The 57,671-nt window shown below is 50.9% G+C and carries 51 protein-coding genes and 1 other RNA gene (2 of these 52 only partly in view); 37 read left to right on the top strand and 15 right to left on the bottom strand.

The genetic code is table 11. The features are described 5' to 3' along the window. Positions 1-1,669, bottom strand: partial view of a thiamine pyrophosphate-binding protein gene (locus AC1RVX_RS11975; protein WP_493216823.1) — the 5' portion only. Its footprint begins 29 nt before the window's first position; the window shows 1,669 of its 1,698 coding nt (coding positions 1-1,669); its start codon is at positions 1,667-1,669; its stop codon lies beyond the left edge, outside the window. 111 nt (positions 1,670-1,780) lie between these two features. Here AC1RVX_RS11975 and rnpB point away from each other — a divergent pair. The 18 genes from rnpB to AC1RVX_RS12065 all read left to right on the top strand — a co-directional run bounded on the left by rnpB (position 1,781) and on the right by AC1RVX_RS12065 (position 24,340). Beyond that, positions 1,781-2,132: RNase P RNA component class A (gene rnpB / locus AC1RVX_RS11980), an RNA gene on the top strand. Positions 2,133-2,484: 352 nt separating this feature from the next. After that, the gene (locus AC1RVX_RS11985) at positions 2,485-5,577 is read left to right on the top strand and encodes a bifunctional diguanylate cyclase/phosphodiesterase (protein ID WP_493216824.1); all 3,093 of its coding nucleotides are present in this window, start codon (positions 2,485-2,487) and stop codon (positions 5,575-5,577) included. A 580-nt stretch (positions 5,578-6,157) separates the two neighbouring features. Further along, on the top strand, positions 6,158-6,586 hold the full coding sequence (gene mraZ, locus AC1RVX_RS11990; RefSeq protein ID WP_493216825.1) for a division/cell wall cluster transcriptional repressor MraZ: 429 nt from the start codon (positions 6,158-6,160) through the stop codon (positions 6,584-6,586). Between the two features lie 9 nt (positions 6,587-6,595). Beyond that, positions 6,596-7,552 (top strand): 16S rRNA (cytosine(1402)-N(4))-methyltransferase RsmH, encoded by a 957-nt coding sequence (gene rsmH / locus AC1RVX_RS11995; protein ID WP_493216826.1) that lies wholly within the window; start codon positions 6,596-6,598, stop codon positions 7,550-7,552. After that, positions 7,549-7,824, top strand: coding sequence for a cell division protein FtsL (ftsL, locus tag AC1RVX_RS12000; protein WP_493216827.1), 276 nt, complete (start codon positions 7,549-7,551; stop codon positions 7,822-7,824). The genes rsmH and ftsL overlap by 4 nt, the downstream gene beginning before the upstream one ends. Next, positions 7,821-9,584 carry a peptidoglycan D,D-transpeptidase FtsI family protein gene (locus AC1RVX_RS12005; protein ID WP_493216828.1) on the top strand — a complete coding sequence of 588 codons (1,764 nt, stop codon included), beginning with the start codon at positions 7,821-7,823 and terminating at the stop codon, positions 9,582-9,584. The genes ftsL and AC1RVX_RS12005 overlap by 4 nt, the downstream gene beginning before the upstream one ends. Next, positions 9,584-11,110 carry a UDP-N-acetylmuramoyl-L-alanyl-D-glutamate--2,6-diaminopimelate ligase gene (locus tag AC1RVX_RS12010; RefSeq protein WP_493216829.1) on the top strand — a complete coding sequence of 509 codons (1,527 nt, stop codon included), beginning with the start codon at positions 9,584-9,586 and terminating at the stop codon, positions 11,108-11,110. The genes AC1RVX_RS12005 and AC1RVX_RS12010 overlap by 1 nt, the downstream gene beginning before the upstream one ends. Next, positions 11,110-12,510 carry a UDP-N-acetylmuramoyl-tripeptide--D-alanyl-D-alanine ligase gene (locus tag AC1RVX_RS12015; protein ID WP_493216830.1) on the top strand — a complete coding sequence of 467 codons (1,401 nt, stop codon included), beginning with the start codon at positions 11,110-11,112 and terminating at the stop codon, positions 12,508-12,510. Before AC1RVX_RS12010 ends, AC1RVX_RS12015 begins: the two co-directional genes overlap by 1 nt. Before the next feature lies 1 nt (position 12,511). After that, entirely contained in the window at positions 12,512-13,681 is a 1,170-nt protein-coding gene (mraY, locus tag AC1RVX_RS12020; protein WP_493216831.1) for a phospho-N-acetylmuramoyl-pentapeptide-transferase, read from the top strand. 88 nt (positions 13,682-13,769) lie between these two features. Beyond that, the gene (gene murD, locus AC1RVX_RS12025; protein WP_493216832.1) at positions 13,770-15,275 is read left to right on the top strand and encodes a UDP-N-acetylmuramoyl-L-alanine--D-glutamate ligase; all 1,506 of its coding nucleotides are present in this window, start codon (positions 13,770-13,772) and stop codon (positions 15,273-15,275) included. An 83-nt stretch (positions 15,276-15,358) separates the two neighbouring features. Next, positions 15,359-16,492 (top strand): putative lipid II flippase FtsW, encoded by a 1,134-nt coding sequence (ftsW, locus tag AC1RVX_RS12030; RefSeq protein ID WP_493217111.1) that lies wholly within the window; start codon positions 15,359-15,361, stop codon positions 16,490-16,492. Then, positions 16,489-17,580, top strand: coding sequence for an undecaprenyldiphospho-muramoylpentapeptide beta-N-acetylglucosaminyltransferase (gene murG / locus AC1RVX_RS12035; protein ID WP_493216833.1), 1,092 nt, complete (start codon positions 16,489-16,491; stop codon positions 17,578-17,580). The genes ftsW and murG overlap by 4 nt, the downstream gene beginning before the upstream one ends. Then, the gene (gene murC / locus AC1RVX_RS12040) at positions 17,577-18,962 is read left to right on the top strand and encodes a UDP-N-acetylmuramate--L-alanine ligase (RefSeq protein WP_493216834.1); all 1,386 of its coding nucleotides are present in this window, start codon (positions 17,577-17,579) and stop codon (positions 18,960-18,962) included. The genes murG and murC overlap by 4 nt, the downstream gene beginning before the upstream one ends. A gap of 22 nt (positions 18,963-18,984) precedes the next feature. Further along, positions 18,985-19,947: a D-alanine--D-alanine ligase gene (locus AC1RVX_RS12045; protein WP_493216835.1), complete on the top strand. Its 963-nt coding sequence runs from the start codon at positions 18,985-18,987 to the stop codon at positions 19,945-19,947. Positions 19,948-19,965: 18 nt separating this feature from the next. Then, positions 19,966-20,775, top strand: coding sequence for a cell division protein FtsQ/DivIB (locus AC1RVX_RS12050; RefSeq protein WP_493216836.1), 810 nt, complete (start codon positions 19,966-19,968; stop codon positions 20,773-20,775). Next, the gene (ftsA, locus tag AC1RVX_RS12055; RefSeq protein ID WP_186946971.1) at positions 20,772-22,004 is read left to right on the top strand and encodes a cell division protein FtsA; all 1,233 of its coding nucleotides are present in this window, start codon (positions 20,772-20,774) and stop codon (positions 22,002-22,004) included. The genes AC1RVX_RS12050 and ftsA overlap by 4 nt, the downstream gene beginning before the upstream one ends. A gap of 123 nt (positions 22,005-22,127) precedes the next feature. Next, positions 22,128-23,321: a cell division protein FtsZ gene (ftsZ, locus tag AC1RVX_RS12060; protein ID WP_493217112.1), complete on the top strand. Its 1,194-nt coding sequence runs from the start codon at positions 22,128-22,130 to the stop codon at positions 23,319-23,321. Positions 23,322-23,833: 512 nt separating this feature from the next. Next, positions 23,834-24,340, top strand: a complete 507-nt coding sequence (locus tag AC1RVX_RS12065) for a peroxiredoxin (RefSeq protein WP_493216837.1) — start codon at positions 23,834-23,836, stop codon at positions 24,338-24,340. 77 nt (positions 24,341-24,417) lie between these two features. Here the strand turns inward: AC1RVX_RS12065 and AC1RVX_RS12070 are convergent, their stop codons facing one another. After that, the gene (locus AC1RVX_RS12070; RefSeq protein WP_493216838.1) at positions 24,418-24,912 is read right to left on the bottom strand and encodes a GNAT family N-acetyltransferase; all 495 of its coding nucleotides are present in this window, start codon (positions 24,910-24,912) and stop codon (positions 24,418-24,420) included. 203 nt (positions 24,913-25,115) lie between these two features. Here AC1RVX_RS12070 and lpxC point away from each other — a divergent pair, with 203 nt between their 5' ends. After that, positions 25,116-26,051: a UDP-3-O-acyl-N-acetylglucosamine deacetylase gene (gene lpxC, locus AC1RVX_RS12075; RefSeq protein WP_493216839.1), complete on the top strand. Its 936-nt coding sequence runs from the start codon at positions 25,116-25,118 to the stop codon at positions 26,049-26,051. A 118-nt stretch (positions 26,052-26,169) separates the two neighbouring features. Here lpxC and AC1RVX_RS12080 read toward each other — a convergent pair whose 3' ends face one another. Further along, positions 26,170-26,673 carry a DciA family protein gene (locus tag AC1RVX_RS12080; protein ID WP_493216840.1) on the bottom strand — a complete coding sequence of 168 codons (504 nt, stop codon included), beginning with the start codon at positions 26,671-26,673 and terminating at the stop codon, positions 26,170-26,172. Between the two features lie 106 nt (positions 26,674-26,779). Here AC1RVX_RS12080 and AC1RVX_RS12085 point away from each other — a divergent pair, with 106 nt between their 5' ends. Both AC1RVX_RS12085 and secA read left to right on the top strand, forming a co-directional pair. After that, positions 26,780-27,727 (top strand): peptidoglycan DD-metalloendopeptidase family protein, encoded by a 948-nt coding sequence (locus AC1RVX_RS12085; protein WP_493216841.1) that lies wholly within the window; start codon positions 26,780-26,782, stop codon positions 27,725-27,727. A gap of 190 nt (positions 27,728-27,917) precedes the next feature. Further along, positions 27,918-30,677: a preprotein translocase subunit SecA gene (secA, locus tag AC1RVX_RS12090; protein ID WP_493216842.1), complete on the top strand. Its 2,760-nt coding sequence runs from the start codon at positions 27,918-27,920 to the stop codon at positions 30,675-30,677. Positions 30,678-30,778: 101 nt separating this feature from the next. On the opposite strand, the gene AC1RVX_RS12095 is transcribed toward secA, so the two are convergent. Next, complete coding sequence (locus AC1RVX_RS12095; protein ID WP_493216843.1) at positions 30,779-31,564, bottom strand: IclR family transcriptional regulator; 786 nt, start codon at positions 31,562-31,564, stop codon at positions 30,779-30,781. A 207-nt stretch (positions 31,565-31,771) separates the two neighbouring features. On the opposite strand from AC1RVX_RS12095, the gene AC1RVX_RS12100 reads away from it, so the two are divergent. The 8 genes from AC1RVX_RS12100 to AC1RVX_RS12135 all read left to right on the top strand — a co-directional run bounded on the left by AC1RVX_RS12100 (position 31,772) and on the right by AC1RVX_RS12135 (position 40,842). Further along, positions 31,772-32,953 carry an acyl-CoA dehydrogenase family protein gene (locus AC1RVX_RS12100; RefSeq protein ID WP_493216844.1) on the top strand — a complete coding sequence of 394 codons (1,182 nt, stop codon included), beginning with the start codon at positions 31,772-31,774 and terminating at the stop codon, positions 32,951-32,953. A 104-nt stretch (positions 32,954-33,057) separates the two neighbouring features. Next, complete coding sequence (gene argJ, locus AC1RVX_RS12105; RefSeq protein WP_493216845.1) at positions 33,058-34,296, top strand: bifunctional glutamate N-acetyltransferase/amino-acid acetyltransferase ArgJ; 1,239 nt, start codon at positions 33,058-33,060, stop codon at positions 34,294-34,296. 22 nt (positions 34,297-34,318) lie between these two features. Continuing rightward, positions 34,319-35,188: an ATP-binding protein gene (locus AC1RVX_RS12110; RefSeq protein ID WP_493216846.1), complete on the top strand. Its 870-nt coding sequence runs from the start codon at positions 34,319-34,321 to the stop codon at positions 35,186-35,188. Between the two features lies 1 nt (position 35,189). After that, positions 35,190-35,600, top strand: coding sequence for an NUDIX domain-containing protein (locus tag AC1RVX_RS12115; protein WP_493216847.1), 411 nt, complete (start codon positions 35,190-35,192; stop codon positions 35,598-35,600). A 596-nt stretch (positions 35,601-36,196) separates the two neighbouring features. Beyond that, positions 36,197-37,309: an alanine racemase gene (alr, locus tag AC1RVX_RS12120; protein ID WP_493216848.1), complete on the top strand. Its 1,113-nt coding sequence runs from the start codon at positions 36,197-36,199 to the stop codon at positions 37,307-37,309. 81 nt (positions 37,310-37,390) lie between these two features. Then, positions 37,391-38,683, top strand: a complete 1,293-nt coding sequence (locus AC1RVX_RS12125; protein WP_493216849.1) for a D-amino acid dehydrogenase — start codon at positions 37,391-37,393, stop codon at positions 38,681-38,683. Further along, positions 38,680-39,249 (top strand): hypothetical protein, encoded by a 570-nt coding sequence (locus AC1RVX_RS12130; protein WP_493216850.1) that lies wholly within the window; start codon positions 38,680-38,682, stop codon positions 39,247-39,249. The genes AC1RVX_RS12125 and AC1RVX_RS12130 overlap by 4 nt, the downstream gene beginning before the upstream one ends. A gap of 33 nt (positions 39,250-39,282) precedes the next feature. Continuing rightward, positions 39,283-40,842 carry a sigma-54-dependent transcriptional regulator gene (locus tag AC1RVX_RS12135; protein ID WP_493216851.1) on the top strand — a complete coding sequence of 520 codons (1,560 nt, stop codon included), beginning with the start codon at positions 39,283-39,285 and terminating at the stop codon, positions 40,840-40,842. Between the two features lie 20 nt (positions 40,843-40,862). Here AC1RVX_RS12135 and AC1RVX_RS12140 read toward each other — a convergent pair whose 3' ends face one another. The 7 genes from AC1RVX_RS12140 to ispB form a co-directional block, all read right to left on the bottom strand. Continuing rightward, a complete protein-coding gene (locus tag AC1RVX_RS12140; protein ID WP_422982926.1) occupies positions 40,863-41,039 on the bottom strand; it encodes a DNA gyrase inhibitor YacG in 177 nt (58 codons plus the stop codon). Positions 41,040-41,041: 2 nt separating this feature from the next. Then, positions 41,042-41,797: a cell division protein ZapD gene (zapD, locus tag AC1RVX_RS12145; RefSeq protein ID WP_493216852.1), complete on the bottom strand. Its 756-nt coding sequence runs from the start codon at positions 41,795-41,797 to the stop codon at positions 41,042-41,044. A 137-nt stretch (positions 41,798-41,934) separates the two neighbouring features. Then, positions 41,935-42,549: a dephospho-CoA kinase gene (coaE, locus tag AC1RVX_RS12150; RefSeq protein ID WP_493216853.1), complete on the bottom strand. Its 615-nt coding sequence runs from the start codon at positions 42,547-42,549 to the stop codon at positions 41,935-41,937. Next, positions 42,550-43,422 carry a prepilin peptidase gene (locus AC1RVX_RS12155; RefSeq protein WP_493216854.1) on the bottom strand — a complete coding sequence of 291 codons (873 nt, stop codon included), beginning with the start codon at positions 43,420-43,422 and terminating at the stop codon, positions 42,550-42,552. Next, positions 43,422-44,654, bottom strand: coding sequence for a type II secretion system F family protein (locus tag AC1RVX_RS12160; RefSeq protein WP_493216855.1), 1,233 nt, complete (start codon positions 44,652-44,654; stop codon positions 43,422-43,424). The genes AC1RVX_RS12155 and AC1RVX_RS12160 overlap by 1 nt, the downstream gene beginning before the upstream one ends. Positions 44,655-44,669: 15 nt before the next feature. Continuing rightward, on the bottom strand, positions 44,670-46,397 hold the full coding sequence (gene pilB, locus AC1RVX_RS12165) for a type IV-A pilus assembly ATPase PilB (RefSeq protein ID WP_493216856.1): 1,728 nt from the start codon (positions 46,395-46,397) through the stop codon (positions 44,670-44,672). A 285-nt stretch (positions 46,398-46,682) separates the two neighbouring features. Continuing rightward, the gene (gene ispB, locus AC1RVX_RS12170; protein WP_493216857.1) at positions 46,683-47,717 is read right to left on the bottom strand and encodes an octaprenyl diphosphate synthase; all 1,035 of its coding nucleotides are present in this window, start codon (positions 47,715-47,717) and stop codon (positions 46,683-46,685) included. 222 nt (positions 47,718-47,939) lie between these two features. On the opposite strand from ispB, the gene rplU reads away from it, so the two are divergent. From rplU to proB, 4 genes are all read left to right on the top strand, one after another. Beyond that, on the top strand, positions 47,940-48,251 hold the full coding sequence (gene rplU / locus AC1RVX_RS12175; protein ID WP_110255243.1) for a 50S ribosomal protein L21: 312 nt from the start codon (positions 47,940-47,942) through the stop codon (positions 48,249-48,251). Positions 48,252-48,296: 45 nt separating this feature from the next. Then, positions 48,297-48,554, top strand: a complete 258-nt coding sequence (gene rpmA / locus AC1RVX_RS12180; protein ID WP_186946996.1) for a 50S ribosomal protein L27 — start codon at positions 48,297-48,299, stop codon at positions 48,552-48,554. A gap of 149 nt (positions 48,555-48,703) precedes the next feature. After that, positions 48,704-49,813 (top strand): GTPase ObgE, encoded by a 1,110-nt coding sequence (gene obgE / locus AC1RVX_RS12185; RefSeq protein ID WP_493216858.1) that lies wholly within the window; start codon positions 48,704-48,706, stop codon positions 49,811-49,813. Positions 49,814-50,049: 236 nt separating this feature from the next. Continuing rightward, on the top strand, positions 50,050-51,168 hold the full coding sequence (proB, locus tag AC1RVX_RS12190; RefSeq protein WP_493216859.1) for a glutamate 5-kinase: 1,119 nt from the start codon (positions 50,050-50,052) through the stop codon (positions 51,166-51,168). Positions 51,169-51,217: 49 nt separating this feature from the next. Here proB and AC1RVX_RS12195 read toward each other — a convergent pair whose 3' ends face one another. Continuing rightward, positions 51,218-51,730: a CNP1-like family protein gene (locus AC1RVX_RS12195; protein ID WP_493216860.1), complete on the bottom strand. Its 513-nt coding sequence runs from the start codon at positions 51,728-51,730 to the stop codon at positions 51,218-51,220. A gap of 3 nt (positions 51,731-51,733) precedes the next feature. Next, positions 51,734-52,306, bottom strand: a complete 573-nt coding sequence (locus tag AC1RVX_RS12200; RefSeq protein ID WP_493216861.1) for an RNA pyrophosphohydrolase — start codon at positions 52,304-52,306, stop codon at positions 51,734-51,736. 215 nt (positions 52,307-52,521) lie between these two features. On the opposite strand from AC1RVX_RS12200, the gene AC1RVX_RS12205 reads away from it, so the two are divergent. The 4 genes from AC1RVX_RS12205 to AC1RVX_RS12220 all read left to right on the top strand — a co-directional run bounded on the left by AC1RVX_RS12205 (position 52,522) and on the right by AC1RVX_RS12220 (position 56,678). Continuing rightward, positions 52,522-54,246: a proline--tRNA ligase gene (locus AC1RVX_RS12205; RefSeq protein WP_493216862.1), complete on the top strand. Its 1,725-nt coding sequence runs from the start codon at positions 52,522-52,524 to the stop codon at positions 54,244-54,246. A 101-nt stretch (positions 54,247-54,347) separates the two neighbouring features. Further along, a complete protein-coding gene (locus tag AC1RVX_RS12210) occupies positions 54,348-54,974 on the top strand; it encodes a lytic transglycosylase domain-containing protein (RefSeq protein ID WP_493216863.1) in 627 nt (208 codons plus the stop codon). A 193-nt stretch (positions 54,975-55,167) separates the two neighbouring features. Further along, positions 55,168-55,833: a hypothetical protein gene (locus AC1RVX_RS12215; protein ID WP_493216864.1), complete on the top strand. Its 666-nt coding sequence runs from the start codon at positions 55,168-55,170 to the stop codon at positions 55,831-55,833. A 200-nt stretch (positions 55,834-56,033) separates the two neighbouring features. Beyond that, positions 56,034-56,678, top strand: coding sequence for a hypothetical protein (locus AC1RVX_RS12220; RefSeq protein WP_493216865.1), 645 nt, complete (start codon positions 56,034-56,036; stop codon positions 56,676-56,678). Positions 56,679-56,803: 125 nt separating this feature from the next. Here the strand turns inward: AC1RVX_RS12220 and AC1RVX_RS12225 are convergent, their stop codons facing one another. Beyond that, a complete protein-coding gene (locus AC1RVX_RS12225) occupies positions 56,804-57,208 on the bottom strand; it encodes an SWIB/MDM2 domain-containing protein (protein ID WP_493216866.1) in 405 nt (134 codons plus the stop codon). A 260-nt stretch (positions 57,209-57,468) separates the two neighbouring features. After that, positions 57,469-57,671, bottom strand: the 3' portion of a protein-coding gene (gene ffh / locus AC1RVX_RS12230) for a signal recognition particle protein (RefSeq protein WP_493216867.1). The gene runs 1,165 nt beyond the window's last position; only the last 203 of its 1,368 coding nucleotides appear in the window; its start codon lies off the right edge, out of view — the gene reads right to left on this strand; its stop codon occupies positions 57,469-57,471.

Raw genomic sequence — 57,671 nt, forward strand, 5'->3', positions numbered from 1 at the left:
GCATGGTTTCCAGTGTGGCACCGGGTGTGATCAGGTTGCCGTCGTAGCGTAATTCAACCAGTGCTGGCAAACTGTGCTGGCGACTATGTGCCAGTGCACGTTCCAGCGCTGGTGCAAATTCCGCTGTCGTGTTCACGACTTCTCCGCTGGCACCAAAGGCACGTGCCAATGCTGCAAAATCAGGATTATGTAGCTCGGTGCCGGAAACGCGCGCGGGGAATTCCTTTTCCTGATGCATGCGTATGGTGCCGTACATGCCGTTGTTAAAGACGATGATGATGACACCGGCCTTGTATTGTACGGCGGTGGCCAGTTCCTGACCGTTCATCAGGTATTCGCCATCCCCTGCAAAGGTGACGACAGTACGCTCCGGATCGATGATTTTGGCAGCAACACCTGCCGGCACGCTATATCCCATGGACCCGGAAGTCGGTGCCAACTGGGTACGGAAACCACCGTAACAAAAGTAACGGTGTGCCCAGGTCGCATAGTTGCCGGCACCATTGGTGATGATGGTGTCTGCAGGTGTCTGTTGTTGAAGGTCTTGCACGACTTGCCATAGGTTCAGCGGTGCGTTTTCGTTGGCAAAAATGGCCGGTTCAGTTTGCCATGCCTGCAGGTCGGCCCTGGCTTCACCAACGTTTGCACGCCACTTGCTGGCGGCATCCAGGCTGGCCATTTCTGCCAGGGCTTCAGCAATTTCTTTCATGCCACTGTTAATCATCAGGTCAGCCTGGTAAACGCGACCCAGTTCCAGTGCATCACTATGGATATGAATCAGCTTTTGCTTTGGCGACGGCGCATCCATCAAGGTATAGCCGCTGGTGGTCATCTCACCCAGGCGTGGGCCGATTGCTAGGATCAGGTCGGCTTCCCTGATTCTTTGTGCCAGTTTAGGGTTGATACCTATGCCCACATCGCCGATGTAATTCGGATGGGCGTTGTCCATCAAATCCTGAAAACGGAAGGTGCAGGCTACCGGCAGGTGATTACTGACTGCAAATTCACTGATGTGCTGGCAGGATGCGGCATCCCAGCCGGTACCACCCAGCAGGACTACAGGTCGCTGCGAAACCGTCAGCATATTGCGCAATTGCGCCAATTGCTGCGGCGAGGCTGATGCCTGTATTGGCGTGTAATGACGGGTATCCGCCACCGTGGCAACTTGTGCCAGCATGTCTTCTGGCAGGGCCAGCACTACCGGACCAGGCCGGCCACTGGTGGCCACCTGGAAGGCACGGGCGACATATTCTGGCACGCGGTCAGCACGATCAATTTGTGCCACCCATTTTGCCATTTGCCCAAACATGCGGCGATAATCAATTTCCTGAAAGGCTTCACGCTCAACAAAATCGTTACCGACCTGACCTATGAATAAAATCATCGGTGTCGAGTCCTGGTAGGCGGTATGCAAACCTATCGAGGCATTGGTTGCACCCGGTCCACGTGTGACGAAGCAGATGCCTGGCCTGCCTGTCATTTTTCCGTAGGCATCGGCCATGAAAGCCGCGCCGCCTTCTTGCCGGTTGATGATGAAACGTATCTGGCTGTCATGCAGTGCATCCAGCACCGGGAGGTAGCTTTCGCCAGGTACACCGAATATGGTATCGACACCGTGGATTTGCAGTGCATCCACAATCAATTGACCGCCCGAACGAGATTTCAGCATGATAGAAAATGGTAAAAGAAAAAACACTACGCTACCAGAAAGCCTGCTTAATTTGCATTGTAATTCTGGGTTTCGGACTGAATTATCAGCTAGTAAGGTAAAATAGAGTGTGAAGCAGGCCAGACAATCGCTGGTTGCCATGATTCATCATGGCGACGGGAGGAAGGTCCGGACTCCATAGAGCAGGGTGACGGCTAACGGCCGTACGTTGAAAACCAGGGTGCAAGCCAGGGTATAAGACGAGGAATAGGGCCACAGAGACGAGCGTATTTAGTTACGGTGAAACGCGGTAACCTCCACCCGGAGCAATTTCAAATAGGCACGCGTTGATGTGGCTCGCGGAGCGTGCGGGTAGAAAGCTTGAGCGGCGGAGTAATCCGTCGCCTAGAGGAATGATTGTCATAGCAGACGGCAGCAATGCCTTATGCCGTAACAGAATCCGGCCTACCGGCCTGCTTTATTTTTTCTTTGCTGCGGTGCAGCGGTTTTTTTATATAGCCGCTGAATCCTTAATTTCCCCCTCTATCTCTAACCATCTGTGCTGGTTCGCACAGATGGCGGCGCTTGATACCCTGTCCGATCGGTATTTCGCCGCAGATTGTCTCCATCAGACATCATTTCTTGCAAGCAAGGCATTGTTCTTAAAATGCCGGTGGTACACTGGATGCAAATAACAAATTGACGTTTTTAAATCAATATATTGCATAAGCATGGAGACTGGTGGCTTTCGAAAAGAGCGTAATGCGCCCATATTGGCCCTTGCGTTATGCATTTGCCTGATCGCTGCGGCGATCATCGGGCAGAGTTGGTGGTCAATGGCTCAAGATAAGTCGCTGACGATCAATGCTGCCCAAGAGAATAATTTTCTTGCTGTCCGCATTCTTGAAGAGCATGTCAGTGAAGTCTTGGGCGACGCTCGTCAGACTCTCAACGTAGTCAGTGATGAGGTGATGAACGGGTCCAGGCCGCTCGCAGATGATGAAGCCCGGATACACCAGATATTAACCAGGCAGCGCCGGGAATCTAAATTTATCAATGCTATTTCCCTGCGCAATCTGAACGGCAAAGACTGGGTGTCCAGTGATAAGGCAGAAATGCCACCGGAAACGCAGCACGATCTTAGTCATCTCAAATATCTCCTCGATAATCCCACTGTGAGCAAAGCCGTTCTTGGCAAGCCCTTTCGGCTGGCCAAAACCGGGCACTGGGTCCTGCCTGTCGCAAAAAACCTGTTGGACTTGACGCATCAACGGATTGGCCTGATACAGATAGATGTCGATCTGACTTATTTCCAGGATTTTTACGAACGTATCGCGCAGGCCGGTAGAGCGACGATAGCTTTACTGGATGAGTCCGGCAATATATTGACTGGCACAGTTGAAATCACCAGGTCTGACAATGGAGGCGAGGGTTTTCCGGCATCGGTTATCGGGCAAGTAAGGCAGAGCAAATCTGTTGAAGGCACAATCAAGGACGATAGTGTTGATGGAAGCAACTTGCTGATCAGCTATCGCAAGATCAGCGAGTTTCCACTAACCTTACTGTATTCAAGGGAAATGAAAACTGTCCTGGCGGACTGGAATACCAGAGTGATGCAAAAAATCGTTGTGACTCTGGTGACGGCGGGTTTCATTTTCTTTTTGGCATTGCTGCTGCTGTGGCAGATCCGGCATCTGCGCGATTCCAAAAGTCGCCTGCTGGCTAGCGAAAGCCGCTACCGCCACCTGTTTCAAAGTGCGCAAGATGCCATTTTATTGATAGGGCGTGATTACACTTATGTGGACTGCAATCCGGCGGCAATTGCTCTGTTTGGATTGAACAGCATGGCTGACGTGATCGGGCAAAGGGCGGGCAGCTTTTCGCCTGTTATCCAGCAGGTCAGTGGTATCGATAGCCGTGACCGGGATATGCTGGTCACGACCTTGATTGATCGCGCATTCAAGGGCGAGTCGCCACGCTTCGAATGGTCAACCATCCGCAATGAGCAAATACAATACAATGAAATTTCCCTGACCCGGGTTGAGGTCGACGGCGAAGTCCTGGTATTTTGTGTAGTACGAGATACGAATGCACGTAAATATACTGAATTGCTCATGGAAGGGCAAAATCAGTTACTGCAATTGATGAGTGGCGATGAGGATTTATCCTACATCCTGGAAACAATCAGTCAGTTTGTCGAAAAACTTTGCCCGCACTGGCGCTGTGGGATACAACTGCTGTCGGAAGACAGACGCAGTTTTGCCCAGGCAACGGGTAGCCGTTTCCCGGATGTTTTGCTCAAGCAGATACCCGGCATGACCGTTACGCATGGAAGCGGGGTTTGGTCTGAAGTGGTGTTGACTGCAAAACCTGCCTATCTGCCTGATTTCTTGCATGCTCCGGCCATGCAGTTCGTCAATGACGTGGAAACCTTACATGAATTTGGTTCTTGCGCCGCTTCACCAATTTTCGGTAAAAATGGTCAGTTACTTGGCAGTTTTACCCTGTTTTCTTATAGCAGACAGGCCCTGAGCGAAAAAGACCTGGGCCTGATACGTATCACCGTCGATATTGCGGGTATCGCCATCGAAGGCAGGCGTTCAGAAAGAAAAATCCTGCAACTGGCTCATTATGATGAATTGACTGGCCTGCCCAACCGCTTCCTGTACAACCAGCATTTATCCCGTGCGCTGGCGGTTGCCGAACGTAACCGTAGCCAACTGGCCGTGTTATTCCTGGATCTGGACCGTTTTAAAAACATTAATGACACCTTTGGGCATGATGAAGGCGATCATGTGCTACGTATGGTCGCCAGCAGTTTCCGTTTATGCCTGCGTGAATCGGACATCATTGCGAGAATCGGCGGGGATGAGTTTATTCTGCTGATCGACCAGTTCAACGAAGCACGGGATTTGGGGGATGTCGCCGACAAGCTCTTGTTTGAGGCGGCACAACCTTTTGAAATCAATGGACAGGAATGTCAGTTAAGCGCCAGTATCGGTATCGCCACCTTCCCGGCGGATGGCAAGGATGCCCAGACTCTGTTGAAAAATGCTGATATTGCCATGTACCGGGCAAAAAACAAGGGCAAGGATAATTACCAGTTTTATGCATCGGAAATGAATACTCATACCGTGGAAAGACTGGCATTCGAAGCGCGATTACGCAAAGCTTTGGAGCGACGGGAATTTGTCGTCCACTATCAACCCAAGCTGGATGTCATCAGTGGCAGGATAGTTGGTGCGGAAGCGCTGGTACGTTGGAGTCACCCAGAGCGAGGGCTGTTGTCACCGGTAGATTTTATTGCCCTGGCAGAGGAAGCTGGATTGGTGGCCCGTCTCGGCATGTTGGTACTGGACATTGCCTGTCGCGATATACTTAGTTTCAGGGCCGTGGACAAAGATTTTGGACGGGTTGCCGTCAATTTGTCAGGCGCTCAGTTCAATGATGCGCATATGCTTGACGATGTCAAAAGTGTCGTGGATTTTTGGCGCGTACCCTCAAATTCCATCGAGTTTGAAATTACCGAAAGCATGGTCATGCACAATCGTGAGCAGGCGATAGGTTTGATGGATGGTCTCAAGGAAGCGGGCTTCACACTGTCAATTGATGATTTTGGTACAGGATATTCTTCGCTGGCTTACCTCAAACGTTTCCCGGTTGATAGCGTCAAGGTGGACCGTTCCTTCATCAAGGATATCCCGGACGATCCAAATGATACGGCCATCGTCATGGCTATCGTCGCCATGGCCCATACACTGGGTATCAAGGTAATTGCCGAGGGGGTGGATTCGGCCATACAGCTTGCCACTTTGCGAGAATGCAAGTGTGACGAATACCAGGGGTTTTACTTCAGCAAGGCTGTGTCAGACAAGGAATTTCTACAGCTACTGCAGCGCCAGGCCAGACTGGGTATGCCAGGCAGCTAGGTTTACCGCATGCTTGAGCAGCCAGTGATGCTGCGGTACCGTCTCGACGCGTTCATGTCAGGTTGACATGGATTGACAGCAAGTCACCATTTCTGTTTGGTCATTTTCGCAAGATAATAGCTCTTGCTGGCAGTATCTTGCACTTTATATGATAATGCCGGGCGTTTTGGTTTTGGTCTCGTTTTGTTGGTGGAAAGTTTTATTTCAGACAAGCTCCCTTTCTTTGCAGCATTTTTACTTGCCTCACACCGTTTCATTACGGTATCAGCAGGCAAACACATGGTTATATGTGAGATGCTACTTTCACTATACTTCGTAAGTCTCTAATTTATCAGGATAAATTAGAAAGACGCTACCTCAAGTAGTTGCGCTAAGTCATTGACTTCATTAGAGAATTTCCAAATTTACCTCCGAAATGTGCTTGACCACGCTCAAGTCATCCTCTAAAGTGGGCAATAGTGTGAAAAAGTGTAATTTTGTGGAACAAATATCCCGAATTCGCTTACATTCCAGACTTAATTCCAAACTGAGTTTTTAAGATCAATCGGTACGACAGGTTTTCAGGGTAAAGGTAGACAGCGTGTTTCAGGGGGCATCCTCACTCAATCTCGATGCAAAAGGCAGAATGTCCATTCCTGCCCGGCATCGTGACGCGCTCAATGTGCAATGTGAAGGCCGTATCACACTGACTCGCCACCCTGACGGATGTCTGCTGTTGTTCCCGCGCCCTACATGGGAATCCCACCGTGAGCAAATCGCCGCCTGGCCTATTCAGGCGCGTGACTGGAAACGTATTTTTCTTGGTAATGCCTTTGATGTGGAAATGGACAGCGCTGGCCGTATTCTGGTCGCACCTGAATTGCGTAATGCCGTTGGCATGCAGCGTGATGTCATGCTGTTGGGCATGGGCAGCCATTTCGAGATTTGGGACGCCGGCAAGCTGGCAGAAAGCGAAGCGAAGGCCATTGCTGGCGGCGCTCCTGATGTATTAAACAATTTTTCTTTCTGATCGCGGGCAATGAGTATTCAGCAAGCGGCAGATTTTACGCACCAGACAGTGCTATTGCATGAGGCTGTAGATGCCTTAGGCATCACGGGTCAGCGTGCCAGCGGAATTTATGTAGACGGCACCTTTGGCCGTGGTGGGCATAGTCGCCTGATCCTGTCGCAACTGGCCGCCGATGGCCGCCTGATTGCCTTTGACAAGGACACCCAGGCCATCGCCAGCGCGGCAGAAATTCAGGATACGCGTTTCCATATAGTGCATGACAGTTTTGCCACCATAGACCAGGCTTTGCCGGACTGTGGTGTTGGCAAGGTCGACGGCATTTTGATGGATTTGGGCATTTCATCTCCCCAGGTGGATGACGCTAGCAGGGGCTTTAGCTTCCGGTCAGACGGTCCGCTGGACATGCGCATGGATACCACGCGGGGCATTTCCGCAGCCGAATGGCTGGAGACTGCCGAAGAGCAACAAATTACGGAGGTTATAAAAGATTATGGGGAAGAACGGTTTGCTTTTCAGATTGCAAAGGCGATTGTTGCTCGCCGGCAGGCAGAGCCCATTCGTGGAACACGACAGCTCGCAGAAATCGTCGCACACGCCGTCAAAACTCGCGAGAAGGGTAAAGACCCGGCAACTCGCACCTTTCAGGCTATACGGATTTTCATCAATCAGGAACTTGAAGATCTCGAAATAGGGCTGGCGGCAGCGTATGCAGCATTGGCACCGCATGGGCGCATGTCGGTGATCAGCTTTCATTCACTGGAAGACCGGATAGTGAAGCAGTTTTTCGCTTCCAAAGTGAAAATGGAGCAGCCTGATCGTCGTCTGCCCATCCGTCACGCAGATTTACCGCAGCCGCAAATGCGGCTGTTGAACCGCATCAAACCGTCCGAGGCGGAAGTAAGTGCCAATCCGCGTGCCAGGTCAGCCATCCTGCGGGTTGCTGAACGTTTGCCGGAGGCAGTATGAGTACCCGCCTCAACATCATACTGGCGGCGGCATTGATTGCCTGTGCCCTGTCGCTGATTAATTCCCAGTATCAGGCACGTCACCTGTTTATCGAACTGGAAAGAGAGCAAAGCCTTACCAAACAATATGAATTGCAATGGACGCAACTCAAACTTGATCAGTCCACTTATGGCAAACACTCTCGTATAGAAGCGACAGCCGTACGTGAACTGGATATGGTGGCGGTGACGCCTGAACGTACGCAATACCTGAAAGCGGTGGAGGGAAAATGAGTCGTACTGCCAACACCCCACGTACAGCCGCTGCACGCGGTGTCGCCTTTTCATCCAGCCCGGTGCTGGATGTCAAGCTGCCGACCTGGCGTTCCCGTTTTATTCTCTTTCTGTTGTTTGCTGCCTTCATTGCCCTGATTGCCAAGGCCCTGTATTTGCAGGGGTTTACCAATGACTTTCTGAAGCAACAGGGGGCCAATCGCTATGCCCGCACGCTGGAATTGCCAGCTACCCGTGGCAAGATTATTGACCGCAATGGCCAGGTACTGGCGTCGTCTGTACCGGTCAAAGCCATCTGGGCCATTCCCGAGGATGTGCTGGAAGCACCAAAAGAAAAAATCCAGCAACTCGCCCAGCTGCTGGACATGACAGAAACTGAGTTGCGCAAGAAGCTCGATTCTGACCGTCAGTTTGTGTACCTGAAACGTCAGGTGGAAACAGAGGTGTCCGACAAGGTTGTGGCCCTTGGCATCCCCGGTATAGAAACCCGCAAAGAATACAAGCGTTTCTATCCTGAAGGCGAAGTCATGGCGCATGTGGTCGGCTTTACCAATGTGGAAGATATTGGCCAGGAAGGTATAGAACTGGCTTCTGAAAAGGACTTGGCAGGTAAAACCGGCAGCCGTCGTGTCATCAAGGACAGATTGGGCCATATCGTTGAAGATATACAAGCCGTACGCGAACCACATGACGGCAAAGACCTGACCCTGTCGATAGACAGCAAGATACAGTACATCGCTTTCACTCACTTGAAAGAAGCGGTAGAAAAACACAAGGCAAAAGCTGGTGGCGCTGTGGTACTGGATGTGAAAACCGGTGAAGTACTGGCGCTGGTCAATCTGCCTACCTATAACCCGAATGACAGGTCAGTACTGACGGGCGCGCAATTGCGCAACCGTGTCATGACCGATACCTTTGAACCAGGCTCGACCATGAAACCCATCACGGTCTCATTGGCGCTGGAGTCAGGACGGGTTACCCCAGATACCCTGATACAGACAGCCCCAGGTGTGATGGCGATCGGCCCTGCATTGATTCATGATGCCCATAAGCAGGGCATGCTGTCGGTTGCCCAGGTGATACAGAAATCCTCGAACATCGGCACGGCCAAGATGGCTTTGCAAATGCCACCGCAAGAAATGTGGGAAATGTTTACGACAGTAGGGTTTGGGCAGCAACCGAAATTTGGTTTCCCCGGAGCGGTTGCTGGTCGCCTGCGCAACTTCAAGAGCTGGCGTCCGATTGAACAAGCCACCATGAGCTATGGTCACGGTATTTCCGTTTCGCTGATACAGATGGCCAGGTCCTACATGATATTCGCCAGGGATGGCGACATGATACCGCTGACCTTCCAAAAATCTGCTGAGACCCCGACTGGGTCTCGTGTCATTTCCGAAAAGACAGCAAGACAAATGCGCGCAATGATGGAATCCGTTACCGAACCTGGTGGCACTGCCACTCAGGCGCGTATAGCTGGTTACCGTGTTGCGGGCAAGACTGGCACCGCCCACAAGTTGGAAGGTGGACGCTATGTGAACAAATACATTGGTGACTTTATTGGTTTTGCACCAGTCTCCAATCCGCGTGTGATTGTGGCCGTCATGATCGATGAGCCCACCGTTGGTGGCTATTACGGCGGCACCGTCGCCGCCCCGGTTTTTGCGGCAATTACGGCCAATATTTTGCGGTCGATGAACATACCGCCAGACTCATCAGTCGTCAATATTATTCCTGACAATAGCGTACAGGAAAGTATGTGATGACTAACAAAAAAATAACTATGAATGAATTGCTGGACTGGCTGAAACAAGTTGCGCCCGAGGCGCAGTTGAGCTCAGACTCGCGCAACGTAAATAAAGGCGATATATTTTTCGCCCTGCGTACCTCTATCAATGATGGGCGGCAGCATATCGCCCATGCTGTGGCCAACGGTGCCATCGCTGTGGTGTATGAAGCGGATAACTTTGCCTGGGATGATAGCATTGCTGTTCCTCACCTTGCCGTAGAAAACCTGCTGACCCTGGCAGGACCGGTCGCGCACGCATGGCATGGCCAGGCTGACACTGACTGGTTCAATGTTGCCGTGACTGGCACCAATGGCAAGACCTCCTGTTCACAATGGATAGCCCGCGCGCTGTCCTTGAACGGGACACCGTCTGCCGTGATTGGTACCCTGGGCACAGGCATCTACAATAATGGCGCGACAGGGCAGTTGGTAGAAACTGGCTACACCACGCCGGATGCCATCGGCCTGCAACAGAAAATTGCGCAGCTTAAACAGGATGGCGCACAGGCACTTGCTATCGAGGCCTCTTCCATAGGTCTGCATCAAGGGCGATTAAATGGCTTGCATTTTGATGTCGCAGTGTTGACCAACCTGACGCGTGATCATCTTGACTATCACGGTGATATGGCAACTTATGCCGAATCCAAGGCCAGTCTTTTTGACTGGCCGGATCTGGGTATGGCTGTAGTCAATCTGGACGATGCATTTGGCTTGCAACTGGTCGAGCGGGTGCAGGCATCCCGGGCTACTACCCGCATCATCGGTTACAGCCTGGAAAAAAATAGTGTTCCCGGCATCGAGGTGCTGACGGCCAGTAATCTGAAAACCAATTACGCTGGTACCAGTTTTCATCTCGAATCGCCCTATGGTTCCGGTCTGGTCAAGACCCAGTTGATAGGCAAATTCAATGTCAGCAATATCCTGGCCGTGATGGCGGTATTGCTGGGTAAAGGTGTGGCCTGGAACAAGGCTGTGTCCATCATAGAAAAACTCAATCCGGTGCCGGGCCGCATGCAATTGCTGGGTACCGCAGGGCATGTGATGGTGGTCATTGATTATGCTCATACGCCAGATGCACTGGAAAAAACCCTGGAAGCATTGCAACAGGTTGCCCAGGAAAGAGATGGCAAACTGTGGTGTGTCTTTGGCTGCGGCGGTGACCGTGACCCCGGCAAGCGTCCGCAAATGGGCAAGATCGCCGAAAGTGCCAGCCATGTCGTGGTGACCAGCGATAACCCGCGTAGCGAAGATCCGACTGCGATTATTCAGGACATCCTCAAAGGCATGAACGGTACGCCGCAAGTGATAGAAGACCGGGCGAATGCCATCCTGTACGCGATTAAACATGCAGACCATCATGATGTGGTTTTGCTGGCCGGTAAAGGACATGAAACCTATCAGGATATCAATGGCAAAAAATGGCCATTTTCTGATGAAGAACATGCGGCCCTGGCTTTGGCGACGGTCGCCACCAGCGGCAATATGAAGAGGGGAAGCTGATGCAATTTTCCCTGCATGATCTGTTGCCGGCGATCAAAGGTGCAAGCCTGCAAGGCAATGCCGCCATCACCGGTTTGACCACAGACAGCCGCAAGATACGCGCAGGTGATGTGTTCGTTGCCTTGCGCGGCGAAAATTTTGATGCACATGATTTCCTGCCCCAGGTTGCAGCGGCTGGTGCGGCAGCAGTCATTGCTGAAGCTCTGCCTGCGGGATTTTCCTTGCCAGCACTGGTGGTACCTGACACCAAACTGGCCCTGGCCGAGGTAGCACGTTTCTGGCGTCAGCAATTTAACCTGCCTGTCATTGGTGTGACCGGCAGCAATGGCAAGACCACCGTCAAGGAAATGATCGCCTCCATCCTGGCAGCAGCTTTTGGGCAGGATGGCAGACTGGCGACCAGCGGTAACCTGAACAATGAAATTGGCGTACCGCTGACGGTCATGCAATTGCATGCCGGCCACCAGGCCGCCGTCATAGAAATGGGCATGAACCATCCGGGCGAGATCGCCTTGCTGGCGTTTGCCGCCATGCCTGGCGTGGCACTGGTCAACAATGCACAGCGCGAACACCAGGAATTCATGCAGACTGTGGAAGCCGTCGCAAGAGAAAATGGTGTCGCCATCCAGGCTTTGCCTGATGCCGGTGTGGCCGTATTCCCTGCCGATGATGAATATAGCGCCTTGTGGCAATCCTTTGCGTCGGAAATTGGTCAGCGTAAAACCCTGACTTTCGGCTTGTCGGCCGATGCCGATGTACAGGCTACCTATACGCCCAGCGTGTTTGGCAGTGATCTGCAAATGCTGCTGGCAGGGCAGCCCCTGTCCGTGCGTTTGAATGCAGCAGGCAAACACAATGTGTTGAATGCGCTGGCAGCAGCAGCTTGCTGCCATGCGATCGGTGTGAGCAATGCTGCCATCGTCGCAGGGCTGGAAAATTTTGCTCCGGTGAATGGTCGCCTGCAACGCAAGCAAGCCGCATGTGGCGCAACAGTCATTGATGACAGTTATAACGCCAACCCGGATTCAGTCCGTGCCGCGATTGATGTGCTGGCGCAGATCACTGGCCCAACCATGCTGGTATTGGGCGATATGGGGGAAGTCGGCGAAAACGGCGCGCAATTCCACCATGAAATTGGTGACTATGCCCGCCAGCGCGGTATACCGAGACTGTTATTGCTGGGTGAACTGGTGGCACATACCGCCAGCGCTTATGGTGCAGATGCCCAGCATTTCGCCAGCATGGACGCCTTATGCGAGGCGCTGGATAAACAACTGGCGGCAGATGTCACGGTGCTGGTGAAGGGCTCCCGTTTCATGAAAATGGAAAGAGCAGTAGCACATCTGCAGGCAGCAAGCGAAACAAAAACATTACAACAAAAAACAATAGGGAATCATTAGCATGTTGCTCTGGTTGGCTGAACTTTTCAAACAAGATATAGGCTGGCTGCGCGTCTTCGGGTTTATTACCTTTCGCGCAGTATTCGCCACAATGACGGCCATCTCGATAGGTATTTTTGCCGGTCCTGCAGTGATACGCATGTTGACCCGCATGAAGGTAGGTCAGGCTGTGCGCAGCTATGGCATGGAAACACATCTGGTCAAATCTGGTACCCCGACCATGGGTGGGGTATTGGTGTTGATTTCCATCGGCATTTCCACCCTGTTGTGGGGTGATTTGAGTAACCGCTTTATCTGGGTCGTGATGATTGTTACGCTGGGTTATGGTGCTGTTGGCTGGGTAGATGACTATCGCAAGGTCGTCCATAAAGACCCGGAAGGCATGCGCTCGCGCGAAAAATATTTCTGGCAATCCCTGATCGGCCTGATAGCGGCTTTTTACCTGGCGTTTTCAGTGTCTGCTCCCAGCAATTCCAAAGTGCTGGAATTGTTTATTGCGTGGGTGCAGTCCGGTTTTAATATGGATTTGCCGCCGAAAGCAGATTTGATCGTGCCCTTCTTTAAATCGGTCAGCTACCCGCTCGGTGTCTGGGGTTTTATCGGCCTGACCTATTGTGTAATAGTCGGCACCAGTAATGCAGTCAACTTTACTGATGGTCTGGATGGCCTGGCCATCATGCCTACCATCATGGTGGGGTCCGCCCTGGGGCTGTTTGCTTATCTGACAGGGAATGTTGGCTATGCCAAATACCTGTTGATACCGCATATACCCGGCGCTGGCGAATTGCTGATTTTCTGTGGTGCGATGGCAGGTGCTGGTCTGGCCTTCCTCTGGTTCAATGCCCATCCGGCTCAAGTGTTCATGGGCGACGTTGGCGCACTGGCACTGGGTGGTGCGCTGGGCACGATTGCCGTCATTGTCAGGCAGGAAATTGTCTTGTTCATCATGGGCGGTATTTTTGTCGCTGAGACATTGTCAGTCATGTTGCAGGTATCGTATTTCAAGTACACCAAGAAAAAATATGGCGAAGGTCGCCGCCTGTTCTTGATGGCACCACTGCATCATCATTTTGAAAAGAAGGGATGGAAGGAAACCCAGGTCGTCGTGCGTTTCTGGATCATCACCATGCTGCTGGTCTTGCTGGGTTTGTCTTCACTGAAGTTGCGTTAAGTATTGCACTAGGTTTTTGTGCCATGCACTGATTGTGTGTGGTGTATCAGAAGTTTGTAGTTTGTTTTGATTGATAGAAATAGTGGTTATGGATTTTTCGGGAAAACATGTCTTGGTTCTGGGCCTGGGTGAAACCGGGCTGGCAATGGCGCAATGGCTGCTGCGCGCCGGCGCGCGCCTGCGTGTTGCCGATACCCGTGAAACCCCGGACAGGTTGACTCAGTTGCAGGCACTTTCAGACCAGATCGAATTTATTGGCGCAGCCTTCAGCAGCACTTTGCTGGACGATATTGATCTCGTGACCGTCAGTCCTGGCCTGTCGCCATTGCGCGAACTGCAAGACTTGCTGCCCGCTGCCAATGAAAAATCCATACCGGTCTGGGGTGAAATTGAATTGTTTGCCCAGGCTCTGCTGGCATTGAAGGCAGAACGCGATTATCAACCCAAAGTCATCGCCATCACTGGTACCAATGGCAAAACTACCGTGACCAGTCTGGTCGGTTTGCTGGTGGAACGTGCCGGCCTGACTGTTAAAGTGGCAGGCAATATCAGCCCGGCAGTATTGGATGTATTAAGGGAATGTCTGGAACAGGATGCCTTGCCTCAGGTCTGGGTGCTGGAACTGTCCAGCTTCCAGTTGCATACGACGCATAGCCTGCAAGCGGATGTCGCCACCGTATTGAATATCACCCAGGATCACCTGGACTGGCATGGCAGCATGCAAGCCTACTGCGCCGACAAGGCACGTATTTTTGGCGAACAGACTTTGCAGGTATTGAACCGTGATGATGCGCTGGTCATGTCTATGGCCAAAACCCACGGTAATGCTGTCAGCTTTGGTGTGGATGCACCTAAGCATCTGGCCGACCTGGGTCTGTTGAATGAACATGGCATGGGCTGGCTGGCTGTCGCCAATGCCGCTGAAGATGCGCCCGTCGTGACAAATAGCCGTCGCAAGAAAAAAGAAGTGGAAGAAATTCCTACCATGGTCACCCGCCTGATGCCGACCGATGCCTTGCAAATACGTGGCCAGCATAATGCCGCGAATGCTTTGGCTGCGCTGGCTTTGTGCCGTGGCATAGGCTTGTCATTTGCACCTTTGCTGCACGGCTTGCGTGATTACAAAGGTGAACCGCACCGTGTCGAACAGGTTGCCCAAGTGGCAGGTGTTGATTACATTGATGACAGCAAAGGCACAAATGTTGGTGCTACCGTGGCAGCATTGAAAGGTTTGGGGCAACAATCTGAGGCCTTGCACAAACGCATCATCCTGATTGCCGGTGGCGAAGGCAAGGGGCAGGATTTTTCTCCATTGGCAGACCCAGTGGAACGCTACACCAAGACCGTTATCCTGATCGGCAAGGCCAAACAAGAATTGCAGCAGGCACTGGCAGTTACCAACGTTGCTTTGCATGATGTCGTCAGCCTGGAAATGGCAGTACAGGCCGCTGCTGAAATCGCTGTTGATGGCGATATCGTCTTGCTGTCACCAGCCTGCGCCAGCCTTGACATGTTCCGCAATTATGCTCACCGTGCCCAGGTATTTGTGGATGCGGTACGTGAAATTGCATTGGCCCGGGGAGAGGTGTGCTGATGAGACAGCTACTGCTACCCCTGCAAAAGTGGTCGCTATTTGGCAGCCCGCCGGTGAATACCAATCTGGTCAGCCGCTCCAAGATGATGGACTATGACCAGCCGCTGGTCTGGGTCACCATCATTCTCATGCTGTTTGGTATGGTGATGGTGTACTCGGCTTCGATTGCTCTGCCAGACTCACCCAAGTACGCAAATTACAAAAACTCACATTTCCTGGTCCGTCAGGCGATTTTTGTGATCGTCGCCTTGATCTCTGGAGCATTGGTTTTCCGTATTCCGTTGGCAACCTGGCAAAAATATGCACCCTACCTGTTTGTCGGCACGTTGGTGTTGCTGGTTGCGGTGTTGATACCCGGCTTGGGCAAGGGAGTGAATGGTGCCAAGCGCTGGTTGTCATTCAAAGTGTTTAACTTGCAGCCATCTGAATTGATGAAATTGTTCATGGTCTTGTATGCCGCTGACTACACCGTGCGCAAACAGGAATACATGCACAAACTGACCAAGGGTTTTGTTCCGATGTTGGCGGCGGTGGGCGTAGTGGGTTTGCTGTTGCTGCTGGAGCCTGATCTGGGTGCTTTCGGCGTTATCGTTTGTATCGCCATGGGTATCTTGTTTTTGGGCGGCATCAATGGCGTCTGGTTTGGTGGTATTGCGGCAACTCTGGTTGGTATTTTTACTTCAGTGATTTTGCTCTCACCCTGGCGGCGTGAACGTATATTCGCCTACCTGAGCCCATTTGAAGAAGACCATGCACTGGGCAAGGCTTACCAGCTCACGCATTCGCTGATTGCATTTGGCCGCGGTGAATTATTCGGCGTAGGTTTGGGTGCCAGTGTGCAAAAACTGCATTATCTGCCAGAAGCACATACTGATTTTCTGCTGGCTGTCATCGGAGAAGAGTTGGGCTTCGTTGGTGTCATGGCGGTGGTGTTATTGTTTTACTGGCTGCTCAAGCATGCTTTTGAAATTGGTCGTCAGGCGATTGCTCTGGACCAGACTTTTGCCGGACTGACCGCCAAGGGCATAGGCATATGGATAGGTGTGCAGGCTTTTATCAATATGGGCGTCAATCTGGGATTGTTGCCAACCAAGGGTTTGACCTTGCCCTTGATGAGTTATGGTGGATCGGGCGTCATGATTAATTGTGTAGGGCTGGCGATATTGTTGCGCGTGGATTATGAAAACCGCGTCCTGATGCGCGGAGGCCGCGCATGAGCCAGCTCGTCCAAAAAATGCCCAAAAAATTGCTGATCATGGCAGCCGGAACCGGTGGGCATATTTTCCCTGGCCTAGCGATCGCCGACATCATGCGTGACCGCGGCTGGCAAGTCAGCTGGCTGGGCACGCAAATTGGCATGGAAGGGCAGATTGTACCCAAACACCATATCGCCATGGACAATATTGACTTCTCCGGTCTGCGTGGCAAGGGCTGGCAACATACTGTCAGTGGTGCGTTCAAGCTGGTCAAGAGTTTCTTTAGCTGTTTCAGCATCATAGGTCGCCGTCAGCCGGATGTGGTGTTGGGCATGGGTGGTTATGTCACCGTACCTGGCGGCATGATGGCTGCCTTGCGCGGCAAACCTGTAGTTTTGATGAATGCCGATGCTGCCCTGCTGTTGTCGAACAAGGCTTTGCGTCCTTTCGCCAGCAAATTATTGTTTGGCCTGCCATCGGCAACCGTGCATGCCGATCAAAAAACCGAAGTCATTGGCAACCCTATTCGCAAAGAGATTTGCGAATTGCCGGCACCGGCTAAGCGTTATGCAGAACACACGGGCCCACTGCGCGTACTGGTGGTGGGTGGTAGTTTGGGAGCGAAAGTATTGAATGATGCCGTACCGCAGGCCGTGGCATTGCTGCCTGAAGCGCAGCGTCCGCAGATCACGCATCAGTCTGGTAAGCAACATATAGATGCGCTGCGCCAGAGTTATGCGCAGGCAGGTGTACAGGCTGAAGTGCTGGATTTTATCGATGACATGCCACGTCGGTATGCCGAAGCTGATCTGGTGATATGCCGCGCCGGCGCGATTACCGTATCTGAATTAACGGCGGCAGGTGTGGCCAGCATACTCGTACCTTTCATGGCGTCGAGCACTTCACATCAAAAAGAAAACGCCGTTTGGATGGCAGGGCAAAAGGCCGCCATCCACTTGCCACAAACTGAATTAAGTCCAGCTTTGCTGGCAGAGAACTTAAAAGCTCTGGACAGAGCGCAATGCCTGGCGCTGGCTGAAACAGCCTACGCCCTGGGGCAGCGCGAAGCCAGTGCCAACATCGCCCATATTCTGGAAGCATTAGCATGAAACACAAAGTCAAACACATTCATTTTGTCGGCATAGGTGGCTCAGGCATGAGCGGCATTGCTGAAGTCTTGCTGAATCTTGGTTACACCATTTCCGGTTCTGACCTTGGCAGCAATGCTGCATCAAAACGTCTGGCGCAATTGGGTGCCAAGGTAATGCTGGGCCACGCTGCCGAAAATATTGAAGGCGCAGATGCCGTTGTTACCTCGACCGCAGTCAAGGGCGATAATCCTGAAGTCATCGCTGCGCGTGCCAAACATATCCCCATCGTACCGCGTGCGATGATGCTGGCAGAACTCATGCGCCTGAAAAGCGGTATCGCCATCGCCGGCACCCATGGCAAGACCACGACTACCAGTCTGGTGGCCAGCGTATTGGCACAGGGCGGTCTTGATCCTACTTTCGTGATTGGCGGTTTGCTCAATAGTGCCGGTGCCAATGCCAAACTGGGCAGCGGTGATTTCATCGTGGCCGAGGCTGATGAATCGGATGCGTCTTTCCTGAATCTGTTGCCCGTGATCGAAGTCATCACCAATATCGATGCCGACCATATGGAAACCTATGGCCATGACTTCGCCCGTCTGAAGCAGGCATTCATCGAATTTACCCAGCGCTTGCCATTTTATGGTGTCGCGGTTTTGTGTCTGGATGATGCTAATGTGCGTGAAATCATGCCTTTCGTCTCCAAGCCCATCGTCACCTATGGTTTTCATGAAGATGCCGATGTGCGCGCTGTCGATGCCACTGCATCTGGTGGCAAGATGCATTTCACAGTCGTGCAAGATGGTTATGAGAATATGCAGGTCAGCCTGAATCAGCCTGGCATGCACAATGTACAAAATGCCTGCGCCGCGATTGCCATTGCGCGCGAAGTCGGTGTCAGTGATGAAGCGACACAAAAAGCCCTGAGTGAATTTAACGGTGTTGGTCGTCGCTTTACACGCTATGGTGAAATCCCTCTGGCAAGTGGCGGCACTTTTGCACTGGTGGATGACTATGGTCATCATCCTGTGGAAATGGCGGCGACGCTGGCTGCGGCGCGTGGCGCTTATCCGGACCGCAGGTTGGTATTGGCTTTTCAGCCGCATCGCTATACCCGTACCCGTGACTTGTTTGAAGATTTTGTACGCGTGATTTCCAGCGCCGATGCGGTAGTGCTGGCAGAGGTGTATGCGGCAGGTGAGGCGCCGATACTGGCAGCAGATGGCCGTTCTCTGTCACGGGCCCTGCGCGTCATGGGCAAGGTTGAGCCGGTATTTGTTGAAGATATGCAAGAAATGCCAGATAGTATTTTGCGGGTCTTGAAAGACGGCGATGTAGTCATCGTCATGGGGGCGGGTTCCATTAACGCTGTGCCAGCAAAACTGGCACAGCCGGTATGAAAAACTAAATGATCAAAACATCATGAGCGAATTGAATTTGAAATCACTGGGAAAAGTCGGCGTACTGTTTGGTGGCCGTTCAGCCGAGCGCGAAATTTCCATTATGTCCGGCAACGGCGTACTGCAAGCCCTGCTCAGCAAAGGTGTCGATGCCCATCCGTTTGATACGGCTGAGCGCAGCATTGCCGATCTGGCAGCAGAGAAATTTGACCGGGTATTTATCGCGCTGCATGGCCGGTATGGTGAAGATGGCAGTTTGCAAGGCGTGCTGGAGCAATTGAATATTCCGTATACCGGCAGTGGCGTGATGGCTTCGGCTGTCGCCATGGACAAGATATTTACCAAGCGCATCTGGCAAACCCATGGTCTGGCAACACCGGCTTATGCAGTACTGACACCGGAAACAGAATTGCGCCGTGTGCCTGATGAACTGGGTCTGCCACTGATTATCAAGCCGCCACATGAAGGCTCTACCATAGGCATTACCAAGGTTAAAGGCTATTCCGACATGCAGGAAGCTTATGCCCTGGCGGCACAGTTTGATGAAGTGGTACTGGCTGAAGAGTTTGTTGAAGGTCGTGAATTGACGGTAGCAATATTGGGTAAGGGCAAGCAGGCCTATGCGCTGCCGATTACCGAAATCGTTGCTCCGGAAGGCAATTACGATTACCAGAACAAGTATTTTACTGACGACACCAAGTATTTGTGTCCGGCACCACTGGATCAGGCGCTGACAGACGAGATACGCAAGATGGCAGTGGATGCCTATCTGTCGCTGGATTGTGAAGGTTGGGCGCGGGTTGACGTGTTGTTGCGCAAATCGGATAACAAGCCTTTCCTGCTGGAGATCAATACTTCACCTGGCATGACCGGCCATTCGCTGGTGCCGATGGCAGCAAAGGCAGTAGGGATGAGTTATGAAGATTTATGTGTAGAGATTTTGAAAATGGCGAGTTTGAAGATCCGATCCGAAGTGAAAAAGTAAACTGGTTGAACCTGAAAAATGTGGCATGACACCAAATTGATGAATAACACGGCAAACGCATTGTTTGCTTTGGTATTGCTCATTCTGGTGATGTCCGGTGTGTGGTGGTTGATACAAAGGCCGATTTTTACCTTGCGTGTCATAAAGGTAGAAGCTGCCAATGTTACCAATGATGCTAACGCCAGCAATGGTGGCGCCTTGCGGCATGTGAGTGCACTGACGATCAGGAATACCGCTCTGCCAAAAATCAGGGGTAATTTTTTTACCGCCAATCTGGATTCTGTACGTACAGCTTTTGAAGCTGTGCCCTGGGTACGTAAAGCCAGTGTACAGAGAGAATGGCCGAACAAACTGGTGGTGACGCTGGAAGAGCATATTGCCATGGGTACCTGGGGTGAAGCTGGTCAGCTGATTTCAGTGAAAGGCGATGTGTTCACTGCCAATCTGGCAGAAGCAGAAGAAGACGCCGACCTGATCGCCCTGAACGGACCAGATGGTAGTGAAAAGGAAGTGCTGGCGCAGTATCAGGATTTTAAAACCTGGTTTGCCAAAGTCAGTCTGGAACCAGAGTCGGTTAATTATTCCAGCCGCTATGCCTGGAGTCTGAAATTGAACAATGGCATGCAGGTCCAGTTAGGCAGAGTGCAGGATGGAACGACGCTCAAGAGCAGGGTAGATAAATTGATGACGATCTATCCGCAATTGATCGCCAGTTTGCAGGACAGTATTGAAAGTGTGGACATGCGTTATCCGAATGGTCTGGCGCTCAAATCGAGCCATAGCGATATCGGATCAAAAAAGCAAACAAAAGCAAGTGGAAAGACATGACAAAAGACGCTAAAAATCTGATCGTTGGTCTCGATATCGGCACCTCAAAAATTGTGGCGGTGGTGGCGGAAGTCATGCCCGATGGACGCCATGAAGTCATCGGTCTTGGGCAGCATGAATCCAAGGGGCTGAAAAAAGGTGTGGTCGTTAATATTGAGGCGACCGTCGAATCCATACAACGGGCGCTGGAAGAGGCCGAGCTGATGGCCGACTGCAAGATTCGTCATGTGTATACCGGCATAGCTGGTAGCCATATCCGCAGTTTCAATTCCAGCGGCATGGTCGCGATCAAGGACAAGGAAGTCACCGCAGCCGATGTTTCGCGCGTGATAGAAACAGCCAAGGCAGTCAACATCCCGACCGACCAGCAGTTGCTGCATACCCTGCCGCAAGAATTTATTGTTGATAGTCAGGACGACGTGCGCGAACCTATAGGCATGAGCGGCATCCGCCTCGAAGTCAAAGTGCATATTGTCACCGGGGCGGTATCGGCAGTGCAGAACATCGTCAAGTGCGTGCGCCGTTGTGGCCTCGAAGTATCAGACCTGATTCTGCAACCGATGGCGTCTGCTGAAGCAGTGCTGACCAAGGATGAAAAAGAACTCGGTGTGGTGCTGATCGATATTGGTGGTGGTACCACGGACGTTGCAGTTTTCAGTGAAGGCGCAATCCGCCATACCGCCGTGATACCGATTGCCGGTGACCAGATCACTAATGATATTGCGATGGCCTTGCGTACGCCGACATCGGAAGCAGAAGAAATCAAGGTGCGTTTTGGTGTTGCCAAGCAGGTGCTGGCAGACCCGTCGGACACATTGGAAGTACCTGGTCTGGGTGACCGTGGTCCACGTTCACTGTCACGCCAGGCATTGGCTGCCGTGATTGAACCGCGCGTCGAGGAATTATTTGCGCTCGTGCATCAGGTAGTACGTGAATCCGGTTATGAAGATGTACTGTCTTCAGGCATCGTGTTGACCGGTGGTTCAGCTGCCATGCCAGGCATGGTTGAAATGGCGGAAGATATCTTTTTGAAACCGACCAGATTAGGTATGCCAGCGTACAGTGGGCAATTGGCAGATGTAGTACGCAGCCCGCGCTACGCAACAGTTTTGGGGTTGTTGTTGGAAGCAAAGAAGCAGTATTTGCGTGGTCATCTGGTTACCCGGCAAGAGGGTTCTGCCAAAGCGGTCTGGCAACGCATGAAAGAGTGGTTTTTAGGGAATTTTTAGCTTGTATTTTGTATCTAAATTGGTGTAGTCATTTTATAATAGTTCGATCTACAGTTATTAGTCGCTAGTCGTCACATTCGGTGATGCCTAGCGACTGATAACTGCCTACCTGGAGGAATCATGATGGAGTTCGATATGGTTGATAACGCCACACAAGGCACCGTAATTAAGGTTGTCGGCGTGGGCGGTGCAGGCGGCAATGCAGTCCAGCATATGATTAATAAAGGCGTTTGCGGTGTTGAGTTCATCGCCGCCAATACAGATGCGCAAGCGCTGTTGCTGTCGAAAGCACATAACGTCATACAGATTGGTGAAACTGGTCTGGGTGCAGGCATGAAGCCTGAAGTCGGTCGCAAGCTGGCTGAAGATTCCCGTGCGCGTATTGAAGATGCATTACGCGGTGCGCACATGGTCTTCATCGCTGCCGGTATGGGTGGTGGCACAGGTACCGGTGCCGCACCTATCGTTGCACAGATTGCCAAAGAACTGGGTGCACTGACCGTGGCAGTGGTGTCCAAACCATTTTCATATGAAGGCAAAAAATGCATGGACATCGCGGACGAAGGTCTGGATGCATTGTCCCAGCATGTTGATTCACTGATCATCATTCTCAACGAAAAACTCGAAGAGATTTATGAAGATGACAGCATGATCGAATGGTTGCAGCATGCCGATGACGTACTCAACAATGCCGTAGCCGGTATTGCTGAAATCATCAATGTGCCTGGTCACATCAACGTCGATTTCAATGACGTAAAAACCATCATGGGCGAGCAGGGCAAAGCCATGATGGGTACGGCAACCGCTTCTGGTGTTGATCGTGCACGTATTGCAGCCGAACAGGCAGTTGCTTCACCGCTGCTGGATGGTATCGATCTGTCTGGTGCACGTGGCGTGTTGGTAAATGTGACTGCCAGCCGTGGTCTCAAAGGTAAAGAGATCAAGGAAGTCATGGCGGCAGTACGTGCTTTTGCCGCACCGGATGCATCCATTGCACAAGGTATTGCGTATGACGACACCATGGGTGACGATATCCGCGTAACGGTTGTGGCAACTGGCCTGGGTCGTGGCAAGAAAAATATCCAGCTGGTACAAACACCTGTTTTGCGTACAGGTACCCATAATGAACCAGTGATGGGAAGTCCCGTCATGACGTCGGGCACTGCTTCTACCGGTACTATTGGCACAGGATTTGATGGCCTGAGCAAACCGGCAGTATGGCGTCGTGAATCTGCGTCAGAAACAGTACGCGCGCTGGAAAAAAACGGCATGGAAACATATGACATTCCAGCCTTCCTGCGCAAGCAGGCGGACTGATGTTTTCAGTCTCCAGAACAACGCCAGTTTCGAAAGGAACTGGCGTTTTTTATTGGGGAATTGAAAAACCAGACCAAAAAGCTCACCACAGAGACACAGAGAAAAGCAAGAGGAAAGCAATTCATATCTTGATACAGTTCCTTGCTTTTTTTCATAAAACTATTCATCAATGGTTACTAAACCATGGAAAAGTGCCTTCTTTCTCTTGCCTTTCTCAGTATCTCTGTGTCTCTGTGGTGAGAGGTCTTAAGCATTATCTTTTAGGACTTACGCAAAATTGTCCCAGCAAGGCGTCAGCGACGCAGACAGTACTTTAGTACGGCAAGGAGCTGCAACGCAGCTGGGGCGGTTTTGCGTAAGTCCTGTCTTTTTAACTTCTGCAAGAAAATTCTAGCTCAGGCATACTGGCGTCCTTCACTGTCGGTGTTGATTTGGCTCACACTTCCTTTATCTATTGGAAGCAGCAGTCAGCAAGGCTTTGAATATCCAAATACTTATCTAGGGAGCATAAAATGACAATCAAGATTGGCGATACCCTGCCTGAAGGCAGCCTGGCAGAATTTATTGAAGTGGAATCCGAAGGATGTTCACTGGGACCAAATACCTTTAACGTGTCAGACCTGACCAAAGGTAAGACCATCGCCATTTTTGGTTTGCCTGGTGCTTACACGCCAACTTGTTCTGCCAAGCATGTTCCTGGCTATATCGCCAATGCTGCAGCCTTGAAAGCCAAGGGCGTAGATGAAATCTGGTGCATCTCTGTGAATGATGCATTCGTTATGGGCGCATGGGGCCGCGATCAAAAAGCTACCGGCATCGTACGCATGATGGCTGATGGCAATGCTGCTTTCAGCAAGGTCCTTGGCCTGGATGCTGACTTCAGCAAATTCGGTATGGGCACACGCTCACAGCGTTATTCCCTGCTGGCAGTAGACGGTGTAGTCAAGCAACTCAATGTTGAAGAAGGCGGCAAGTTCGAAGTATCGAACGCAGAAACACTGCTGGCACAATTGGGCTAATCCCGATTCCGCTATCTTCAGTATGAAAAAAACGGCGCTGAACCTAAGCGCCGTTTTTTATTGGTTGTGCATAGTGCTTAATCCAGTGCCTTGGACATGATATGTGATTGCACACCATAGCCTTGTGCTCTGTAAAAAGCCATGGCGTTTTGATTGAAGTCGAACACTTCCAGCCGGATTTCCACCGCCTGATGCTCGCGCCCCCATGCGGTAGCGGCATCCATCAGCATGCGCCCCACCCCTTGTTGCTGATGCTGGTCCGACACCACGATAGTGCCTATGCGGCATATACGTCTGCAGTACAGAAAAGGAATTGTCATGTTCTCATGCCAACTGACGGTAATGAAACCGATCACCTCATCGTCCAGACAAGCCAGCAGGGCGCAGGTATGTGAAGCCTGGAAAGATGCCTGCCAAAACAGGCGATCAAGTTCACGCTTGGGTTGTTTCACAAAAACGTGAGGGGCATGCGCATTGTGTTGTGCATTGATCTGATCACTGAGTTCACACATGGCTTCCACATCCTCAGACGTGGCCACACGGATGATAACTGTTGTTGTTTGTACACGCATTGATTTTGCTTTTATCCGGTCTTAGAACCTGTTTGCGATCTTACTGCGCGAGCGTGATCAGGGCTCATGCGCTGCTCAAAATGCTCATGTACTAGTGTACATTCCGCTTTTTGCGCTGCTCTTCACTCCCGCTGACGCTCGCTCGCTACAGATCGTAAACACCTTCTTACATGGGAAATCATACTAACCGATATAATAGCGTGATGTTAAAACAACGAACAATCAAACATCAGGTCAGGACCATAGGCGTCGGTTTGCATTCCGGCACCAAGGTGGAATTGGTCATGCGCCCGGCTCCAGCGGATACCGGCATTATCTTTACACGTACCGACCTGGTCCCACCGGTTGTGTTGCCAGCACAGGCGTTGATGGTGGGGGATACCCGCATGGCGTCGACGCTGTCCAATGAAAATGGCAAGGTCTCTACAGTTGAACACCTGTTATCTGCTTGCGCCGGACTGGGCATAGATAATTTATACATTGATGTCAGCGCTGAAGAAATTCCCATCATGGATGGTTCTGCATCGTCCTTTGTTTATTTGCTGCAGCAGGCGGGCATGCAGGAGCAGGGCGCAGCCAAGAAATTCATACGTGTGTTGAAAGCGGTGGAAATCCGTGAAGGTAGCGGCAAATCGGAAAAATGGGCCAGGCTGGAGCCATACAATGGCTTCAAGCTGCATTTCTTTATCGAATTCAATCACCCGGCAGTAGATGGAACCGTGCAGACGGCAGAAGTGGATTTTGCCCGTGCATCCTTCGTACAGGATGTGGCGCGTGCACGTACTTTTGGTTTCATGCAGGACGTGGAAATGCTGCGCGGTATAGGTCTGGCGCGCGGTGGTTCCATGGAAAACGCCATCGTCATGGATGAATACCGTATCCTGAATTCAGACGGTTTGCGTTTTGATGATGAATTTGTACGACATAAGATACTCGATGCGATTGGCGACCTGTACCTGATCGGTCATCCTTTCCTGGCGAGTTATACCGCACATAAATCTGGTCATGGTTTGAACAACCAGTTGCTGAGGGCGCTGCTGGCTGATCCGTCTGCCTATGAAGTTGTCAGTTTTGATGGTACTGATATGGTACCGCCAACTTATGCGACTCAGGTTGAACGTGAATGGGCTCTGGTCTGACCAAAACACAATTGGTCAGGCAAAAACATTCCGGTTCTTTGGTTTTACCCTATTTATTTTGTAACAGTAATTAATCAAATTCTTGCTCATTTTACTTCAGGGACTCTTGGATTTGATCTTAACCACCAGACCTGTGGCGTTGTAGTAAACGCCCCAGCGCCGCTCGTAAATCTGCATTTTGTGATGTCTTTTCCAGCGTCTGTTCCAATTGATCAAATGCCTGCAAAGCCTTGCCGGAAAAAGCTATTTGCTTTACTGCAACAGGTTTTTCAACGACCCGCTTTACTTGTACTTTGATACGGATTGCGTTAATCTGCCAACCCCGTTCCTGTAAATTTACTTGCAATTTTGGACATTGTTGTTTCAATTTAGTTGCCAGTGCAGCATTGGGAGCCGATAGTGTCAGTTGTCCTTCGGACACCTGCATGACTTCACAAGTCTCAAATATCGGAGGCAATATTGCCCCGCAATCTTTTTGCAGCGCCAGATTACGTTGTACTGTCGGCAGCAGCGAGGCAATTTTATCGTTGCTTCGCAAAAAGTCGGCGGCACCGCTCGCACCTGGTACTTTGCGGCCGCGTTTGATGTTAATTGGGTAAGGAGGACGTGAAGATGTTGACATGCGCAATACCTTACCACAAACAAGCTAAGCGAAATGTTGCAAAGTCGGTTGCAAAGCTGGTCATCAAGCTGGTCGCCAATAAAACAGTTTTAAGAGGAGCATATTGATGCAAATCATTTTGATGCACTCCCGCTTTACTCAGGCCAAATCAGTGACGCTGTCGTCACGCCATGTGATTCTCGCTCTATTCAGTTTCCTTCTCATTACTACCTTGTGTGCGGCCATCATGGCTGCCCTGACCTTGCGACTGGCAAGTGCAGATTTGCCGGTATTGCGTGATCTGGTACCGGTCGCAACCCCAGAGGTAAGTAATAAAGACAAGTATATGAAAGAAAACCTGGCCGCCATGGCAGCCAAGCTGGGTGAAATGCAGGCCCAATTGATACGCCTGGATGCTTTGGGGGAAAGGGTGCAGGGTCTGGCTGGTGTCAAACCGGAAGAATTCAACTTCAAGGAATTACCTGGAAGAGGCGGTCCTGAAGTCACGTCACAGCCAGCCAAAGAATTAAATATGGAAGAATTCCAGGCGGCGTTGAATGCCATGTCGCGTGATGTTGAGCACAGATCTGATTATATGAATGTGGTAGAGACAAAATTGATGAGTTTTAAAGTGCAATCCAAGTTATTGCCCACCATTCAGCCTGTTAATGTTGCCTATAATGCATCTGGTTTTGGCTGGCGGCTGGATCCGTTTTCTGGTCGCAGCGCTTTTCATGAGGGTATAGATTTTTCTGGCCCGACCGGGACACCCATCGTCGCTGCCGCTGGCGGTGTGGTGGTGGCGGCTGAATACCATCCCCAATTTGGAAATATGGTGGAAATTGATCACGGTGGTGACATCATGACGCGCTATGCCCACTCGTCCAAGGTGTACGTCAAACTCGGTGATATCGTGAAACGTGGCCAACATATTGCCGATATTGGCTCTACTGGAAGGTCTACTGGCGCTCACCTGCATTTTGAGGTACACGTCAAAGGCGTGCCACAAGATCCGCACAAATTCCTGTCTGCGGGGGCGAATCAGGCGAATCTGGCCGCCTTGAGTCAAAAATAGACTTGAGTTTGACGGATTTGTCTCCAACTCCAGACTTATGTCTGGCATTCGATGCAGCATTGTCAGTTTATCAGGCAGTGTTTGTCGCTATTTGGATGCCGCATGGTAAAATCACAGGTTAGCCTATTGTTGCTGTCGAATTAATAATTTTGCGGCCGCTTTTTTCAGAATTTAACTTTCCGTTCATAGCATGTCATTCCTGACCAAGATATTCGGCAGCCGCAATCAGCGGCTTTTGAAGCAATACCAAAAGACTGTGCGTGAGATCAACGCACTGGAACCCCAGTTCGAAGCCTTGTCAGACGAGGCCTTGAAGGCCAAGACTGGCGAGTTCAAGGCGCGTGTCGCCAACGGGGAGACGTTGGACAGTATCCTGGTTGAAGCCTTTGCCGTTTGCCGCGAGGCCAGCAAACGCGTGTTGAAAATGCGCCACTTTGATGTGCAGATGATCGGTGGCATGGTGCTGCATTATGGCAAAATTGCCGAAATGGGCACCGGCGAGGGTAAAACCCTGATGGCGACTTTGCCTATCTACCTCAATGCCCTGTCTGGCAAAGGTGTGCATGTGGTTACCGTCAACGATTACCTGGCGCAGCGCGATGCCGAGTGGATGGGTATACTGTACGGTTGGCTGGGTCTGAGTACAGGTATCAATCTGTCACAACTCGATCACGATGCCAAGCAGATCGCCTATGGGTCTGATATTACCTACGGCACGAATAATGAATACGGCTTTGATTACCTGCGCGACAACATGGTGTATGAAGCCAAAGACCGTGTACAGCGTAGCCTGAATTTCGCCGTCGTCGATGAAGTCGATTCCATCCTCATCGATGAAGCGCGTACGCCGTTGATCATCTCTGGTCAGGCAGAAAACCACACTGAGCTGTATTACAAAATCAATGAAGTGCCGAAACTGCTGACCTTGCAGATCGGTGAAGAAACACCGGATGGCAAGGGCAAGATAGAAGTCCCTGGTGATTACACCAAGGATGAAAAAGCCCACCAGGTATTGCTGACTGAAGCTGGCCATGACAAGGCCGAACGCATCCTGACCCAAATGGGTTTGCTGCCGGAAGGCGCTTCCCTGTACGATGCGGCAAACATCACCCTGATCCATCATCTGTATGCTGCCTTGCGCGCACATGCCCTGTATTTCAAAGACCAGCACTACGTGGTGCAGAATGACGAAATCGTCATCGTCGATGAATTTACCGGTCGCATGATGACAGGCCGTCGCTGGTCTGATGGCTTGCATCAGGCGGTCGAAGCCAAAGAGGGTGTGCGCATCCAGAATGAAAACCAGACGCTGGCTTCCATCACCTTCCAGAATTATTTCCGTATGTACGCCAAACTGTCAGGCATGACAGGTACGGCAGATACTGAAGCGTATGAATTCCAGGAAATTTATGGCCTGGAAACCGTTGTCATCCCGCCAAATCGCCCATCTCAGCGCAAAGACAGGCAGGATCAGGTTTACAAGTCGGCACAAGAAAAATACGGTGCCATGCTGATCGACATCAAGGACTGCTATGAACGTGGCCAGCCGGTGCTGGTTGGTACGACTTCGATTGAAAACTCCGAATTGTTGTCTGGCATTTTGACGCAGGCAGATTTGCCGCACAATGTGTTGAACGCCAAGCAGCATGCACGCGAAGCAGAGATCATTGCCCAAGCCGGTCGCCCAAAAGCGATCACCATCGCTACCAACATGGCCGGTCGTGGTACCGATATCGTGCTGGGTGGTAATGTCGCCAAGCAAGTGCAGTTGATCGAAGCCAATCCGGATTTGTCGGACGCTGACAAATTTGCCCAATCGCAAAAACTGCGCGATGAATGGCAATCCCTGCATGAACATGTGGTCAATGCAGGCGGCTTGCATATTGTCGGTACCGAGCGTCATGAATCCCGTCGCGTAGACAATCAGTTGCGTGGCCGTTCCGGTCGTCAGGGTGATCCGGGTTCTTCCCGTTTCTATCTGTCTCTCGACGATACGCTGTTACGCATTTTTGCTGGTGACCGTGTACGTGCCATCATGGACAGGCTGAAAATGCCAGAAGGTGAACCGATAGAAGCAGGTATCGTGTCGCGTTCTATTGAATCAGCACAGCGCAAGGTTGAAGCGCGCAACTTCGATATCCGCAAGCAATTGCTGGAATATGATGATGTTGCCAATGATCAGCGTAAAGTGATTTACCAGCAGCGTAATGAATTGCTGGAGGCACAAGACATGTCCGAACTGATTTCTTCACTGCGTCACGGCATGTTCCATGACATCGTGCGTGAATATGTGCCGGCTGAATCAGTGGAAGAGCAGTGGGATATTCCTTCGCTGGAAGCAGTATTGCGCAATGAATGGGCGCTCGATATTTCACTGGCGAAAATGCTGGCAGAAGAAGCCAATCTGAACGATGACGACATCCTTGAGCGAGTACAAAAAGCCGCCAATGATGTTTACGAAGCCAAACTGGAAATCGTCGGCAAGGATGCGTTTGCCGGGTTTGAACGCAGTGTCATGCTGCAAAGCATAGACTCACACTGGCGTGAACATCTGGCGGCGTTGGATCATCTGCGTCAGGGTATACATCTGCGTGGTTACGCCCAGAAAAACCCGAAACAGGAATACAAGCGCGAAGCTTTTGAACTGTTTGGTCAGATGCTGGACCAGATCAAGAATGAAGTGGTCAGGACCGTGGTCACCGTGCGCATACAATCTCGTGAAGAGATAGAAGCGGCGGAAGAACAACTGGCGCAATCGCAAATTGAAAACGTGCATTACCAGCACGCTGATTTCGACGCTGATTCCACGCCGGAAGAAATAATGGCACCAGGCGTCGTTGCTGATGATGGTCAGGCAGAAGTTGGTTATGCACTGAAAATTGGCCGTAATGACCCTTGCCCTTGCGGTAGCGGCAAGAAATTCAAGCAGTGCCACGGCAGACTTGCCTGATGGTTTGATGGCTTGATCAGCAGTATAGAAAAACAAAGGGACGAAGCGATTCGTCCCTTTTTTTGTGGTCGCTGAATTGGCGAAATGTGAAATGAAGACGGCTAAAGCAGATTCCCCTGCAGATCACGCACCAGTTGCAATAACCTGGGGCGTACTTCTTGTAATAGAAATTCCTTGCTCAACAGAAAAGCCGGGCCGCCGCAATTAATCGCAACCGGAGCTTGCCCGGCACCGGGCGAGAAACCAATAGCGATGGCATTGACATCCGTTTGCCAGTCGCCAAAAGAACTGCAGCAACCAAATTCCGCTACCTCCCGCAGGCTATGTCGTATGCCAGGTTCCAGATCTGGCCACTGTTCCGCCTGAGTCTTGCTTATCTCCGTCAGTACAGAGTCACGTTCTGCTACAGGCAAGCTGGCCAGCAATGCACGTCCCATGGCGGTGGTTGCAACCGGGATGCGCGAGCCCACATCCAGGCTCAGGGTCAGCGCATTCTGGCTGCGGCAGTTTTCTATATAAATCATGCTGAGTCTGTCACGCATGCCCAGTGACACCATGCCCCTGGAAAAATCTGCCAATTCCTGCATTAAAGGGCGCGCCAGTTGCCGCACGTCGAGTCGCGCAATCATTGCACTGCCCAGTGCCAGAGTGGCTGATCCCAGACGATATTGTCCCTGGCTGCTGATGTAATGCAGGTAACCCAGTTTGGTCAGGGTATAGGTTAAGCGCGATACTGTGGACTTGGGTAAATGACAACGCTGAGCAATTTCCTGGTTACCCAATGCCCGGTCACCAGGGCGAAAACAGGCCAGCACATCCAGCCCGCGTGCCAGTGCGGTAACAAAGTGACGGTCCTCTTTCATCGGGCTATTTGGTTTGTTATCCATGTCGTTGTTTTCTTCTAAAAATCGATAGCAGGCCTCACCAATCCGCTGACCAAAAGGCTTGACCTTGGCATAGCACGCGTCTACAGTTAGAACGATCGTTCTATTTTGGAGTGTAATTCTGCACTGCAGAATAGCACAATTCAAGCTAATTATTGGCAGCTGCCTTAAACAGTCAGACCGCTCAATCTGGAAATCGAGAGGATAGTCATGGATTTAAATTTCACATCTGCTGAACTGGAATTTCGTCGCGAAATCCAGGATTTTTTGCAGCAAGCTTTGCCCGCTGATATCCGTCAAAAAGTCAGGCATGGCATGCCGTTGGAAAAGACGGACTATCAGCAGTGGCAACAGATCCTGCATGCACATGGCTGGGGCGGTAGCTCCTGGCCAGCTGAATTTGGTGGAACAGGTTGGTCGGCGGTGCAGCGCTATATTTTTGAAGAAGAATGTGCCGCTGCTGGTGCACCGCGTTTGCCGCCTTTCGGTATCAAGATGGTGGCACCGGTATTGATGGAATTTGGGTCACCCTCACAGCAGCAGCGATTCTTGCCCAGGATTTTGGCGGCAGAAGAATGGTGGTGCCAAGGCTATTCAGAACCGGGTTCAGGTTCTGACCTGGCATCCGTCAAAACCACGGCAGAGCGCATGCGTGATGCCGGGGGTGAATATTATCGCGTCAATGGACAAAAAACCTGGACCACGCTGGCCCAGTATGCCGACTGGATATTTTGCCTGGTGCGAACCGATCGTGAAGTCAAACCGCAACGTGGCATTTCCTTCTTGCTGATCGATATGAAGTCGCCGGGGGTGACGGTCAGACCCATCATCACCATGGATGGCACACATGAAGTCAATGAAGTCTGGTTTGATGATGTCAGGGTGCCATTGGATAATCTGGTCGGCAAGGAAAACCAGGGCTGGACTTACGCCAAGTTTTTGCTGGGGCATGAACGCACCAATATTGCTGGCATAGGCATCGCCAAAAGGGAATTGACGCGACTCAAGCGTGTCGCTGCCCAGGAATGGAAGAATGGCAGGCCATTACTGGAAGATGCCCAGTTTGCTGCGCGCATTGCACAAGTTGAAATTGATTTGATGGCGCTGGAAATGACCAACCTGCGTGTACTGTCAGCAGAAGAACAGCAACGTGCACCTGGCCCAGAAGCCTCTATCCTGAAGATCAAGGGCACCGAGATCCAACAAACGATTACCGATATGCTGATGCAGGCAGTAGGTGAGCAGGCACTTGCACTCAGGGATAGATCTGACATGTCTGAAGTGGCAAGCTCACTTGCCATCAATTACCTGAATATGCGCAAGCTGTCGATTTATGGTGGTTCGAATGAAATACAAAAAAATATCATTGCTCAAATGATCATGGGTTTATGAACCTGGAATGGATAAGGAGTGCAAATTTCCGCATCGCAAACATGCTTCGCAGCGCAGCAAAATGCCCTACAATGTCGGCTTGATTTCAACGCAAGGAAACTATCATGGCCGTCAATTCTCCCGTTCCTGTTGCTGCAGACCTGAAGGCAGTGGCAGGTATTCGCCTGGGCTATGCCGAAGCAGGCATACGCAAAGCCAACCGTAAAGATGTACTGGTGATGGAATTGGCAGCCACGGCCACCGTATCGGGTGTATTTACCACCAATCGTTTTTGCGCGGCTCCGGTTCAGGTATGCAAGGCACATCTGGATGGCTTGCACATGAGTTCTGCCCCCATTCGCGCATTGGTCGTCAATACAGGTAATGCAAATGCCGGTACAGGTGATGCAGGTCTGGCTGCCGCCAACGCGACCTGTGCAGCGCTGGCAGAATTGCTGGATTGTGAAGCGGCACAGATTTTGCCATTTTCCACAGGTGTGATTCTGGAGCAATTGCCGGTTGACCGGCTGGTTGCTGGTTTGCCGAAAGCCATAGAAAATCTCAAGACAGACAACTGGTTTAATGCGGCAGAAGCCATCATGACCACGGATACTCAACCCAAAGCGGCATCGGCAACCGTTAACATCGGCGGTAAAACTGTCACCATGACCGGCATCAGCAAAGGTGCCGGGATGATCAAGCCAAACATGGCGACCATGCTGGGTTACCTTGCCATGGATGCCAAAGTAGCGCAAAACGTACTGGACCATCTGGTCAAGCAGGCCGCTGACAAATCCTTCAATTGCATCACCATTGATGGCGATACCTCAACCAATGATTCCTTCATGCTGATCGCCACTGGCGCCGGTGAAGTGGAAGTGAATGATGTCGATACGCCTGAATATGCCTTGCTGGCAGAAGCGGTGACCGCTTTGTCGCAAAAACTCGCGCACATGATCATTCGTGATGGTGAAGGTGCCACCAAGTTCATGACCATTTTGGTGGAAGAAGGGCGTGATGTGGAAGAATGCCGCAAGATTGCCTATTCCATCGCCCATTCGCCACTGGTAAAAACAGCATTCTTTGCTTCTGACCCCAACCTCGGACGCATCCTGGCAGCGATAGGCTATGCTGGTGTGGGTGACCTGGATGTTGGCAAACTGAATTTGTACCTGGATGATGTCTGGGTCGCAAAAAATGGTGGGCGTAATCCTGACTATCGCGAAGAAGATGGTCAGCGCATCATGAAGCAAAGTGAAATCACCATACGCGTCAAACTGGCACGCGGTGATGCCCAGGCAACGGTATGGACTTGTGATCTGTCGCATGACTATGTATCGATCAATGCCGATTATCGTTCCTGATATCTTACCTGAGTAAGCCGCCATGACCCAGCTTGACCAATTCTTATCTCGTGCAGAGCATTTGCTGACCCGGCTGGAAGGCTTGCTGCCGGTTACTTCACAGGTACCTGACTGGCAATTGGGCCACGCATTCCGGTGGCGCAAGCGTGGTGGGCAGGGCTATCTGCAAGTAGTGCGTCATGTCTCAGACATTGCGCTGGATGACCTGTGTCATGTCGCGATTCAAAAAGCCCAGATAGAACAAAATACCCGCCAGTTTGTCCATGGTAAACCCGCCAACAATGTCTTGCTGACGGGCGCACGTGGTACTGGCAAATCTTCCCTCATTAAGGCTTGCCTGAACCAGTTTGCCGATCAGGGCTTGCGTCTGATTGAAGTCGATAAAACTGATCTGGTGGATTTGCATGATATCGTCGACCTGATCGCCAGCCGGCCAGAGCGCTTCATTGTTTTTTGTGATGACTTGTCGTTTGAGGAAGGCGAAGCCGGTTACAAGGCATTGAAAGTGGCACTTGATGGCAGTATCGCAGCGCAATCAGACAATGTATTGATTTATGCGACTTCCAACCGCCGCCATCTGTTACCGGAAAAAATGTCCGACAACGCCAGTTATAAATATAGCGACGATGGCGACTTGCATCCAGGTGAAACAGTAGAAGAAAAAATTTCCCTGTCCGAGCGGTTTGGCTTGTGGGTATCGTTCTACCCTTTCAAGCAGGATGATTATCTGGATATCGTCGCGCACTGGCTGACCACTTTGGGATGTACTGCTGAACAAATCAGCGAAGCGCGCGGTGACGCCTTGCGCTGGGCTTTGCAACGTGGCTCACGTTCCGGTCGTGTCGCCTGGCAATTTGCCCGTGATTATGCCGGTCGTCTGGCGGAGTCCTGAGATGACGGCAAAACCTGTGGATGTTGCCGTTGGCATATTAATGAAAGCCAATGGCGATGTCTTGCTGGGGCAACGCCCTGCAGGCAAACCGTATGAAGGATACTGGGAATTTCCAGGCGGCAAGGTGGAGGCCGACGAATCCATACTGGCTGCCCTGAAACGCGAATTTGTGGAAGAACTGGGAATACAAATCGTGTCTGCCGAACCCTGGTGTGGCGTCGAACATGTTTACCCGCATGCCCATGTTCGCCTGCATTTTTATATCAGTCGTGAATGGCAGGGCGAGCCACAAAGCCTGGAAGGTCAGGCCTTTGCGTGGCAGGGCAGTGTTGCGGTGACCCCCTTGTTGCCTGCTACCATCCCCTTGCTGGAATGGCTGGACTTATTGCGTAGCGAACCGGCGCCTGCTTAAACCCATTTGCATCCTCAATTTAATACTTAACAGGCCCTGGCCTGAGTGGCATTCCCTGCTAGCCCCGTCTTTGCGGGCTTGATTTCTGTGGTTTTCTTGCACGATCCCCATATTGGTGCTTACTGGCATCCGGCCTGATCTGCGCTTGCCTGCATATTCTCCATACAGGCATGCTGATATAGATGATTGTCCGATTGACCCTGACCCCAATTTTCCAAATTATGTTCATGAAAATTTTCCCAGTGGAAATTTTCACTTTGCGCAAACTGTCTTTTTATGACAAGCAATCCGTAGTATCACTTATTGTCCTAAGCATTAGTCGCTGAGATTATCTGTGCTTTATTTTATATACGGACTGTATCTAAAACAATACACTGTATTCAAAAATGTACAGTGTTCGATTTTCAGTACGCTGCAGAGCGTAATATCGCTCCCAAAAGGAGCTTGAAAATCGATGGGTGTATCGTTTTAAATACGGTTTTTTTGCTGCTGCCGAAATAAATTTTATAAGTGCTTGAATTTCCTCAATAAAATTTTGTGGCACGCCGATTGCTATAACTAGTCGCATGATTCATACATGCGATGGAGTGGTGAAAATGAGGCAAGTTGCTGGAAGAGCAGGTGCAATACTTCGTATTGATTTACAGGCAATACGTTATAACTATCGTCTTTTACAGGGTTTGTTGGGTAAGGCGAAATGTGGGGCCGCAGTCAAAGCCGATGCTTATGGTCTTGGTGCCATCCCTGTGGTGCAGACACTTTATGCTGAAGAGTGCCGTGATTTCTTTGTTGCCCATCTCGAAGAGGGCATTGCCTTGCGTGCTCATTTACCAGCAGATGCGGCCATTTATGTCATGCATGGTTCGCCTGTGGGCCATGAAGCAGCATTGCTGGAACACAATTGCATCCCCGTTTTGAACAGTCTGCCGCAAATGCTGGCCTGGCGCGACCTGGCCAGACAACAGCAACGCCGACTGCCAGCTGTTGTCCAAGTCGATACTGGCATGGCCAGAATGGGTTTGTCCGACGCCGAAATCAGGCAATGGGTGGAAGATACCAGTCTGACTGAAGGTATTGACCTGCGTTGTGTGATGAGTCATCTGGCCAGTGCCGAAGACCAATCCAATCCGGCAAATCATCAACAATTGCAGCGCTTCAATGCGTTGCGTGCACAAATACCAGCATGCCATGGTGTAGCGGCCAGTCTGGCAAATTCATCCGGGATTTTTCTTGGTTCTGACTTTCATTTTGACCTGGCACGTCCAGGGGCTGCGCTGTATGGCGTTGCACCGGTAGCCGGGCAAGCCAATCCCATGCGTGCAGTCGCTCATCTGCAAGGCAGCATCATCCAGACCCGTGAAATCGCTGCTGGTACCGGTGTGGGCTATGGCGCCAGTTGGCGTAGTAGCCAGACCAGTCGCATTGCTACTGTCGCTGTTGGTTATGCCGATGGCTGGATGCGCAGTCTCAGCAATCGCGGTATCGCCCAGATTGCCGGTCAGCCAGTACCGATGGTGGGTAATGTCTCGATGGATACCATCACCCTGGACGTGACGACCGTGGCCGCTGAACATCTGTTGCCAGGCACGCTGGTGGATCTGATATCTGCCGACAATACCGTGGATCAGGTAGCAGCCAGGGCTGGCACGATTGGCTACGAGATATTGACCAGCCTGGGGGCGCGCTATGAACGTACTTACAGTAATTAAGTCCGCACCGATGCCGACAGCAAGAACATCTACCAGTATAAATAACAGAACAAATATCAGGATCAAAAGGGGAGAAGTAGCATGAAGGTAGTCATATTGGGGGCTGGTGTCATAGGAACGGCATCAGCCTATTACCTGGCCAAGGCTGGACATGAAGTGACTGTGATAGAACGTCAACCGGCAGCAGGGTTGGAAACAAGTTATGCCAATGCTGGCGAAGTGTCGCCTGGTTATTCTGCTCCCTGGGCTGGTCCAGGTGTTCCGCTGAAGGCGATCAAATGGTTGATGATGCAGCACAGCCCGCTGGCGATACGTCCGAGCCTTGACCCCAGCATGTGGCGCTGGGTCACACAAATGCTGATGAATTGCACGAGCAGTCGTTACGAGATTAATAAAGGACGCATGCTGCGCATGGCCGAATACAGCCGCGACGTTTTGCAGCAATTGCGCAGTGATACCGGCATCAGCTATGACGAGCGCACCCAGGGTACTTTGCAACTATTCCGCAACCAGCAGCAACTTGATGGTTCTGAAGCGGATATCGCTATTCTCAAGCGTTACGACGTGCCATATGAAAAACTGGATAAGGCTGGCTGCCTGAAAGTGGAGCCCGCATTGGTGAATGTGCAGGAGAAATTTGTTGGTGCCTTGCGCTTGCCTGGTGACGAAACCGGAGACTGCTTCAAGTTCACCCAAAATCTATCGAAATTGGCACAAGAACTCGGCGCACAGTTCAAATATGGTGTCAGCATACAAAGACTGGTCAAGAGTGGCGATACCATCAGTTCGGTTGTTACCTCAGAAGGTGAAATCAAGGCGGATTGCTTTGTGTTGGCACTGGGTAGTTACTCACCGATACTATTGAAAGAATTGGACATCAGGATTCCGGTTTACCCTATCAAGGGCTATTCGATCACCGTACCTATTACCGATGCACATAAAGCGCCAGAATCTACCGTCATGGATGAAACCTACAAAGTGGCAATTACCCGCCTTGGTGATCGCATACGTGTGGGTGGCACAGCAGAAATCACCGGTTATAACCTCGACCTGCGCGCTGATCGCCGCGCCACGTTGGAACATTCCGTGACGGACCTGTTTCCGGGTAGCGGTGATGTTGCCAAAGCAGAATTCTGGACCGGCCTGCGTCCGATGACACCGGATGGTACGCCAGTGATCGGGCCGACACCCTATCGTAATCTGTATCTGAACACTGGACATGGCACGCTGGGCTGGACCATGGCTTGTGGCTCAGGCCAGTTTATTGCAGACATCGTTTCTGGAAAACGTCCTGCCATTTCGACCGAAGGCTTGTTCATGGATCGTTATGGCAGTGCGAATCGTCCCATTTTTGTTACCAAGGAGTTGGCATGAATCAGTTTGAAGAATTACTTTCATCGACCCAGGTTTTTTCCGATGCCAACCTGAATGCGCGCTTTTATACGGCGATAGAATTGCTGGCGCAAATCATGATGGTGATGCCGCGCACGGCAAATATCACCACACTGGCGCAGGCCACAGGCAAAACCCCGCGCCTGATACGTTCCATTCTTGCCACACTGAGCAAGGATGAACTGGTCAGTCGTGATGCCAAGGAAAAAGATGCCTGGCATTGCCGCGACTGCAATGGCATCATCACGCTGGCTGATGTGTATCGCTGTTTTGCCATGGCAGAAGAAAAAGCAGCTGCCAAAGCCGTAGAAAAGCAGGAGCTGGATCAGGAGCAGGATACTGAAATACAACCGGAAAGGCGCGTTACCCGTACTTCCAGTCAGCAAAGTGTTGATCTGCTGATGATGCAAGTTAAAATGACGCTCAACCGCGCAGTTGTGCAGCAACTGGAACAATTTGATCTGGGCCGCTTGCGTGGCCTGGCAACAAATAGCTCGTTCCGTCGTCAGCATGCACGTCCACGAGGATATATTCCAGAACCCTATTAACCCGATACGGCCGTCAGGCTCCAATAACCCAGCATGCGCATTAATATCCAGTTCAAGGACCGTGTCGGTATTGCCCATGAAATCCTGGCGGTGTTGGCGCGTCGTGGCCTGAATGTGGTGGCGGTAGAAGTCGATCCGCCACATATTTATATAGACAGTCCTGACTTGCTGGATTTTATGCTGCCTTCCCTGCAGGCAGACTGTCAGCTGGTACGCGGTGTCGGTGATATTAAGGTGCTGGATGTTTTGCCGGGCATACGGCGGCGCCTCAATCTCGACACCATGATGGCTGTCATGGAAGACCCGGTGCTGGCCATCGATGGCGGTGGCCACATCGTGATAGCGAATGCTGCTGCGGCCGCCGCAGTACGCATGACAGAAAACGAACTGTGTCAACGCAACCTGAATCAGGTGCTGGATGAGGCGGGCATCCTGGAAGAACTGCTGACCAGTGGCTTTCGCTTGCCCAGCCGTGAAGTCATACTCAATGGCGAACCTTATTTCATGGACGTTACACCGGTATCCGAACCCCAGGGGTTGGATATCGACCAGCATGGACGTTCGGTTGGTGCTGTCCTGACTTTTCATGCACCGACCCGCATAGGTGGTCGCTTGCATGCATTGCAACATTCTGAAGGCAGCGGCTTTCACTTCATTATTGGTGAGTCTGAGCAGATACGTGCCTTGAAGACGCGTGCCGCCAAGGTTGCGGTGGTGGATGCCCCTTTGCTGATCACTGGAGAGACAGGTACCGGCAAGGAATTACTGGCACAAGCCTGTCATGGTGTCAGTGCTCGCAGCAGTGCAGCTTTTTTGGAGCTGAATTGTGCAGCCTTACCGGAAAGCCTGGCAGAAAGTGAATTGTTTGGCTATACCTCGGGGGCCTTTACCGGTGCTCAGCGTGGTGGCAAGCCCGGTCTGTTTGAAATGGCTGACGGTGGCACGGTGTTTCTGGATGAAATCGGCGAAATGTCGCTTTATCTGCAAGCCAAGCTGCTACGTTTCCTGAACGATGGCAAATTCCGCCGCATAGGTAGTGACAAGGAAGTCAGGGTGAATGTCCGTATTATCAGTGCAACCCACCGTAATTTGCGCAAAATGGTGCAGGAAGGTAGTTTCCGGGAAGACCTGTTTTACCGCCTGAATGTCTTGCACCTGGAAATGCCAGCCTTGCGTGAGCGCCCTGATGATATCTTGCCTTTGGCAAGACATTTTATTGAGCGTGCCTGTACACAGGCGCAAAAATCGGTTTGTCGCCTGAATTCGGCTGCCTGTGCAGCTCTGGTGTCAAATCACTGGCCTGGTAATGTCAGGCAATTACAAAACGTGGTGTTCAGGGCGATTACCATGTCGGATCAGCGTGTGCTGGACGCGGCAGACCTGGATTGGGCAGAAGGCAGCATCACTGCCGATGTGGTGAAGACAGATGTCACTGAAAGCTGGGAAGATTCGGTGAGTGCATTTGAGCGCAGTCTGCTGGAGTCCATGTACCCGCAATATCCGTCCAGCCGCAAGCTGGCAGTACGTCTGGCCACCTCGCATTCCATGATCGCCACCAAACTACGCAAATACGGCATTCCGCAAAAGCGCTAGCGTCATTGGGGGATACGGCCTTATTCCGCCAGTTCAGGGTCTTCAGGAAGATTGACAGCAGGGATAGTATATTTCTCTTCGGCCCAGGCACCCAGATCAATTTGCTTGCAGCGTTCAGAGCAAAATGGACGCCAGCGGTTCGCTTCTATCCATTCCACCTTGTTTTTGCAGGTGGGACAGTCAACAAAAGTTGCCATATTTAAAAATTACAGAGAGTCAGATCAAACGGGATATCGTTTTCAAAAGCCTTGGGCTTCATGTCGCCATCTTGTGACATAAAACGTATCCACAACATATATTTATTCGCAGAAATTTCAGGGATGGCACCCAGTTCCTGCGCTATGCTGACGCGCAACAGCTGATATACCTTGCCTTGTAACATTTGCTGGTAACTGCCAGCCTGAGCAATGACTTTTGATGTGGAGCCAGATTCGCGCAACAGGCGCAGGACAACATTAATGGCATCAAACAAGGGGGCAATCGGGGCAAACCAGGCACTGATATCGGCGTAACGTTTTTCCGGGGAGTTTTTTTGCCATGCATGGTAGCTGGGCAAATCAAACTCACAGGCACCACCCGGGATGATGGTGCGACCGCGTATGCTCATCAGCCATTCATTGTCGCGCACATTCTGACCGGTCTTGCCAGTACTGGCAACCAGCCCACTGCTCGCACGGTCTACATCGTCAAGTACCCTGTCAAGCATGTCGGCCTGTACATTCGGGTTGGATTTGAAACTGATGAGTGTGTGCTTTTGTCTTTCGAGTTCTTGCAAGAGATCAGATTTGAGGTCGGCACGACCAGCGACTTCCAGCATTTCAAAAATGGTGGCAAGGGCGACGTGATGCTGCATGGGTTCAGACTGATGCAGGAAAAATGTAAATTTTTCGTATAAGTCTTCCAGCCGCAATAACGTGCGAATACGCTCGTTAAAAGGGTATTCGTAAACAATCAAAATAGTTTCCCTGTCAAAATTAGTGCTGATTCAAGCTGCACATGATTCTGAACCATACTGTGTGAAATTACAAACATCGCTTGCAAATTCTTTCAAAAAAATTGCTGCATCAATGTGTATTCCTTCACACAGTACACCTATTTTTTCATCTCTGCATACGCCAGGTATTGCTGATGCAGTTGTATTACCTGTGCACGGATGATGTCCAGCGGCCCCTGGTTGCTGATAATGTCATCTGCCGCCGTCAGTCTTTGCTGCCGGCTGGCCTGATTATGCATGATGGCCAGCACTTGTTCCCGGGACAGGCCATTGCGTGACATGACGCGCAGGATTTGTGTTTCTTCGTCGCAATCAACTACCAGTATGCGGTCTACCCGGTTTTTCCAGTTACCTGATTCAACCAGTAATGGGACGACAAAAATCAGATAGCTGCCATTGGCGTTGCGCGCCGCTTGTTCCGTTTCCTGGCGGATCAGCGGGTGCAGGATGTGTTCCAGCTTGTGTTTTTGTGCTGCGTCAGAGAATATCAATTCGCGCATGGCTGCGCGGTTCATGGCACCTTCCAGCGTCAGCAATCCAGGGCCAAATTGCTCCAGGATGGCCGGTATGGCCAGTCCGCCGGGAACAGTTAGCTGATGAGCAATGACATCGGTATCAATCAGCGCAGCACCCAGTTCGCCGAGAATATTGGCAATGGTGGTTTTTCCGCTGCCTATGCCACCGGTCAGACCGAGCGCAAAGCGGGCAGACATTTACATGATACCCAGATAATAATCGATGATCTGATGCCCCCAGACCAGGGCGATCAGTCCTGCACCAGCCAGGTAAGGGCCAAACGGGATTTGTGATTCCCAGCCCAGCTTGCTCAATATCATCTGCGCAATACCAATGAAGGCGCCAACAAAAGAGGAAAATAATATGATCACCGGCAACATGCTCCAGCCCATCCAGGCACCAAAGGCCGCCAGCAACTTGAAGTCCCCGCCGCCAAAGCCATCACGATCTCTGATCAACTTATAAACCTCATTGACTATCCACAGGGCCAGATAGCCGGCTGCAGCACCAAGTACGGCATCTTTGAGCGAAGCAAAAGAACCATTAATATTCAGCAACAAACCTATCCACATCAGGCTCAGGGTCAGGTCATCAGGCAGCAGTTGGGTGTCAATATCGATAAAGGTCAGGGCAATCAGTATCCAGGCAAAAACCACAGCCGCCATGCCATTCACGCCACTGCCAAAATGCCAGACCATACCTGCTGACAACAGGGCAGTGAATAATTCTATCAACGGGTAACGTGGTGAAATACGTGCTTTGCATCCCTTGCATTTGCCTCCGAGCACCAGATAGCTGACTACCGGAATGTTTTCCAGGGCAGTGATCTTGTGTCCGCAGTGCGGGCAGGCTGAGCGCGGCACGACCAGATTGTAGCGGTCAGTGTGGGGCTTGGGCTGATCACGGGTTTCAGCAAAATAATTGTCTTCAAATCTTTGCATCATCTTCGGCAAGCGATAGATGACAACGTTCAGGAAGCTTCCGATCAACAGGCCAAGTAAGCCAAAAAACAGCGTACTCAGCCAAAAGCCCGGGGGAGCAAACAAAAAAAACGAAAACGAATCCAGCATCAGACCACCGAACCCAGTTTGAAAATAGGCAAGTACATCGCGACCACCAGGCCACCAATGACCACGCCCAGAATGGCCATGATCATAGGTTCCATCAGACTTGACAGAGAAGCAACAGCCTCATCCACTTCATCTTCATAAAAATCGGCAACCTTGCTCAACATGGAATCCAGCGCACCTGATTCTTCGCCAATCGCCACCATCTGCGTGACCATATTCGGGAAGACATTCGAGTTTTGCATGGCGACCGTCAGGCTGACACCGGTACTGACTTCGGTCTGGATTTTGATGGTGGCGTCCAGATAAACGGCATTACCGGAGGCACCACCAACTGAATCCAGTGATTCAACCAGCGGCACACCGGCGGCAAACATGGTGGCCAGTGTACGGGTCCAGCGAGCAATGGTGGCTTTGCGGATCACATCGCCAAATACTGGTGCCTGTAACAGCAACCTGTCCATGGTCTGCTGCATTTTTAAAGAGCGCTTCCAGGATTGCATAAAGAAGTACACGCTACCAAATAATCCGCCAAAGATCAGGTACCAGTATTTGACAAAGAAATCGGAAATAGCCATGACAAACAGGGTAGGTGCCGGCAAATCGGCACCAAAGCTTTTGAACACCTCTTTAAACGCTGGCACCACCCAGATCATGATGACGGCAGTCACAATAAAGGCAATCGACAGAATGGCGATAGGATATGTCAGGGCAGATTTGATCTTGGCCTTGATGGCCAGAGTTTTTTCCTTGTAGATGGCCAGGCGATTCAGCAAATCTTCCAGAATACCGGCCTGTTCACCGGCACCAACCAGATTACAGAACAGTGGGTCAAAATACAGTGGGAATTTACGGAAAGCCTGGTTCAGGCTGGTCCCGGTTTCAACGTCACCCCGGATGTCCTGCAATAATTTGGAGACGGAAGGATTGGCGTGACCCTTGGAAACAATATCAAAAGACTGCAACAATGGCACGCCGGCTTTCATCATGGTGGCCAGCTGACGCGTGAACAGTGTGATGTCTTTTTCGGTAATTTTTTTACCGGTACTATAATTTTTCTTCTTCAGTTTGGTAACCAGAATGCCCTGGCGACGCAAGGTGGCATTGACAATGGCTTCGCCACCAGCACGCAATTCACCACGTACGGTTTTACCAAACTTGTCTTTCCCTTCCCACGCATACAAATGTTCTTTGAGCTGCGACGATCTTACGGGCTTTGCCGGATTAGTTGCCATATGACTGTTCTCTTATTATTCGTTGGTACATCCGAGCACTTCTTCGAGACTGGTCAGCCCCTGCTTTACCTTCAGCAGTCCTGACTGACGCAAATTCCTGATGCCCTCACGTTGTGCCTGCTCTTCAATTTCCATCGCACTACCACTGGCCAGGATGATGCGTTCTATCGATTCGGAAATAGGCATCAACTGGTAAATACCGACGCGGCCCTTGTATCCACCACCGCTGCAACGGTCACAGCCTACTGGGCCATAGGGCTTCCAGGTACCGTCCAGATCTTCATCCTTGAAACCGGCCTGCAGCAATACTTCATCCAGTATATCGACCGGTTTTTTGCAGGTACAGAGGCGACGCGCCAGCCTTTGCGCGGTGATAAGGATGACGGAGGATGCGATATTGAAGGGTGCCACGCCCATATTCATCAAACGTGTCAGGGTAGCTGGCGCATCATTGGTATGCAGGGTAGAAAATACCATGTGGCCGGTTTGTGCAGCCTTGATGGCAATGTCGGCTGTTTCCAGATCACGAATCTCACCCACCATGATGACGTCAGGATCCTGACGCAGGAAAGACTTCAGTGCGGCTGCAAAGGTAAGGCCCGCTTTGTCATTGACGTTGACCTGGTTGACGCCAGGCAAGTTGATCTCGGCCGGATCTTCGGCGGTCGATATGTTAATGCCAGGTTTATTAATAACGTTAAGGCAAGTGTACAGTGACACCGTTTTACCGGAACCGGTTGGCCCGGTTACCAGTACCATGCCATAGGGACGCTGAATCGCGTCCATCAGGATGGCTTTGTGATCCGGATCGTAACCCAGGGCGTCAATACCCATCTGCGCCTGAGAACCATCCAGAATACGCATAACGATCTTTTCGCCAAACAGGGTGGGCAGTGTGCTCACACGAAAGTCGATGGATTTGCTGGCGGATAGCTGCAATTTCATGCGGCCATCTTGCGGGATCCGTTTTTCAGAAATATCCAGCTTCGAGATAACCTTGATGCGTGAAGCCAGTTTTTCTTTAATGGCCAGCGGTGGTTGGGCAATTTCCTTCAGTTCGCCGTCAACGCGGAAGCGGATGCGATAGAATTTTTCAAAGGGTTCAAAATGCAAATCGGAAGCGCCCATGTTGATCGCATCAATCAGCATTTTTTGCAGGAATTTAACGACCGGGGCATCATCAATCTCTGTCGCCTGGTTGTCAGCAGCCGCCTGATTAAGGTCTTCTTCCTTGAATTCGAGTTCAAAGTCATCACCAGCGATGTCAATCAGCGTCTGTTCTGAAGTTTTCCCCAGCCTGTCCAGCAGTTTGACCAAGGCATCATGCTGCACAATGATGATGTCTACGCCCAGGCCGGTCTGAAATTTGACCTGATCCAGTGCCGAGTTATTGGTCGGGTCAGACAATGCCAGCGATACCTTGTTGCCTTTTTTGGCGATCGCAATCATGCGCTGTGCTTGCATGAGCTTGGGATCAACCAGCTTTTCCGGCATCAGTGATTCATTGACCAGCGATAAATCCAGCAGTGGGTAACCAAACACGTCTGAGCAAAATGTCGCCAGGTCGCGTGCATTGATATAGCCGCTTTGCAGCAGGCCATCAATGAAGGGCGTTTTTTCCATCTGCGTCTTTTTGCTGACGACGTCAACCTGAGCCGCAGTCAATAAATTGGCCTGCGTCAGTGCGCGCGCCAAACCAGAGGTCGGGGTAAGGGGGGCTGAATTTGGTTGGACTGCGGACATAGGGTCTTTTGAGTAAAATTTACCAATACAATCAGTTGCCTTAGGATAATGCAACTAAGCCCGTTATTTGTAAAGGCGTTCAGCGGACAACCCGGTATCTAAGCAGCAAATAAGCGGCAAAACGACCGAGATTGTAACTTTTGTATCACGTTGCCCGCCATTCGTTACACGCGTGTTACAAATTTTGCTCAGTTGTCAACTCAGCTGCCAACGTCGAATCTGTTCTGAGTCATCCCTGAATTTACTCTATTTTGCAGGACGGTTTGTGACAGTACCTGCAAAAGATCAATGATTGCGGCCCACGGCAAAAGTGCACAATTGCACCATGGCTAGTTTGTACTTGCTTTCTGGTAGGGCGGCGATGGCAGCGGCGGCGCGATCAGCCGCTTTTACCGCTTCATTCTGTGTATAAGCCAAGGCACCGGAACTGGTAATGGCACTCAGGATGGCATCAAATTTTGATTCATCGCCATTTTCTATGCAGGCGCGCACCAGTTCCTGTTCGGCAGCATTGCCGTTTTTCATCAGATAAATCAGTGGCAGGGTAGGTTTGCCTTCACGCAAATCGTCACCCACATTCTTGCCTATGTCCTCAGCATTACCCGAATAATCCAGCACATCGTCAATCAATTGAAATGCCGTGCCCAGCGAACGTCCATATTCGCCAGCAGCTTCCACTTCTTGTTCGCCTGCGCCTGCAATCAGGGCACCGATTTGGGCTGCGGCTTCGAACAGTTTGGCTGTTTTCGAGCGTATCACTTGTAGATAGCGTTCTTCCGTTACGTCTGGGTCATGCATATTTAATAACTGCAAGACTTCGCCTTCTGCAATGACATTGGTTGCGTCTGCCAATATTTGCATGATTTGCATATTGTTGATGGATACCATCATCTGGAAGGCGCGTGAGTACAGGAAATCACCCACCAGCACGGATGCCGCATTGCCAAACAGAGCATTCGCAGTCTTGCGCCCGCGCCGTAATGAGGATTCATCTACTACGTCATCATGCAGCAGGGTGGCAGTGTGGATAAATTCGACTATAGCAGCCAGTTCATGATGATGCTTTCCCTGATACTGATAGGCATTTGCCACCAGCAGGACCAGTACTGGCCGTATCCTTTTTCCGCCTGCGCTGATAATGTATTCGGCAATCTGATTCACCAGCGGTACTTCAGAATGCAGTTTGTTGCGTATGACCTGGTTGACCGCCGACATGTCGGAGGCAATAAGTTCGGTGATGGGATTGGGGTTGTTTGTGGCAGACAAGGGGGAACCTGCAAAAAAATCCAGAATGGCGGAGATTATACGACGCCATGCCATTGTTTTGCTTGAATTGCACCAGGGCTTCCCGCTTTATTGTACTTTCTGGTCATTAACACCCCGGGTTTTTGCTGTAACAAGGTCTGTGCTGCTGAAAAAATATGCAAATAGTCTTTGACGCTTATTCTGGAATTATGTACAATTTGTGGTTTTCCCGATTTCCCAGATGGTTTCTCAGTCCGGCGGGAGAAAATTCCTAATTTTTATTTGATGAGGTTTCACATGTACGCGGTCATAAAAACCGGAGGCAAGCAATACAAAGTTGTCGCTGGTGAAAAACTTAAAGTAGAACAGATACCTGCAGACATTGGCTCCGAAATCACCATTGATCAAGTGCTCGCTTTGGGCGCTGGTGAGACCATTAAATTTGGTGCTCCATTGGTCGCAGGTGCTACGGTGCTGGCTAAGGTTATAGATCACGGTCGTCACGACAAAGTGCGCATTTTCAAAATGCGTCGTCGTAAGCACTATCAGAAACGTCAAGGCCATCGCCAAAACTACACTGAATTGCAAATCGTATCTATCAACGGCTAATCCGTAGATAAGTTAATTTACCTGAACTTAAGGAGCTAATTAAAAATGGCACACAAAAAAGGCGGCGGCACCACGCGCAACGGCCGTGACTCAGAATCGAAGCGCCTGGGCGTTAAAGTTTACGGCGGCCAAGCTATCAATGCTGGCGGTATCATCATTCGTCAACGCGGTACACGTGTACACGCTGGTGAAAATGTTGGTATGGGCAAAGATCACACTTTGTTCGCTCTGGTTAACGGCAAAGTACAATTCGCGATCAAAGGTGCAGCACGTCACCAGTTCGCAATTGTCGTTCCAGCGTAATGCATTGAAGTAATTCAAAGCAGGGCGCAAGCCAGTACGTAGAAAAGGCTCTGCCATTGGTGGAGCCTTTTTAGTTTCAAGAAATCCTGTATAAATCGGTTGTTACAATTGGTGGCAAAGATTTATACAAGCTTTTTTAGGTGGTAAAAATGAAATTTATTGATGAAGCCAGGATAGAAGTGATCGCCGGCGATGGTGGCAATGGCGTTGCATCCTTCTGTCGTGAAAAATTCCGCCCTTTTGGTGGGCCGGATGGTGGCGATGGCGGTCGTGGTGGCAGTATCTGGGCAGTGGCAGATCGTAATATCAACACCCTGGTTGATTATCGTTATTCCAAGTTACACAAAGCAAAAGACGGTGAAAATGGTCGCGGTGCTGATTGCTACGGTAAAGGTGCAGATGATATCTTCCTGCGCATGCCGGTTGGTACCCAGATTTGCGACAGAAACACCGATGAAGTCATTGCTGACTTGACAGAACATGGCCAGCAAGTTGAACTGGTCAAGGGTGGCGAGGGCGGCTGGGGCAATATCCACTTCAAGACTTCCACCAACCGTGCGCCACGTCAGCGTTCTGATGGTAAAGAAGGCGGGCGTCGCGAGTTGCGTCTGGAATTGAAAGTCCTGGCCGACGTAGGTTTGTTGGGTTTGCCAAATGCCGGTAAATCTACTTTCATTACTGCGGTATCAAATGCGCGTCCCAAAATCGCGGATTATCCTTTTACGACCCTGCACCCGAACTTGGGTATGGTGCGTGTCAGTCATGAAAAAAGCTTCGTCATCGCCGACATTCCTGGCCTGATCGAAGGCGCTGCTGACGGTGCCGGTCTGGGCATACAATTCTTGAAGCATTTGCAACGCACGGGCTTGCTCTTGCACATTGTTGATCTGGCACCGTTTGATGAAGCTGTTGATCCCGTCAAGGAAGCTAAAGCCCTGATCAAGGAATTGCGTAAATATGACGAAAGCCTGTATGAAAAACCGCGCTGGCTGGTGCTCAACAAGCTCGATGTCCTGACTGAAGATGAGCGCAAGAAAAAGGTGAAAGATTTCGTCAAACGCTTTGCCTGGAAAGGTCCGGTCTTTGAAATTTCTGCCTTGAATCGTGAAGGCTGCGAAGAACTGGTGACTGAGATTTACAAGTACCTGGAAGAGAAACGTACGCAGGAACAGCGCTCACAAGAAACCACAATGAAAGAAGAGGCACAGGGCATCCTGTCCATTGATCCTGATGATCCGCGTTTCAAAGTGCTGGAGTAGTCACACCAAGCCTGGTTTTTACCAGGCTTTTTTACACCGATTTGCATGTGTTTGAATACTTATTTTGATATGTGATAAATTTCTTTTTGATAATGAAAATCCCATAAAAAATAGAATATCCTGCCATAATCTGAATTAAATTTAGATAGCAACGATACTATCCATATAAAGTATAATTTTGATTTGCTGCGAGTCTTTGCGCGGCGACGTTATCAAATTCACATCCGTATTCATTTATGCAATCTGTCATTCAGCAAGCAAAACGTCTGATTATCAAAGTAGGTTCATCTCTGGTGACCAATGATGGCAAGGGCCTGGACAAACAGGCTATCGCCAAATGGGCTGCCCAGATCGCTGGTCTGCGGGCCATGGGCAAGGAAGTAGTACTCGTCAGTTCTGGCGCCATAGCGGAAGGGCGGCAACGTCTTGGTTTTGAAAAACGACCGACTGCCATCCATGAACTGCAGGCTTGCGCAGCCGTCGGCCAAATGGGCTTGGCGCAGATTTATGAAAGCAGTTTTCGTGAACACCAGATAGGTACAGCGCAGATTTTATTGACGCACGCCGACCTGGCTGATCGTGAGCGCTATTTAAACGCACGGTCCACCTTGTTTACTTTGCTGCGCTTTGGCATTGTCCCTATCATTAATGAAAATGATACGGTGGTCACCGATGAAATCAAATTTGGCGATAACGACACCCTGGGTGCTTTGGTGGCGAACCTGATTGAAGGTGATGCACTGATTATCCTGACCGACCAAAAAGGTTTGTATACTGCTGACCCGCGTAAAGACCCGACGGCCACCTTTGTGCATGAAGCCCGGGCTGGCGACCCTGCACTGGAAGCCATGGCGGGCGGAGCCGGTTCCAGTCTGGGCAGTGGTGGCATGCTGACCAAGATACTGGCAGCCAAACGCGGTGCCAGTTCAGGTACCCATACCGTTATCGCCTGGGGCCGTGAAGATAATGTCTTGTTGCGCCTGGCGCAGGGCGAGAATATAGGCACGCAGCTGATTTCACAAATGGCTCCTTTGGCAGCACGCAAGCAATGGATGCTGGACCATTTGCAAACCCTGGGCCAGGTCGTGCTGGATGCCGGGGCAGTGCAAAAATTGACACGTGAGGGCAAATCCCTGTTACCTATCGGTGTGCTGGACGTACGTGGCGAATTCAGTCGCGGCGCGGTGGTGACTTGTTGTGACGAGGCGGGCAAAGCAGTTGCCAGGGGGCTTAGCAATTATTCAAGCGCTGATGCGCGCCGCATCAAGCGCCATGCCTCGGCAGAAATTGCATCTATACTTGGTTTCGTTGAAGAGCCAGAGTTGATACATCGGGACAATCTTGTTTTGCTATAAAAAATGGGCGCTAAATTCAGCGCCCATTTTTTATTCGTACTACAGCATTTTAATAGTATGACATTTTCTTGCCGTGCAATTTATCCAGCAAAACATTAACCTTGCCCACTATTGTCCGGCCTTCACAAAAGTAGTCGGAAAACAAGGTGCTATGCTGCTTGTTGGCACCGGCGCTGGAAATGGCATCCCATTGATTGCGGCGCGACCGTGACCAGCTGCCGTCCGGGCGTCCAAACGCATACAGTTTGATTTCGGCTGACTGACAGCGCAGACCTTCATAGCTGACATTTTTTGCACCTCCGGTGCTGGTGGCAACCAAGGTGTAACGTATCGTGCCGTCGCTTGCGACCAGCAGGGATTTGGTATCAATTGCAAAAGACTGGCTACCGCTTTTGTAAAAATTCAGCAGGTTTTCAGGTTTTGGTGCTTCTGGCAATTGCAGGGCAACTTCATGCCATTCCTTATCATCTTCATCAGGTTCTTGCGCATGAGCCAGGTTGGCTGACAGCAGCACAGTGCAAAACAGGCAAGCTGTCAGGTGGCGTAATTGAATAGTTGGCATAAATTATTTAGATTCTTCCGGCTCGGTTTTTTTTGTGTCGCGATTTGGCTGCGCCTGCTGCTGGTTGCGCAAATACCTGTTGCGGCTGGAATTGGGGTGTTCAGCACGATGCACGTAACGTGACAATTCCTGCAAGGCCAATTGATACACGCCTCGTTTGAATTCAATCACTACGTCCAGCGGTACCCAATAGTCATGCCAACGCCAGGCATCAAATTCCGGATGTGTGCTGGCGCGCAGATTGACATCGCAATCACGGCCTATCATACGCAACAGGAACCATATCTGCTTTTGCCCACGGTAATGCCCGCGGATTTCACGCTTGATAAAATGATCAGGCACTTCATAGCGCAGCCAGTCGCGGGTGCGACCGATGACTTTGACGTGCTCTGGAAGCAAGCCTGTTTCTTCTTCCAGTTCCCGGTACATCGCCTGTTCAGGCGATTCGCCGTACTTGATACCACCTTGTGGGAATTGCCAGGAGTGCTCGCGCACGCGCTTTCCCCACCATACTTCATTGTTGGCGTTAAGCAAAATTATGCCAACGTTTGGGCGGAAGCCTTCACGATCCAGCATGTTCAACCTCAAAACTTTCTGTGGCTAAACGGCTTGCTCCTGCAATAGATAGCGCTTGTTTCGTCGAAAAACACCGCGATTTTCGGCGGACAGCCTCAGTGGAGGCGAACAAATCGCAGTTTCCTTCATCAAATGTGCAAAGAGTGGGCGCATTAGCCAGCTAATCCTTTAAAATTGAGTTGATTATAACCCTCCATTTAAAAAGAATCACTGTCATGCGTGCTACACGATTTTTTATTTCCACACTGAAAGAAGCGCCTGCCGATGCCGAGATCGTCAGCCATAAACTGATGATGCGTGCGGGCATGATCAAACGCCTGGGTTCTGGCATTTATAACTACATGCCCATGGGCTTGCGCATTATTCGTAAAGTTGAAAACATTGTTCGTGAGGAAATGAATCGCGCCGGTGCGATAGAGATGCTGATGCCAGTCGTGCAACCTGCTGAACTCTGGCAAGAGACTGGCCGCTGGGACAAAATGGGCCCGGAACTCATGCGCGTGAAAGATCGCCATGGTCGTGACTACATCATCCAGCCTACTTCGGAAGAAGCGATTACTGACGTGGTACGTACGGAAATCCGTTCTTACCGCCAGTTGCCAGTGAATTTTTACCATATTCAGACCAAGTTCCGTGATGAGCGTCGCCCACGTTTCGGACTCATGCGCGGTCGCGAATTCACTATGAAAGATGCTTATTCTTTTGATCGTGATGTCGAAGGCATGAAGCAATCCTATCAAGCCATGTATGACGCCTACACTCGCATCTTCCAGCGCTTTGGCTTGCAATTTCGTGCGGTCGCTGCTGATAACGGCGCGATTGGCGGTTCAGGTTCACATGAATTCCACGTGATTGCTGATACTGGTGAAGATGCATTGGTGTATTGCCCGACTTCAGATTATGCCGCCAATATGGAAGCGGCTGAAGCACTGAGCTTGCTGGCAAATCGCGCACCTGCAACTGCGACATTGACCAGGACTGCAACACCAGGCAAGGCCAAGTGCGAAGATGTCGCACAATTGTTGGACATCCCATTGGAAACCACGGTCAAGTCCATCGTATTGGCAGTGGATGGAGAAAAAGAAACGCAAATCTGGTTGTTGTTATTGCGTGGCGACCATGAGCTCAATGAAGTGAAAGCTGCCAAGATCCCTGGCATGGCTAACTATCGCTTCGCCACTGAGGCTGAAATTGTCGAGTATTTCGGTACCAAACCAGGTTACCTCGGCCCTATAGCCACACGAAAGCCAGTCAAGGTCGTGGCGGATAGAACCGTCGCCAACATGGCCGATTTTGTCTGCGGCGCAAATGAAGCTGATTTCCACTTTACCGGTGCCAATTGGGGCCGTGATTTGCCTGAACCGGTCGTTGCCGATCTGCGCAATGTTGTCGCCGGCGATCCGTCTCCTGATGGCAAGGGTGTATTGGCGATACAGCGTGGTATTGAAGTTGGTCATGTATTCCAGCTCGGTACACGCTATTCGGATGACATGAAAGCCACCTTCCTGGACGAAAATGGTAAGCCACAATTGTTGCAAATGGGTTGCTACGGCATCGGTATCACCCGCATCCTGGGGGCGGCAATTGAGCAAAATTTTGATGACAAGGGCATCATCTGGCCAGCTTCAATTGCACCATTTGAAGTAGTTATCTGCCCTATGGGGATGGACCGTAGCGAAGCCGTCAAAACCGAAGCGGAAACCCTGTACCAGGCCTTGCTGGCGGCAGGCGTGGATGTCATTCTGGATGACCGTGGTGAGCGCCCTGGTGCCATGTTTGCTGACTGGGAGCTGATCGGTGTGCCACATCGCGTCGTCATTGGTGACCGTGGCCTGAAAGAAGGCAAGATTGAATATCTGGGCCGTCGCGATACCGAAGCCAGCAATGTTCCTGTGGCTGAGATGCTGGCTTTCATCCAGTCAAAATTGGCGGGCAAATAAGTAGCAGGATGAAGTATTTTTTCTTGCGCTTTTGCGTATGGCGCAAAGGAAGTCCTGGCGATAGTCGTCAGCCTGAACTGCAAGGCCAGTGGGGACGATGGATGCGATCCATCGTGCAACTGGCCGTCTGCCTGTTTATCTTTTCTGTATTGCCGGCACAGGCCGGTAATCAAAAGGAAGAGGAAATGGCAGATGCGGTGCGGCTGGCGCTGGCCAAAGCCATTTCTGATTCGACGCCACCCAAACCCACATTCAGCAATATCGAGGAACGCATCAAATACCTCAACTGGCTGGGGGAAATGTCGTCGCGTCTGAAGCGGCGCATCCCCGACATGCAGACCCGCCGTGAGTTACTCGAAGCGATCTGGTATGAATCTAAACGCGCTGGGCTTGATACCGCCATGGTCATGGGCCTGATACAGGTAGAGTCAGCCTTCCGCAAATATGCCACTTCGGTGGTTGGCGCACGTGGCTATATGCAGGTCATGCCTTTCTGGTCGCGTGTCATCGGTGACGGCGACGCAAAAAAACTGTTCAAGATGCAAGCCAATCTGCGTTATGGCTGTTCCATCCTGCGTATGTATATAGACATGGAAAAGGGCGATATGTATCTGGCCCTGGGACGTTACAATGGCAGTCGTGGCCGCCCTGAATACCCCAAGGCCGTGCTGGCAAACTGGAAAAACTGGGAATTCAGCGGTGAAAGTGCGTCGCAGCTACGTAAGTAGCAAGCAGTGCTACGCAAGGTCTTGTAAAACAATCCTTTGAAAAAATGACGGGCCAGGCATGGCCCGTCATTTCAAAATACAGTGGCAGCGCAAATATCTTACAGATTCGTGCTGTCCCAGGCTGCTACATGCACTGCATTTTCTGGTGTATGGCTAGTGTGGGCTGTTTATTCCGGATGAACCAGGAACCCGCATGCAGGCATTTTATGACCGAGAAGAATTTGGTAATGCAGATTGGCTGAAAACACTGCAATCGCGCTGGCACATGCTGATCGTGGTTTTATTTGCGCATTTCTTGTTGTTCATGCTGTGGCCATCCATTACCCTGCATAAAAGTGAAAGTGCTGCACCCGTCGCCTTCTGGCTAAGAATGCTGGATATACCTGCACAGATCAAACCTGTACCGGTCCAACCCACTCTCAAACAATCAATGCCAGTCAGGCAATCGCCAGTGATGAACAAGGCTCTCACCCCGGCGTTGGGAATGACGGATGCAGACCCTGTGCCATCTGCATTTCCAGAACCTGCATCAGAAGTTAACGTCCCTGCAGTTACAGAGAATCCAGTCGGGATACAGCGTGATATCCGTAAAATCAGCAAAGATGTGGAACGTGAAATGCCAAATCGCATACTGACGGATATCAGACCAGAAAAATCATCGATGCTCGCATTTGAAAAAAATGTCAGCGCGGCGGCCCGTTCGCGCGGTACCACTCTTCAAAACTTTGTCTTGTCAGATGGCACAGCAATGACCAAGGTGACGACCTCTCTGGGTTCATATTGCGTCATAGGTGCCAAGCCGGGATGGGATATCACTAAAACACCCGGCATACGAACCGTCAGCTGTGGCAGCTATTGAAGTCTGGTAGTAATGAAATTCATTTGGGACGCATTTATTCAAGTCGTGTTTTATGCTACTTCAGGCATGGGCAGGTGGCACTTTTGATCATTTACTGTTAAACCCTGATTTGCCGCTTCAAAATACTGGATTACACAGAGACCTGCCTGAGCAGTACCTGCAAGCCGGGTAAATTGTTTAGCGCAAATTGGAGGACAGGGGTGCAGACACTGGATTATCGCAGCAATGCAAAGCGCGCTGATTGGCAGGTTGTGTTTGCTGTACTCTTTTTTCACGCGTGCCTGTATGCACTTTGGCCGGTACTGAAGGCAAATATTGATGAAGAGAAACGGAAATCCGGGAGTTTGATTTTTCTGGATTCACCCATATCAACCAGGCCACCAGTACAGCAACTGGATAAAAGGGAAGTGGTGAAGCAGAGGCAAATTCAAACGCCATTTCAACCTCAGTCAGTGCCGATCACCGATTCCCTCAAAACTGGTACCGAGGGCAAACCGGAACTCATGGTACCTGTCCCTGATACAGAAGCAGGACCCCAAACCGGTGTTGTGATCAATCGCGATGTAAGGGGAATTTCCCAGAGCTTGAAAAAGGATTTTCAGGAGCGTGAACGCTTCGCCGGCAAAGTTTCCATCAATCCCATCACCAGGATGGGTGAACGCATTGCCTTGTCAGGTACGGTCAATCGTGTCGGTGTCAAGCATGAGGTTTATATACTCGGTGACGGTCGGCCGGTTTCCAAAGTCATTACCCCTTTCGTCACTTATTGCATACTGCACCGTAAGCCGGGTGAGACCATTGGCAATGAACTGGCGACGGTACCAGTCACCTGCGACAATTTGTGATGTTTTACTCACAGGATGACGCCAGAAACAAAAATGCCCGCGCGATGCGGGCATTTTCGTTTGGGATAGGACTGAATGCTTCCCTTTAAGTCTCCCAAAGCAACTTCGGAATCTGCTGCTAAAAATCAGGACAGATGACCGGAAATGAGTTTAGTCATTTCAAACATGGACACTTGTTTCTTGCCACCGAAAACGGCTTTCAACTTGTCATCCGCGTTGATGTTGCGTTTGTTTGCTTCATCTTGCAGTTTGTGCTTCTTGATGTATTCCCATACTTTTTTAGTGACTTCAGTACGAGGAATTGCTGCTGCACCGATGACTGCTGCCAGAACTGGGGAGATCGTCATTGGTTTCATGAACGCTGCATTTGGCTTGCGTGCTGCTGCTGGCTTGGCGGCTGCTGCTTTTTTAGGAGCTGCTGCTTTTGCTGCAGGTTTCGCTGCTGCTTTTGGAGCGGCTGCTTTCGCTGCTGGTTTAGCCGCTGGTTTGGCTGCCGGTTTTGCTGCTGGTTTCTTTGGTGCTGTTGCCATAAATAGCCTCCTTCACAAATTTCGTGGACGGAGCTTTGATCGTTTTGAAAAGCTCCTGCATTGCGTCACTTCACGCATCGCTAATAGTGGTGCGGTTTTTACAGGGATGCAAGTGTTTTTTGCTGGTTTTCGTCGAAAAAGTGCAGGAATTTGCCTGTCGTTGGATTTACGCCTAAAAAAAAGCCGGATTAGCGCCATTTTTGGCTGCTATCCGGCTTCTTTCCTCAGAGTGAAATGCAGAGGCAAATCAGCGCTTTTCCTTAGCGTTTTCCTGGCATCATCCCCTTCATACTGCGCAACATCTTCATCATGCCGCCGCCGCGCAATTTCTTCATCATGGATTGCATCTGGTCAAACTGGGTCAGCATGCGATTGACTTCCTGTATCTGTACACCGGCACCGGCAGCAATGCGACGCTTGCGTGAAGCCTTGATCAACTCCGGCTTGGCACGCTCCTGCGGGG

The organism is Undibacterium sp. GW821-FHT11B02 (assembly GCF_058808955.1).

Excerpts from the sequence above, each read along its gene's own strand:
- AC1RVX_RS11985 (WP_493216824.1), top strand. The coding sequence starts at position 2,485 with ATGGCTCAAGATAAGTCGCTGACGATCAATGCTGCCCAAGAGAATAAT.
- rsmH (WP_493216826.1), top strand. The coding sequence starts at position 6,596 with ATGAGTATTCAGCAAGCGGCAGATTTTACGCACCAGACAGTGCTATTG.
- ftsL (WP_493216827.1), top strand. The coding sequence starts at position 7,549 with ATGAGTACCCGCCTCAACATCATACTGGCGGCGGCATTGATTGCCTGT.
- AC1RVX_RS12005 (WP_493216828.1), top strand. The coding sequence starts at position 7,821 with ATGAGTCGTACTGCCAACACCCCACGTACAGCCGCTGCACGCGGTGTC.
- AC1RVX_RS12010 (WP_493216829.1), top strand. The coding sequence starts at position 9,584 with ATGACTAACAAAAAAATAACTATGAATGAATTGCTGGACTGGCTGAAA.
- AC1RVX_RS12015 (WP_493216830.1), top strand. The coding sequence starts at position 11,110 with ATGCAATTTTCCCTGCATGATCTGTTGCCGGCGATCAAAGGTGCAAGC.
- mraY (WP_493216831.1), top strand. The coding sequence starts at position 12,512 with ATGTTGCTCTGGTTGGCTGAACTTTTCAAACAAGATATAGGCTGGCTG.
- murD (WP_493216832.1), top strand. The coding sequence starts at position 13,770 with ATGGATTTTTCGGGAAAACATGTCTTGGTTCTGGGCCTGGGTGAAACC.
- ftsW (WP_493217111.1), top strand. The coding sequence starts at position 15,359 with ATGATGGACTATGACCAGCCGCTGGTCTGGGTCACCATCATTCTCATG.
- murG (WP_493216833.1), top strand. The coding sequence starts at position 16,489 with ATGAGCCAGCTCGTCCAAAAAATGCCCAAAAAATTGCTGATCATGGCA.
- murC (WP_493216834.1), top strand. The coding sequence starts at position 17,577 with ATGAAACACAAAGTCAAACACATTCATTTTGTCGGCATAGGTGGCTCA.
- AC1RVX_RS12045 (WP_493216835.1), top strand. The coding sequence starts at position 18,985 with ATGAGCGAATTGAATTTGAAATCACTGGGAAAAGTCGGCGTACTGTTT.
- AC1RVX_RS12050 (WP_493216836.1), top strand. The coding sequence starts at position 19,966 with ATGTGGCATGACACCAAATTGATGAATAACACGGCAAACGCATTGTTT.
- ftsA (WP_186946971.1), top strand. The coding sequence starts at position 20,772 with ATGACAAAAGACGCTAAAAATCTGATCGTTGGTCTCGATATCGGCACC.
- ftsZ (WP_493217112.1), top strand. The coding sequence starts at position 22,128 with ATGGAGTTCGATATGGTTGATAACGCCACACAAGGCACCGTAATTAAG.
- AC1RVX_RS12065 (WP_493216837.1), top strand. The coding sequence starts at position 23,834 with ATGACAATCAAGATTGGCGATACCCTGCCTGAAGGCAGCCTGGCAGAA.
- AC1RVX_RS12070 (WP_493216838.1), bottom strand. The coding sequence starts at position 24,912 with ATGCGTGTACAAACAACAACAGTTATCATCCGTGTGGCCACGTCTGAG.
- lpxC (WP_493216839.1), top strand. The coding sequence starts at position 25,116 with ATGTTAAAACAACGAACAATCAAACATCAGGTCAGGACCATAGGCGTC.
- AC1RVX_RS12080 (WP_493216840.1), bottom strand. The coding sequence starts at position 26,673 with ATGTCAACATCTTCACGTCCTCCTTACCCAATTAACATCAAACGCGGC.
- AC1RVX_RS12085 (WP_493216841.1), top strand. The coding sequence starts at position 26,780 with ATGCAAATCATTTTGATGCACTCCCGCTTTACTCAGGCCAAATCAGTG.
- secA (WP_493216842.1), top strand. The coding sequence starts at position 27,918 with ATGTCATTCCTGACCAAGATATTCGGCAGCCGCAATCAGCGGCTTTTG.
- AC1RVX_RS12095 (WP_493216843.1), bottom strand. The coding sequence starts at position 31,564 with ATGGATAACAAACCAAATAGCCCGATGAAAGAGGACCGTCACTTTGTT.
- AC1RVX_RS12100 (WP_493216844.1), top strand. The coding sequence starts at position 31,772 with ATGGATTTAAATTTCACATCTGCTGAACTGGAATTTCGTCGCGAAATC.
- argJ (WP_493216845.1), top strand. The coding sequence starts at position 33,058 with ATGGCCGTCAATTCTCCCGTTCCTGTTGCTGCAGACCTGAAGGCAGTG.
- AC1RVX_RS12110 (WP_493216846.1), top strand. The coding sequence starts at position 34,319 with ATGACCCAGCTTGACCAATTCTTATCTCGTGCAGAGCATTTGCTGACC.
- AC1RVX_RS12115 (WP_493216847.1), top strand. The coding sequence starts at position 35,190 with ATGACGGCAAAACCTGTGGATGTTGCCGTTGGCATATTAATGAAAGCC.
- alr (WP_493216848.1), top strand. The coding sequence starts at position 36,197 with ATGAGGCAAGTTGCTGGAAGAGCAGGTGCAATACTTCGTATTGATTTA.
- AC1RVX_RS12125 (WP_493216849.1), top strand. The coding sequence starts at position 37,391 with ATGAAGGTAGTCATATTGGGGGCTGGTGTCATAGGAACGGCATCAGCC.
- AC1RVX_RS12130 (WP_493216850.1), top strand. The coding sequence starts at position 38,680 with ATGAATCAGTTTGAAGAATTACTTTCATCGACCCAGGTTTTTTCCGAT.
- AC1RVX_RS12135 (WP_493216851.1), top strand. The coding sequence starts at position 39,283 with ATGCGCATTAATATCCAGTTCAAGGACCGTGTCGGTATTGCCCATGAA.
- AC1RVX_RS12140 (WP_422982926.1), bottom strand. The coding sequence starts at position 41,039 with ATGGCAACTTTTGTTGACTGTCCCACCTGCAAAAACAAGGTGGAATGG.
- coaE (WP_493216853.1), bottom strand. The coding sequence starts at position 42,549 with ATGTCTGCCCGCTTTGCGCTCGGTCTGACCGGTGGCATAGGCAGCGGA.
- AC1RVX_RS12155 (WP_493216854.1), bottom strand. The coding sequence starts at position 43,422 with ATGCTGGATTCGTTTTCGTTTTTTTTGTTTGCTCCCCCGGGCTTTTGG.
- AC1RVX_RS12160 (WP_493216855.1), bottom strand. The coding sequence starts at position 44,654 with ATGGCAACTAATCCGGCAAAGCCCGTAAGATCGTCGCAGCTCAAAGAA.
- pilB (WP_493216856.1), bottom strand. The coding sequence starts at position 46,397 with ATGTCCGCAGTCCAACCAAATTCAGCCCCCCTTACCCCGACCTCTGGT.
- ispB (WP_493216857.1), bottom strand. The coding sequence starts at position 47,717 with ATGGCATGGCGTCGTATAATCTCCGCCATTCTGGATTTTTTTGCAGGT.
- rplU (WP_110255243.1), top strand. The coding sequence starts at position 47,940 with ATGTACGCGGTCATAAAAACCGGAGGCAAGCAATACAAAGTTGTCGCT.
- rpmA (WP_186946996.1), top strand. The coding sequence starts at position 48,297 with ATGGCACACAAAAAAGGCGGCGGCACCACGCGCAACGGCCGTGACTCA.
- obgE (WP_493216858.1), top strand. The coding sequence starts at position 48,704 with ATGAAATTTATTGATGAAGCCAGGATAGAAGTGATCGCCGGCGATGGT.
- proB (WP_493216859.1), top strand. The coding sequence starts at position 50,050 with ATGCAATCTGTCATTCAGCAAGCAAAACGTCTGATTATCAAAGTAGGT.
- AC1RVX_RS12195 (WP_493216860.1), bottom strand. The coding sequence starts at position 51,730 with ATGCCAACTATTCAATTACGCCACCTGACAGCTTGCCTGTTTTGCACT.
- AC1RVX_RS12200 (WP_493216861.1), bottom strand. The coding sequence starts at position 52,306 with ATGCTGGATCGTGAAGGCTTCCGCCCAAACGTTGGCATAATTTTGCTT.
- AC1RVX_RS12205 (WP_493216862.1), top strand. The coding sequence starts at position 52,522 with ATGCGTGCTACACGATTTTTTATTTCCACACTGAAAGAAGCGCCTGCC.
- AC1RVX_RS12210 (WP_493216863.1), top strand. The coding sequence starts at position 54,348 with ATGCGATCCATCGTGCAACTGGCCGTCTGCCTGTTTATCTTTTCTGTA.
- AC1RVX_RS12215 (WP_493216864.1), top strand. The coding sequence starts at position 55,168 with ATGCAGGCATTTTATGACCGAGAAGAATTTGGTAATGCAGATTGGCTG.
- AC1RVX_RS12225 (WP_493216866.1), bottom strand. The coding sequence starts at position 57,208 with ATGGCAACAGCACCAAAGAAACCAGCAGCAAAACCGGCAGCCAAACCA.